Source organism: Saccharothrix coeruleofusca (genome assembly GCF_017876325.1).
In the GTDB taxonomy this organism is placed as follows: Bacteria; Actinomycetota; Actinomycetes; order Mycobacteriales; family Pseudonocardiaceae; genus Actinosynnema; species Actinosynnema coeruleofuscum.
Genome location: NZ_JAGINV010000001.1, coordinates 4,222,620 through 4,280,290, shown reverse-complemented (window position 1 = coordinate 4,280,290; position 57,671 = coordinate 4,222,620). Strand labels below are relative to the sequence as shown.

Sequence of the window (57,671 nt, the reverse complement as noted above, 5' to 3'; positions counted from 1 at the left end):
CGAACCCAAGCGCCGCTACTGGACCAAGGGGCCGCTGCACGGCGGCCCGGCGGCGGCGTTCGACCGGGCCGTGGTGCGCCGCCACGGCCGCGACGTGACGCTGATCGCCTACGGGCCGATGGTCGCCACCGCGCTGGAGACCGCCGAGGCCGCCCGCGAGGAGGGCTGGGACGTCGAGGTGGTCGACCTGCGCAGCCTGTCGCCGTTCGACGACGAGACCGTGTGCGCGTCGGTGCGCCGGACCGGGCGGGCCGTGGTGGTGCACGAGGCGTCCGGGTTCGGCGGCTACGGCGCGGAGGTCGTGGCGCGGGTGACCGAGCGCTGCTTCCACCACCTGCACGCCCCCGTGCTGCGGGTGACCGGTTTCGACATCCCCTACCCGCCGCCGAAGCTGGAGGAGCACCACCTGCCCGGCGTGGACCGCGTCCTCGACGCGATCGACCGGCTGCAGTGGGACGACCGGGTGGTGGTGCGCGGTGCCTGACTTCCGGCTGCCCGACCTCGGCGAGGGCCTGACCGAGGGCGAGATCGTGACCTGGCTGGTGTCGGTCGGCGACCGGGTGGCGGTCGACCAGCCCGTGGTGGAGGTGGAGACGGCCAAGGCCGTCGTGGAGGTGCCCTGCCCGTTCGAGGGCGTGGTGAGCGCCCGGTTCGGCGAACCGGGGGAGAAGCTGGCCGTGGGGTCGGTGCTGCTGACCGTCGGCGAGCCAGAGCCGTCCGGTGACCGCAGCGGCAACGTGCTCATCGGCTACGGCACGTCCGCCGCGCCGCGCCGCAGGCGCCGGGCGGGGGCCCGCGTGCCCGCACCGCAGGCGCCGAGCATCCCCGCGCAGGCGGCTCCCGCCGAGGCAGTTCCCATCGAAAAGGGCCCCGTCGAGGAGGCCCCGTCCGGCAACCCCGGCGTCATCTCCCCGCTGGTGCGCCGCCTGGCCAAGGAGAACGGCCTGGCGCTGGAGCGCGTCCGGGGCACCGGGCCCGGCGGCGTCATCCGCCGCGTCGACGTGGAGCGGGAACTGGCCGCCCGCACCGCCGCCCGCACCGCCGAGCCCACCGGTGGCAGGCGCATCCCGCTGCGCGGCCCGCGCGGCGCGATCGCGCGCAAGCTGGCCACCTCGCGCCGGGAGATCCCCGAGGCCACCGTGTGGGTGGACGTGGACGCCACCGGCCTGCTGCAGGCCCGCGCGGCGCTGCCGTCGGTGTCGCTGCTGGCGCTGCTGGCCCGGTTCACCGTGCTGGGGCTGAAGAAGTTCCCCGAGCTGAACTCGCGGGTCGAGGGCGACGAGGTGGTCGTGCTCGACGAGGTCCACCTGGGCTTCGCGGCCCAGACCGACCGGGGCCTGGTCGTGCCGGTGGTGCGCGACGCGCACACCCTGACCACCGCCGAGCTGGCGGCGGCGATCGCGGCCCACACCGCCTCGGCGCGCGCGGGCACGCTCACCCCCGCCGCGCTGACCGGCGGCACCTTCACCGTCAACAACTACGGCGTGTTCGGCGTGGACGGCTCGGCGGCGATCATCAACCACCCGGAGGCGGCGATCCTGGGCATCGGCCGGATCGTGGACCGGCCGTGGGCGGTGGACGGGCAGCTGGCGGTGCGCAAGGTCGGGCAGCTGACGCTGGCCTTCGACCACCGGGTGTGCGACGGCGGCACGGCGGGCGGGTTCCTGCGCTTCGTGGCCGACTGCGTCGAGTCGCCGATCACCGCGCTGGCGGACCTGTGACCTGAGTGGACGGCCGGTACCCGACGAACCGGCCGTCGCGCACCCGCCCAGCACCGCACCGCGTTTATCGCGCGACCAACCACGTCCGCGCGCACTAGCGTGGCGGTGTGGCCAAACCCGACTACCCGATCCGGACCGAACGCCTGCTGCTGCGTCCCTTCACCCCGGCCGACCACGCGGCCCTGCACTCCTGGCAGTCCCGCCCGGACGTGGTGCGCTACCTCTACGGCGGGCCCCGCACCCACGAGCAGACCGCGGAGAGCCTGGCGCTCAAGTGCTCGGTGACCTGGCCGTCCGAGGAGGGCCAGCACCTGGCGCTGGCGCTGCAGCGCGGGGACGAGGTCATCGGCGAGACGGTGCTCAAGTGGCACAGCCGGGAGCACCGGCAGGGCGAGATCGGCTACATCCTGCACCCCGACCACCACGGTCGCGGCTACGCCACCGAGGCGTCGCGGGCGATGCTGCGGCTGGCCTTCGAGAACCTGGGCCTGCACCGGGTGACCGCCTCCTGCGACGCCCGCAACGAGGCGTCGTGGCGGGTGATGGAGCGGCTGGGGATGCGGCGCGAGGCGCACTTCCGGCACAACGAGTGGTTCAAGGGCGGCTGGGGCGACGAGATGATCTACGCCATGCTGGAGGACGAGTGGCCCGGCTGAGCGGACCCGACCTGGTCTGGTACGTCAGCTACGGCTCCAACATGCGGGCCGAGCGGTTCGGCTGCTACCTCGCCGGGGGAGTGCCGGTCGGCGCCACCCGCGGCTACCCCGGCTGCCGCGACCCCCGCCCGCCGCGCGCGGTGACCGGCTGGGAGATGGCGGGCGGCATCTACTTCGCCACCCACTCGCCGGTCTGGGACGGCGGTCGGGCGTTCTTCGACCCCGACCTGCCCGGCACCACCGCCGCGCGCGCCTACCTGGTCACCGCCGGGCAGTTCGCCGACGTGGCCTCGCAGGAGATGTACCGGGAACCGGGCGTGGACCTGGACCTGTCCGAGGTGCTGGCCACCGGCCGGGCCCAGCTCGGGCCCGGCCGGTACGAGACGCTGGTCCACCTCGGCGACCGCGACGGCCGCCCCGCGCTGACCTTCACCGCGCCGTGGCGCGCCGCCGAGGTCGAGCACACCGCGCCCTCGGCGGCCTACCTGCGGATGCTGGCCACCGGGCTGCGCGAGGCGCACGGCTGGGACACCGGGCGCGTGGCGGCGTACCTGGCGGAGGCCACCCCGTTCTGGTCCGCGCGGGACATCGCGGCGCTGTAGCCAGACGCTGTAGCCAGACGCTGTAGCCAGACGCTGTAGCCAGGCGCTGCGACCAGGCCCTACTGGAACTTCCAGCGCTGGTTGGCCTGGCCGTTGCAGTAGTAGGCGCCGACGCCGGTGGTGACGGTGCCCTGCGGGTACTCCTGGTCCAGGCACCAGCCGCTGAGCGCGTTGACCAGCGTCGTGGTGTCGTCGTAGTGGTCCCGCTCCATCCGCCAGCGCTGGTTGGCCCCGCCGTTGCACGGCCACGCGCCGACCGCCGTGGTCGCCGTGCCCTGCGGGTACTCCTGGTCCAGGCACCAGCCGCTCAGCTCGTCGACCACGACCGCCGTGTCGGCGGAGTCCCACCGCAGCACCCAGCGCTGGTTGGCCTGGCCGTTGCAGTGGTAGGCGCCGACGCCGGTGGTGGCGGTGCCCTGCGGGTACTCCTGGTCCAGGCACCAGCCGCTGAGCGCGTTGACCAGGCCGGGGTTGAGCGGGCCGGAACCGGGGGCGAAACCGGCGTCGAGGTCGTAGGCCCACCATGCCACCGGCAGCCGCGTCGGCGGCGTGGACAGCGGCGTGCCGACCACGTTGGAGTCCGCCCGCCAGTCACCGCGCAACGGCCGCGTGGCCCGCGTGCCCGCAGGTGCGGCGGCCTCCACCCGGTAGGTGCCCGCCGGCAGGTCGTGGAAGGCGTACTGGCCGCCGCCGGAGGGCAGCGCGCGCAACACCGTTCCCTCGTGGTCACTGTGCCCGATCAGGGTGAACGTCGTGTCCACCGCGGACTCGCCGCCCTCCCGCACGCCGTCGCCGTCGGCGTCGAGCCAGGCCCGCCCGCTGATCTCGCCGCCCTGCTGCGGGAACCACGCGTTCACCGGCGTCGCGTCCGCCAGCTCGACCCGCCTGCTGGAGGCGTCGAGCGAGCGGTAGCCCGCCGCCGAGGCCGTCACGTCGTAGGCGCCCAGCGGCAGCCCGGCGACCTCGAACCGGCCCTCGCCGTCGGTGACACCCGTGCGCTCGACGCCCGAGCCGACCCCGCGCACGGTCACCGACGCGCCCACCCTGGGCGGCTCGTCGGTGTCGCGCCCCCGGTCCCCGTCGCGGTCGAAGAACACCCACCCCACGACGCGCCCCTCGTCGGCCGCGCCCGCCTGCCCCGCGCCCGCGACCACCAGCCCGACCGCCAGCACGGCGGCGGACCACTTCCACGAAGTCCTCACGACATCCCCCCTCGATCTTGGTCGGGGGAAGGCTATCGGTAGGGACCGACAAGTCCCGTCACGCGGGCGCGCGGTCCCGCTCCGGCACCGCGCGCAGCGTGCCGTCCTCACCCGCCACGCAGGCCGCCGCGCGGTCGGTGGTGGCCAGGAACTGGCCCAGGCATCGCCCGAACTGCTCGTGTCCGCGCGCGTTGGGGTGGAACGACTCCTGCAGCGCGTGCGGCGCGCGCCCCTGGTCGCGCAGGCCGTCGAAGTCCACGGTCAGCCGGGTGAACCACTCGGTGCCCTGGTCGTCCCCGCCCGCGCACGCCTCGTGCCCCTCGCCCGCGCGCGACAGGTCCAGGAACCGGGCGTCGGTGGCCAGCGCCGCCGTGCGCAGCGCGGCCGACAGCTCGCCCACCGCGGTGTCGCGGACCCAGCGCATGTCCCGGGTGCGCAGCGGGCATCCGGCCAGGTTCTGCAGGCCGGCGGGCAGGTCGGGCGACACGGGGGAGGCGTAGGACTGGAGCACCAGCGTGTAGGACCGGTCGGTGTAGCCCTCGTCGCGCAGCACCGACCGGATGTCCCGCAGCGCGCGTTCCACCTTCGGCGTCATCCGCGCCACGCGCTCGCGCCACTGGTCGGCCAGCACGTCCGAGCAGTCCGCGCGCCGCTGGAACCACGCCTGCAGGCACTGGCCCAGCACGTCGGAGAAGCGCGGGTCGTCGTTCGCGCCCACCGCGACCACCACGGCGGTCACCCGGTGCTCGCGGGCGATGGCCGCCAGCTGCCGCGCCTGCGATCCCTCGGTGTTGCGCACCTGGTCGGTCAGGCCGACCTGCTCGGCGTTCGACCCCGAGCAGGCCAGGTTGAACACCCGGTCGACGTCCGGGATCGGCGTCTTGAAGATCTGCGCGGCGCGGGATCGGTGGCACCAGTTGCCCGCCTCGCCGTCGGTGCCCGGCTCGTAGTCGCCCGCGCCCTCCCCGGACATGGTCGAGTCGCCCAGCGCCACCGCCGCGGTCGGCGCGTCGCGGCCGGGACCGGGCGGCTCGGGGAACGGGCTGTCGCCGACCACCAGCAGCAGGGCGAGCAGGGGCAGGACCATGACGAGCGCCGCGAAGCGGCGGAGGGTGCTCCGCATCGCCGTCCATTCTACGGACAACCGGTCCGCCGCACGGGGTGATCGGCGGCTACTCGAACCGGCTCGGGTCGCCCGCACCTCGGCGCAGCACCTCCGGCTCGTCGCCGGAGAAGTCGACCACGGTGGTCGGCTCCGTGCCGCAGTCGCCGGAGTCGATCACCGCGTCGACCGCGTGGTCGAGCAGTTCCTTGATCTCCCAGCCCTGCACCAGCGGCTCGGCGTGGTCGGGCAGCAGCAGCGTGCTGGACAGCAGGGGCTCGCCCAGCGCGTCCAGCAGCGCCCGCGCCACCGGGTGGTCGGGGATGCGCGCGCCCACGGTCTTCTTCTTCGGGTGCAGCAGGCGGCGCGGCACCTCACGGGTGGCCGGGAGGATGAACGTGTAGCTGCCCGGCGTGGCCGCCTTGACCGCCCGGAACACCGTGTTGTCCACGTGCACGAACTGCCCCAGCTGCGCGAAGTCGCGGCACATCAGGGTGAAGTGGTGCCGGTCGTCCAGGTGCCGGATCTGCCGGATGCGGTCCAGGGCGTCCTTGTTGCCCAGGCGGCAGCCCAGCGCGTAGCAGGAGTCCGTCGGGTAGGCGATCAGCCCGTCCTGGCGGATCAGCTCGACGGCCTGGTCGATCGTTCGGCGCTGGGGGTTGACCGGGTGCACGTCGAAGTACCTCGCCATGGGCGGGGAGCTTAGAGGCACCGACCGCCCGGCGCGGCACGGGAGCGTCGGGCGGCCGAGGAGCATATTGCGGTAATGGCAAAAAATTTTGTCAGAACAGCCAGGGTTGCGGATAGTCGGGGGCACCGGACGAGAGAGGAGCGCTCGATGGAGCGGAACTACGACGTGGTGGTCGTCGGCGGTGGCGCGGCGGGACTGAGCGGTGCGCTGACGCTGAGCAGGGCGCGGCGGTCGGTGCTGGTGGTGGACTCGGGCGAACCGCGCAACGCCCCGGCCGGACACGTGCACAACTACCTGGGGCGGGAGGGCACGCCGCCTGGTCGGCTGCTGGCCATCGGCCGGGACGAGGTCGCTTCCTACGGGGGCGAGTTCACCGACGGCGCGGTCACCTCGCTCACGCGCGTCGACGACGGGTTCCGCGTGGCGCTGGCCGACGGCCGCGAGGTGGTGGCGCGTCGGCTGCTGGTGGCCACCGGGCTGGTCGACGAGCTGCCCGACGTGCCGGGGGTGGCGCAGCGGTGGGGTCGGGACGTGCTGCACTGCCCCTACTGCCACGGCTACGAGGTGCGCGACCAGGCGATCGGGGTGCTCGCCACGGTCGGTCCGCTGGCGGTGCACCAGGCGCTGCTGTTCCGGCAGTGGAGCGAAGACGTGGTGCTGTTCCTCAACGGCGTGGACGCGCCGGACCCGGAGCGGGCCGAGCAGCTGGCCGCGCGCGACGTCCGCGTGGTGGCGGGCGAGGTGGCCGCGCTGGAGGTCGAGGACGACCGGATCACCGGTGTCCGACTGGCCTCCGGGGAGGTCGTGCCGCGCCGCGCCGTCGTGGTGGGGCCCCGCTTCCGGGCGCGCGCCGACCTGCTGGCCGGCCTCGGGCTGGAGCCGGTGGAGCAGCTGGTGGAGGGACACGTCGTCGGCACCCACATCCCCGCCGACCCCACCGGGGCGACCAAGGAACCCGGCGTGTGGGTGGCAGGCAACGTCGCGGGCGCCCAGGCGCAGGTCATCACCTCCGCGGCGGCCGGGCTGACCGCCGGGGCGGCGATCAACGCCGACCTCGTCGCCGAGGACACCCGCCGGGCGGTGGCGCGACGCCGCTGAAGCGACGCCGCTGGAACAACTCCGCTGGAACAACTCCGCTGGAACAACTCCGCTGGGGCGACGTGGTGGTCGCGGGCGACCGCGACCACCACGGCATTGCCTGCAAGCCTTGGCGCCACTAGGGTTGCCCGCATGACTGCCGGGTCGGCCTTGGGCCACGAGCGAGTTGGGTGCCCGGCCACGGCGTGATCGCCGGGCGGGCCCGAGGGCCGCCTTCTCCGCACCCCCAACACCTTTCCACCCCGCCACGCGCGCACAGCCGCGCGTGTGCCGCCGCGCGTGCGCTGCCACGCGCCCACCTCCCACCGCGGTCGAGCGCGCTCCCGCGGTGTGGTCGTCATGCCTTGCCAACGGAGAAGGACCACCTGTGCCAGAAGATTTCAACCAGAAGGTCATCGAGGAGTTCCGCGCCAACCGGGGCCGCGTCGGCGGCTACTTCGAAGGCGCCCGCCTGCTGCTGCTCACCACCACCGGCGCGCGTTCGGGCAAGCGGCACACCGTCCCGCTGGGCTACCTGCCCGACGGCGACCGCGTGCTGGTCATCGGCTCGGCGGGCGGCGCGCCCCGGCACCCCGCCTGGTTCCACAACCTGGTGGCCGACCCCCGCGCCACCGTGGAGGACGGGGTGTTCACCTACGAAGCGCAAGCCGAAGTCCTGGCGGGGGAGGAGCGCGACCGCGTGTTCGCCCGCGCGGTCGAATCCGATCCGGGCTGGGGCGAGTACCAGGCCAGGACCACCCGCGTGCTGCCCGTCGTGGCGCTCAAGCAGGTCGGCGGCGGGCCGCCCGCCTTCGGGTCGTGGGCCGAGGCGGTCAAGGGCGTGCACGAAGCCTTCCGCCGCGAGTTGTCGTTGATCCGCGAGGAGATCACCCGCTCCGGGCCGGGGCTGGGCGCCCAGCTGCGGATCAACTGCCTGACCCTCTGCCAGGGCCTGCGCAACCACCACACCGGCGAGGACGTGGCCCTGTTCCCGTTCATCGCCGACCGGTACCCGGAGGTCAAGCCGGTGCTGGACCGGTTGGCGCTGGAGCACGAGCGGATCGCGGCACTGCTGGCGGACCTGCACCGGGTCACCTCCGAGGGCGACACCGGGCCGGAGGCGTTGCGGGTGGAGGTCGAGCGGCTCGCGGGCGAGCTGGAGCGGCACCTGGCCTACGAGGAGGAGCAGCTGGTCCCGCTGCTGGAAGTCGGCTGACGGCTCACCCCAGGGTGCTCACGAAGGCCAGCGCGCCGAGCGCGGGAACCGCTGCCAGCGCCAGCAGCGCGGACCGGCGGTCGGGGCGCGGGCCGTCGAGCAGCAGGCGCACTCCCGCCGGGACCAGTGCCGCGCACAGACCCGCGGTGGCGACCACGGAGAGCACCTCGGTGCCCTTGAGGACTCCCATCGGCAGCAGGCTCGTCAACGCCAGCGCCACCGCTCGCGCCGTGCCCAGCACCCGACTGCGGTGAGCGCCGAGCGCGAGCACCAACCAGCCGGACACGACGGTGAACGACAGGAAGCTGAACAAGTGCAAGTCCTGGTAGGACTCGGTGATCAGGGCCGTTGCGCGCTCCGCGCCCGCGTGGCGGACCATGCGGTGCGCAGCTTGGTCGACGCCCGCGTGGAAGGTGCGCTCGAACAGTCCACACAGGACCAGAGCGCCGCCCCACTTCGCCAGTGCCGGGCGCGTCCGCCCGATGTGGTGCACCAGCACGAGCACCGCCGGGCACAGCAGGACGTTGCCCGCCGTCGAAGTCGCTTGCGCGGCGGCCATCAGGCCGGGGTGCTCGGCGATGGCCGCGATCTGATGGGGGAAGAAGAAGGGGAACGGCGCTCGCAGCAGCGTGCCGGTGAGCAGCAGCAGCGGGCCGAGGACCAATGCCGTCGAGCCGATCCAGCGGCCGGGGAACCAGTGCGTCATGAGGTGAAGATCGCACCCGGTGCCCCGGTCCGGGATCGGCCCTGGGGCCGATTCGGCTGATCGGCCCCAGGACCGATCCCGCCTGGAGTCAGACGATGCCGCCGTTGGCGCGCAGGACCTGGCCGTTGACCCAGCGGGCCGGGCCCGCCAGGAACGACACGACCTCGGCGATGTCGGCGGGGGTGCCCAGGCGCTCCAGCGGCGGCTGCGCGGCCAGCTTGGCGATGGTCTCCTCGTCCTTGCCGTCCAGGAACAGCGCGGTCGCGGTCGGGCCCGGCGCGACCGCGTTGACGGTGATGTCGCGGCCGCGCAGCTCGCGGGCCAGGATCAGGGTGATCGCCTCGACCGCGCCCTTGCTGGCGGCGTAGGCGGCGTAGCCGGGCAGCGCCAGGCCGAGCACCGAGGTGGAGAAGGTGATGATCGCCCCGCCCCGGCGCACCCGGCGGGCGGCCTGCTGGGCGACCACGAAGGTGCCCCGGATGTTGGTGCGGTGCATCCGGTCCAGCGCGTCCAGGTCCAGTTCGGCCACCGGCGACAGCACCATCACGCCCGCCGCGTGGACGACCGCGTCCACTCCGCCGAAGGTCTCCTCCGCCGCGTCGAACACGGCGGCGACGGCGGTCTCGTCGGCGACGTCGGCCCGCACGGCGATGGCCTGCCCACCCCGTGCGGTGATGGCGTCCACGGCGGAGCGGGCCTCCTGCTCGTTGCCGCCGTACACGACGACGACGGCGAACCCGTCGGCGGCCAACCGCTCGGCGCTCTCCCGGCCGATGCCCCGCGAGCCGCCGGTGACGATCGCAACGCGTGCCATGGTGTGCTCCTCGAAGTGATGTTCCATCCGCTAACAACACAACGATATCATCGCTACCGAACCAGCGCTATCGACGTGCTGTTATCGTCGCTATATGGCTGAGACGACCAGGGAACGCCTCGTGCGGGCGGCGGCGGACCTGCTGCAACGGGGCGGGCGCGACGCGCTGTCCACCCGCGCGGTGACCGCGGCGGCCGGGGTGCAGGCACCCACCCTGTACCGGCTCTTCGGCGACAAGGACGGCCTGCTCGACGCGGTGGCCGACTACGGCTTCCGCACCTACCTGGGCTCCAAGCACGCGCTGGGCGACAGCGGCGACCCGGTGGAGGACCTGCGCCGGGGGTGGGACCTGCACGTGGAGTTCGGCCTGTCGATGCCCGCGTTCTACCTGCTGATGTACGGCGAACCGCGGTCCGGGGCGGCTTCCGAGGCCGGACGCCGGGCGCGTGCGGTGCTGCGTCGCATCGTCGAGCGCATCGCCGCGGCGGGCAGGTTGCGGCTGGGGGTGGAGCACGCCGCGCAACTGGTCCACGCCACCGGAATGGGAGTCGTGCTCACCCTGATCTCCAGCCCGCCGGAGGAGCGCGACCGGGAGCTGTCGGTGGTGGCGCGCGAGCACGTGCTGCGCTCGATCACCACCGACGAGGCCGTGGCGGGCGAGGCCACCGCGCCCAGCCGGGCGGCCGCGCTGCGGGCGGCGGTGGACGCGGACCCCCACCTCCCGCTCACCGCGGCGGAGCGGGCGCTGCTGGCCGAGTGGCTCGACCGGATCGCGGGCTGAGCCCCGGCCCGCGCTCTACTGCGTCGTCTCGAAGACCCGCACCGCGGTCGCCGTGCCGCCCTCGGTTTCGGCCACGACGGTCACCGCGTCGCCCTCGACGGGAGCACCCGGCGAGCCGAACGCCGTTCCGGCGTCGATGACGTAGGTCCGGCTGTAGCCGTCGCTGCTCCGGGCGGTCAGCGAGGTGTCGGTGACCGCGGTGACCGTGCCGCGCTGCACCTCGCCGTGCAGCAGATCGCTGATCAGCGGATCGCCGATCAGCGGATCACCGGCACCGGCGGGCGCCTGCCCCACCTCGGAGGACGACGCCGAGTTGCCGCTGGCGTGGACGACTCCGCCGCCACCGGCGGCGATCGTCAGCGCGACGGCCCCGGCCACGATGCCCTTGCGCAGCCCCGACGGCTGCGTCTGCCGCGTCGCGGGGGTGGGGTTTGACTGCTCGGTCGGGGTCATCGGCTGCTCCCAGCGGTTCGGGTCGACGTGGACCACCTTCGCGGTCGTGGCTGTGTCGCCGCTGTGCGCGCGGTGGGACCCGCCTGTGCGCCCACAGGCGCACAGGCGGGTCGATCGAGAGACCGGGAGTCAGCGTGCGTACTCGTGCAGCCGCGCGGCCACTTCCTCCGGCGACGGCATGGTGGCGATCTCCGCGGCCACCGCGCGGGCCGCGGCGCGGACCACCTCGTCGGCCAGCAGGGCGCGGGCGCGCTCGGTGATCGCCTCGGCGGTGACCTCCTGGCCGAGCAGTTGTTCGCCCAACCCGGCCTCGGCCAGCGCCGCGCCGTTGTCGAACTGGTCCGCGCCCTGCGGCAGCACCAGTTGCGGCACGCCCGCCGCCAGCGCGCCCAGCGTCGTGCCGCTGCCGCCGTGGTGCACCACCAGGTCGGCGTGCGGCAGCACTCGCGCCTGGGGTACCCACTGCCGCACCAGGACGTTCTCCGGCACCTCGCCCAGCGCCTCGACCTGGACCGTCGGCCCCGCCGCGACGAGCACCCGGACGTCCAGGGCCGACAGGGCGGCCAGCGCCCCGCGCAGCACGTCCGCGTGGCCGAACGCGGTGCCCAGCGTCAGGTAGACCAGCGGGCGGTCGTGCTCGGCCACTCCAGCGGGCAGCTCACCGGGCTCGGCGAAGGCCACCGGCCGCAGCGGGAGACGTCCGGAGGCGGGGGTGAACGCCTTGTCCTGCCAGGAGGGCGGGCAGATGTCGAGGTAGGGGTGGCCCACGAGGAAGGCGTGCTCGGAGGGCAGCGCCACGCCCAGTTCCGCGGCGACGTCCGCGAACTGGCCGGTGACCGCCTCCCAGGTCAGCGCGGGGCCGACGCGGCCGAAGCCGTGGCACAGGGCGGGGACGCCCGCGACCCTGGCGGCCAGGCCCGCGCCGGGCGCGCCCAGTTCGTGGACGACCAGGTCGGGGCGCCGGTCGGCCAGCACGGGGGCCAGGTCGGCGGCCAGCCGCCGGGGCAGCACCTCGGTGAACGCCTTGGCGGCCAGTTCCAGCGACTCGCCCTGGGTCGGTGGGGGTCCCACGGGCGGGAACTGCGCACCCCCGCTGGCCAGGGCGAACGCCTCTTCGAGCGGCATTCCCGCGGTGACCGGTGTCAGGTCGAGCGCGCGCAGCGTCGGGTGGAGCTCCTCGGTGGTGGCGTAGAGGACCTCGTGGCCCTGTTGGCGTGCCGCGCGGGCTAATGGCAGCAGGGGGTACGTGTGGCCGTACGTGCCCAGGCTGGAGAAGAGGATCAACACCTAATTAATCGTACGCTGAATTTCCGGCCCGCGCAGGCGCCTCCTCGCGCCCCAACGGCTTCCGGCGCGAACGGGGGGCGGATCGGTGCCCTGTCACTCACATGAGTGGAAAGGGCCCGGACCGGCTCCCCCGACCGGACACCGTCCCCCTTCCGTGCTGCACTCGAAGTGCTGGTGCTTTCCCTAAATCAAGGAGGCTGCGATGTCAGCTCAGACCGTGGTGCGCCCCGTCGCGACACCGGAAGAGCAAGCCGTCCTGCACGAGTTGATGGCGGAGCCGGAAGCCGCGATCAGCGACGCGCCGCTGTACTCGCCGCAGTCGGCGGGGCTGCTCCTGCTGGGGCTGCTGCTGTCCCCTGAGGTTCCCAAGGAGCCCAAGGACAAGTGAACCCGGCCGAAGTCCGGGTTCGCCTCGCGGACGCGGCCACCGCGTTGGCGGGCCGCGTGCTCGACGCCCTGCGCGGCGCGGGCGCGGTGGGCCTGGTCGACTACGTGGACGCGTGCCCCGACGAGGCGACGGCGCTGGGGGCGGTCCGACTGCTGGGGGCGGACCTGTTCGCCCCGCAACTGGTGGCGGACCGCCTCCTCGACGCGCGGGAAGCCGCCGTGGTGGCCGAGTCTTTCGGGACCTACCCCCCGGTGATCGGGGCGAGCTCGGAGGAGCAGCGGGTGGCCGCGTGGCGGGACTGGGCCGCGGTGCGGCTGCTGGCCCTGTTCTACGGACCCGAGCCGGACGCGGCGGGCGTCGCCCCGCCGGACAACGCCGCGGCCGTGCTGGGCAGGGTCGAGCAGTGGCCGCTGTGGTCGGCGGCCGTGGCCCGGTTGTCCCCACTGGCGCTGCCCGAGGTCGGCGGCCCGGTGGTGGCCGCCGTCGTGGCCGAGCCGCTGGCGCTGACCAGGGGCGCGAGCCGGGCGGTGCTGCGCCGCGACTACCCCACGGCGGCCCGGCTGGCGCGCTGGACCGCGCTGCTGGCCCACCTGGGCGTCGAGCTGCCGCTGGACCCCGCGCCGCTGGTCGAGCACGTCCGGCTGCGCGTCGGGGCGGAACCGAGGTTGCTGCTGGACCTGGCCGTGGCCCGACTGCTGCTGGGATCGGAGGCGGTGTGACCGGATCATCGGTGGCCCGCATCGCGCACGACCTGAGCACCGCCGCCCTGGACTGGCTGCACGCCAACCGGGAGCGGGGTGCCTTCCCCGCCGACACCGGCGCGGACCTGGGCGACCCGGACAGCGCTTACAAACCGCTCGGCGAGACCGCGCTGGCCGCCTCCCTGGTGCTGCGCGAGGGCGCGGCGGGCAGCGCGCAACTGCGCACCGCGCGCGAGCTGGTGGACTTCACCTGGCAGCAGATGCGCGAGGGCGCGCTGCTCTACGAGCGGCAGCTGCGCTACCCGCTGCTGACCGACCCGCTGGAGACCTACGCCCACTTCGCCCGCAGCGGCCACCGGCACGACGAGCTGGAGGAGCTGCTGGCGCACTGCGCGGCGGTCGGCTCGATGGTCGAGGTGGTGCCCAACCGCAGGCTGGCCGTGGCCAACGCGCACCGGACCGTGGGCGTCGGCGCCGACGACTGGCCGTCGCTGACCCGCGCCACGTGGCTGGGGCAGACCCCGCCGCCGTGGGCCATCGACTGGATGACCGGCTACAGCGTGACCCACACCGTCTTCCACCTCACCGACTGGGGCGCGCGGCCGGACGGGCTGCCCGCCGACATGACCGCCTACGTCACCGACTGGCTGCCGGTGTGGATCGACATCTGGTCCGAGGTGGGGCAGTGGGACCTGGTGGGGGAGCTGCTGATCGTGGGCGTCTGCCTGCCCCGGCCCAGGCTCGACGCCGCGGAGTGGGCGCGGCTGGCGGCGCTGCAGCACGCCGACGGGATGGTGCCCCGCGACGGCGAACCGGTGACCGGATCCCCGGACCAGCGGTTCCTGAACCACCAGCACACCACCGTGGTCGCCACGGTGGCGGGCACGCTCGCGTTGTCCCGGCTGCTGAACGGCGCCGCGTGACCGACCCGCTCACCCCTCTTCTGTCCACTGTGGATGGTACTGCGGTGGCCGCCCGCCGGGGCGACGAGGACTTCCTGCTGACCTCCGGGACCACCGCCCGCGGCGGGGCGCTGCCGGTCCGGTCGGACACCCGGTTCGAGATCGGCTCGCTGACCAAGACGTTCACCGCGCTGCTGCTGGCGGAGATGGTGGCGCGCGGGGAGGTCGGCTACGACGACCCGGTCGAGCGGTACCTGCCGCGCGAGTGCGCCCCGCGCGCCCCGATCACCCTGGTGCGGCTGGCCACCCACAGCTCCGGGCTGCCCAAGCTGCCGCCGGGGCTGTGGCGCTCCGCCCTGCCCGCCTGGTTCACCAACCCCTACCGGGCGTTCACGGCGCGGGACGTGCTCGCCGCCGTGCCGCGCGCCCGCCCGCGTCCGGGGGTGCGCTACTCCAACTTCGGCGTCGGGCTGCTGGGCCACCTGCTGGCCCGCGCCGCGGGCTGCCCGTTCGAGGAGCTGCTGACCGCCCGCGTGCTGCGCCCGCTGGGGCTGCCCGACACCGGCTGCGCCCCCGCTCCCCAGGCCACCGGCTACTGGCGCGGCAGGCCCCGCCCGCCGTGGGAGATCCCCGGACTGCCCGCCGCGGGCGCGTTGCGCTCCAGCGCGCGGGACATGCTGCGCTACCTCACCGCCCACCTGAACCCGAGCGCCACCCCGCTGGAGCGGGCGCTCACCGAGGTCGCCCGCCCCCGCGTGGCCCTCCCCGGCGGCGCCGACCACCTGTGCCTGGTGTGGAACCACCGCGCGCGGCCGGGGCACGAGCTGCTGTTCCACTCCGGCGGCACCAGGGGGTTCACCTCCTTCGCGGGCTTCAGCCCGCGGGCGGGGACCGCGCTGGTCGCCCTGGTCAACACCGGCCCGACCCTGCGCGGCACGTTCATCCAGCGCTCCTACGAAGCCCTGCGCACCCTGGCCACCCTCGCCCCCGCCTGACCCACCGCGCCCGCAAGTACCACCCGTGCGCTTTGGCCGAGCGCGTAACCACTACCCGCGTCGGCGGACTGGGGCGGCGGGTAGTGGTCAGCGGCCCGCTGCGGCGGGCCGGGTGGTACTTGCGGGCGGGGCTAGGTTCTGGGGGTGCGGGTGTGCGTCTACTGCGGATCGTCGTCCGGTCGCGCCGAGTACCTCGCCGCCGCGCGGCGGGTCGGCGAGACCCTGGCCCGCCGCGGCGCGGAGGTGGTCTACGGCGGGGCCAGGGTCGGCACGATGGGCGCGGTCGCCGACGGCGCGCTGGCGGCGGGCGGACGGGTGATCGGCGTGATCCCGCGGTCGCTGGTGGACTGGGAGGTCGCCCACGACGGCCTGACCGAGCTGCGCGTGGTGGACACGCCGCACGAGCGCAAGGCCGTGATGACCGGGCTGGCCGACGCCGTGCTGGCGCTGCCCGGCGGCGCGGGCACCTTCGACGAGCTGTTCGAAGCCTGGACGTGGGCGCAGCTCAAGCTGCACGCCAAACCGGTCGGCGCGCTTAACGTCGCGGGCTACTTCGACCCGCTGGTGGCGCTGGTCGAGCACATGCTCCGCGAGGGCTTCCTCAAGCCGCCCTACCGGGACATGCTGCTGGTCGACGACGACCTGGAGCGGCTGCTGGACCGGTTCGCCGACTACCGGCCGCCCGACTACACCTGGTCGGACGACCCGCCGTGACCAGCGCCGGGGCGCGTCCCGCCCACCGTGACCGGCCCATTCGTCGATCTTCCTCGATGGAGTGAGCGATCTATCGACTGACGTCGATTGACGCGACCATTGTCGCCGGTCGACAATCAGCGCCATGACCACGACCCTCGCCACGCGGGACGCGGCCACCTACGCGCAGTGGTTCGCCTGCCTGGCCGACCCGACCAGGGTGCGGGTGCTGCACGTCGTGGCCACCGCGCCGGGAGAGATCACCGTCGGCGCGCTCACCGAGGCCGTGGGCATCAGCCAGTCCACCTGCTCCCACCACCTGCGCAAGCTCGCCGAGGTCGGGTTCGTCCGGCTGCGCAAGGAGGGCACGGCGACGCTGGTGTCGGTCGACCCGGCCTGCCGCGCCTGCCTGCCGCACGCCGCCGACGCGGTCATGGGCACCGTCGCCACCCGCCCGCGCCACCCCGCGAACCCGCCCGCCGACGTCACCGTGCGCGCCATGACCGATGACGACTGGGCCGACGTGCGGCGCGTCTACGGCGAGGGCATCGCCACCGGCAACGCCACCTTCGAGACCGAGGTGCCCAGCAGGCGCACCCTGGACGCCAAGTGGCTGGCAGGCCACCGCTGGGTCGCCCAGCTCGGCGACCGGGTCGTGGGCTGGGCCGCGGCCACGCCGGTGTCGACCCGCGAGTGCTACTCCGGGGTGGCCGAGACCTCGGTCTACGTGGGGGAGGGGGTCCGCGGCCGGGGCGTGGGCACAGCGCTGCTGCGCAAGCAGGTCACCGCGGCCGACGAGGGCGGGCTGTGGACGCTGCAGACCGCGATCTTCCCGGAGAACCGCGCCAGCATCGCCCTGCACCACGCCGCGGGCTTCCGCACCGTCGGCGTGCGCGAGCGCATCGCCCGGCACCACGGCGTCTGGCGCGACACGGTCATGCTCGAACGCCGCTGCCGGACCGCCGAGCCGCCGTCGTGCTGAGCGGACCTCAGGCGTCCGGGCCCGCGAGCGCGTCGAACTCGTCCTTGATGATCCGGTAGCACTCGCAGGCGATGCCGGTCAGGCGCGGCCGGTCGAGGATGGCGAGGTTGCCCCGGCTGTAGGTGATCACGTCGTCGGCCTGCAGCTTGCCCGCGATCTCGGAGACGGTGCTGCGCCGCACGCCGAGCATCTGGGCCAGGAACTCCTGGGTGAGGGGGAACCGGTCGCCGCGGGTGCGGTCGCCGGTGGTGAGCACCCAGCGGGCGGCGCGCTGCTCGGCGAGGTGGGCGACGTTGCAGGCGACGTTCTGCGCCATCTGGGTGATCATGGTCTCGGTGTAGCGGTGCAGCAGGCCGTGCAGCTGCCCGTCCTGGTGCAGGAACTCCCGGAAGTCGGTCGCGGACAGCTCCGCCGCCCTGCCGGGCACCTGGCAGAACGCCGCGGTGGGGCTGGTCGCCGAGCCGAGGAACAGCGGCAGCCCGACCATGCCCTCGAAGCCGACCGTGGCGACCTCGACCACACCGCGCTCACCGCTGACCGGCGTCACCAGCGAGAAGACCGAGTCCAGCGGGAAGTACACCGCGTCCATGGGGTGCCGGTACTGGTAGATCGGCTGCTTGATCCGCAGGTCGACGACGCGCAGGCCGGGGCGCAGCCGGGTGAACTCCGCCTCCGACAGCTTCGCCAGGAGCGTGTTCCACCGGTAGTCGTCCACGTCCGCCCTCCTCGTGCCGCGGTGCCGTGGGGGTACCCGCTGTGGTCGCGGCCACCCCGCCATGTGTCGGCTACCGGGCACAGGGCGGTAGCCTGGACGTCGTGTCCGCCACCGCGCACGGCCCCGTGCCCCCTGGTTTCCAGGCGGTGGCGATGATCGCCTCGCTGGGCGGCCTGCATGCGGTCTCGGAGGTCCTGCGGGGCCTGCCCGCGGACTTCCCCGCGCCGGTGGTGGTCGTCCAGCACGGCCGCCGCGAGGCCGACGGCGACCGGCTCGGCCGCCTGCTGGCGCGCGTGACGCCGCTGCCGGTGCGGACCGCCCGGACCGGCGACCCGCTGGGCGCCTCCGGGGTCGTGGTCGTGCCGACCGGGCACTGCGCGGTCCTCGGGCCCGACCGCACGATCACCCTCGCTGAGGGGCCCGCCCTCCGCTCCGGCGACCAGTTCCTGACCAGCCTCGCCGCCACCCTCGGGCAGGCGGTGATCGGCGTGGTGCTCACCGGGATGCTCGACGACGGCGCGCGGGGCGTCCGCGAGGTCAAGCGCGGCGGCGGCCGGGTCCTGGTGCAGGACCCCACCACGGCCCGCGCGCCGGGGATGCCCGCCAGCGCCATGGCCACCGGCTGCGTGGACTTCGTCCTGCCGCTGAACCGGATCGCGGCGGCGCTGGTGGCGCTGACCATGGCCCCCGGCGGCGCCGACCTGCTCCGCGTGCCGATCGCCCCCTGGGCCCGTCTGCACGCCTGAGCCCGCGCTCACACGGTGGGCAGCGCTCACACGGTGGGCAGCAGGGTGGCCTGCTCGGTGGTGGTCCACTCCAGAACCAGCAGGGTGGCGTCGTCCTGCAACCGCCCCCGCTGGTGCTCCAGCACGGCGTGCACCACCCGGCGCAGCGTCTCGGGCGCGGGCAGCCCGGCCTGCTCGTGGCGCTCGGTCAGGTCCACCAGCCGCTCCAGGCCGAAGAACTCGCCCTGCGGGCTGCGGGCCTCGGTGACGCCGTCGCTGTAGAACAGCACCCGGTCGCCGGGCTGCAACTGCTCGTGGTGCACCAGCGGCTCGGTCGTCTGGAAGCGGCCCAGGCCCAGCGGGGTGCGACCGCGTCCGTCCAGCTGGCGCACCACCCGGCCGTCGCGCAGCACCACCGGGGGCAGGTGCCCGGCGTTGAGGTAGACCAGCTCCCCGGTGGCCAGGTCCAGCCGGGCCAGGAACGCGGTGGCGTAGGCGAAGGTGTCCGCCTGCCGGTGCGCGGCGATGGTGTCGTCGGCCAGCTCGGCGGCGGCGACCAGGTCCGCGCCGCCCCGGCGGGCGTTGCGGGTGGCGGCCAGCGCGATGGAGGTGGTCAGCCCGGCCTGCAGGTCGTGACCCATCGCGTCGAAGATGGCCACGTAGGCGTGGCCGTCGTCCACGGCGTAGTCGAAGCCGTCCCCGCCGACGTGGTCGTAGGGCTCCATCGCCGCGGCGATCACCACCCGCTCGGAGGCGAACACCTTCGGCGGCAGCAGCTGCCACAGCAGCTCGGAGGCCACCGACAGCGGCCTGGTGCGGCGCACCCGGTGGAACAGGTCGCTGTAGAGCTCCTTGCTCAGCACCAGGTGCGCGATCACCCCGGCCAGCGCCCAGCAGCGCTCGCGCAGCCGTTGGTCCGCAGGGTCGCCGCCCTCGGGCAGCGCTATCTGGGCGACCCCGAGCCGCTCGGTCCCGTCGAGCACCGGCACCCACAGGTGCGCCACGGCGGCCTCGACCGCCGTGATGATCTCCATCCGGGTGAACGCCCGGCCCGCCAGCGTCGCCTCGATCGACAGCGGCGGACCGGCTGCCCGGCGCACCGGGTGCAGCTCGCGCTGCCCCAGGTCGACCAGGTAGAGCTCCACCGAGGCGCCGACCAGGGCGGTCGCCTCGTCGAGGATGCGCGGCACGTCCTCGGCGGTCGCCAGGTGCGACTGGTTGACGACGTGGGTGAACACCGCTTGCCACGACTGGCCCCGCTCGATCACCGCAACAGGGTAGGGGAAGCGCGCCGTCCGGCACCCCCGTGGGACAGCGCTTCGGCGACGCTCGTCCCCCCAGGGGGCACGTCATCCGGTGACCGCGCAGGGCAGGGGGATCGCCCGACCCGCGCAGCGGACGCTGAGAAGAGTGAGGTTCCGACCGCCGATTCACTCGTGAGATGCGCGGAAGTCGTGATTCCTCACGTGCGGGGCACCACCTGCCGACGCCGCGCCGCCACCGGCCCCGCCGCTGCTCAGGTCGTCGCTTGCGAGGGGGCGACCTATCATCTCCCCATCGTGTCATCGGACTCCGACGGTGGCGGGAGTCGCATGGCCGAGCAGCAGCGGAGCGGTGGTCCCGGAGTGGTCGACGAAGGAGTACCCGGTGACGCGTTCTGACGAGCCGCCCGCTTGGGCGGACGTGTTCGCCGCGGACGGCGGGGTCGGCCGGGACCTCGCCGCGGTGGACTGGGCCAGGACCCCGCTCGGACCGCCCGCCGACTGGTCCCAGGGCCTGCGCACGGCGGTGAGCATCCTGCTGTCGTCGCGCTTCCCCATGTGGCTGGCGTGGGGACCGGAGCTGACGTTCTTCTGCAACGCCGCCTACCGGCACGACACCCTGGGGCGCAAGTACCCCTGGGCGCTGGGCAGGCCCGCGACCGAGGTGTGGGCGGAGATCCGGGACGACATCGGTCCGCGCATCGAGACCGTGCTGACCACCGGCGAGGCGACCTGGGACGAGGCGCTGCTGCTGTTGCTGGAGCGGTCGGGCTACCCGGAGGAGACCTACCACACGTTCTCCTACAGCCCGCTGCGCGACGACTCGGGCGGCGTGGTCGGCATGCTGTGCGTGGTCAGCGAGGACACCCAGAAGGTCATCGGCGAGCGGCGCATGGCCACGCTGCGCGACCTGGGCTCGGACCCCAGCGTGATGCGCACCGAGCGGGAGACGCTCGCCTTCTCCTGCCGCCAGCTCGACCGCAACCGGCGGGACCTGCCCTTCACGCTGACCTACCTGTTCCAGGACGACGGCGGCGCGCGGCTGGCGGGCACCACCGGGATCGCCGCCGGGCACCCGGCCGCGCCGACCGTGCTGCCCGCCGACGCGCGGGCGGTGTGGCCGTCGGCGGCCCCCGCCCTCGGCGAATCCGCCGTGGTGGAGCTCGACGGGCCCGCGTTCACCGGCCTGCCCGCCGGCGACTGGGCGGAGCCGCCGGTGCGGGCGCTGCTGGTGCCGCTGCAGCAGCAGGGCGCCGCGCCGCACGGTTTCCTGGTGGCCGGGCTGAACCGCTACCGGCCGCTGGACGAGGGCTACCGGGGGTTCGTCGAGCTGGTCGCCGGGCACATCGCGGCGGGGGTCGCCAGCGCCCGCGGCTACCAGGCCCAGCAGCGGCGGGCCGAGGAGCTGGCCGAGCTCGACCGCGCCAAGACCGCGTTCTTCGCCAACATCAGCCACGAGTTCCGCACCCCGCTCACGCTGATCATGGGCCCGCTGGCGGAGCTGCGCGACCGGCTGGCCGGGGCGGAGCCCGCGATCCGCGAGGACCTGGAGGTCGTCCACCGCAACGCGCTGCGGCTGGCCAAGCTGGTCAACACCCTGCTGGACTTCTCGCGCATCGAGGCGGGCCGGACGCGGGCCGCCTACGAGCCGGTCGACCTCGCCGCCCTCACCGCCGAGCTGGCCAGCGTGTTCCGCTCGGCGGTCACCCGCGCCGGGCTGGCCTTCGAGGTCGACTGCCCGCCGCTGCCCGAACCGGTGCACGTGGACCGCGGCATGTGGGAGGGGGTGGTCCTCAACCTGCTCAGCAACGCGCTGAAGTTCACCTTCGAAGGCTCGATCGGCGTCTCCACGCGCGCCGAGGACGGCCAAGCGGTGGTCACGGTCGAGGACACCGGCATCGGCGTGCCGCCCAAGGAGCTCCCCCGGCTGTTCGAGCGCTTCCACCGCGTCGAGAACGCCCGGGGCCGCTCCGACGAGGGCAGCGGCATCGGCTTGGCGCTGGTGCGGGAGCTGGTGGAGCTGCACGGCGGCACCATCACCGTCGACAGCCAGGAGGGCAGGGGCACCCGGTTCACCATCCGCCTGCCCTTCGGCCGCGCCCACCTGCCCGCCGACGCGCCCGCCCGGTCCGAGGTGTCCGTCACCGCCGAGCCGTACGTGCGGGAAGCCCTGCGCTGGCTGCCCAGCGAGCAGGACGGCGAGCAGGTCGTGAGGGCACCGGCCGCGTCCGGTCCCGGAGTACCCGCGACGGTGCTGGTGGCCGACGACAACGCCGACATGAGGTCGTACCTGGCCCGGCTGCTGGCGGGCGCGGGCTACCGGGTGCGGCCCGTCGGAGACGGCGTGAAAGCCCTGGAGGCGATCCGCGCCCAAGAGCCCGACCTGGTCATCAGCGACGTGATGATGCCCCGCATGGACGGCCTGGCCCTGGTGTCCGCGCTGCGGGCGGACCCGCGCACCGAGGCGGTGCCGGTGCTGCTGCTGTCCGCCCGCGCCGGGCAGGATGCCTCGATCGAGGGCTTGCAGGCGGGTGCCGACGACTACCTGGTCAAGCCGTTCACCGCGGCGGAGCTGCTGGCCAGGGTGCGCGCGCACGTGGAGCTGGCCCGCCTGCGCAACCACCACGCGCGCTGGCGCACCGCCCTGGTGGAGTCCCTGCAGGAGGCGTTCTTCGTCTGCGACGAGGAAGGCACCGTGGTCGAGATCAACGCGGCGTTCACCGAGATCATCGGCTATGGCCCCGAAGGACTGCCCTACCGGATGGTGCACCCGTGGTGGCCGGACGCCGAGACCGACCCGGAAGCCTACCGGCAGACCGCGGAAGCCTTCGAGAGCCTGGGCGACCGCAGGCGCGGCAACTACACCGTTCCGCTGGTCCACCGCGACGGCCGCCGGCTGTGGGTCAGCGTCCTGTTCAACCTGACGCAGGACCCCGACACCGGGCGCACCGTCGCCGTGGGCACCTTCCACGACGTCACCGCCGAGCGCTGCGCGATCCAGCGCGAGACGGCGCTGGCGGCGCTGAGCGTGCGGCTGTCGCGGGCCACCAGCTCGGCCGAGGCGCTTGCCGGGGCGCTGGAGCAGTTCAAGGACCTGTGGCGCGCCCGGCGCGTGCTGTCCGTGGTGTTCACCGAGCGCGGCGAGCCGACCGTGACCGGCACCGACACCGCCCTGTCCTGGGACGGGCTGGGCGAGGAGCACCGCGCGGTGCTCACCGGCCTGCGCGGGCGCCCCGCGCTCAGCCCGGTCACCAGGGGCGCAGGCGTGGGCGTCACCCTGGAGCACCCCGAGGGCGCCCTGGTGCTCTGGCTGGACCTGGACGAGCACCGCCCGTTCACCGACCAGGACGAGCTGCTGCTGTCCGTGCTCGCGGGCCACCTGGCCCAGGGCCTGATCCGCGCCCACCAGATCGACCAACAGCGGGAGACCGCACTGGCGTTGCAGCGCGCCATCCTGGGCCCGTCCCGCCTGCCCGAGGGCTTCGTCGTCCGCTACGAGCCCGCGGCGCGCCCCCTGGGGGTCGGCGGCGACTGGTACGACATCGTCGCCCTGCCCGACGGCCGCATCGGCGTCGTCCTCGGCGACTGCGTCGGCCGCGGCCTGAAAGCCGCCGCCGTCATGGGGCAGTTGCGCAGCGCCTGCCGGGCTCTCCTGCTGCAGCAGCAGGGCCCGGCCAGCACCCTCATGGCGCTGGACCACTTCGCCGCGGGCATCCCCGGCGCGGTGTGCACCACCGTGTTCTGCGGCGTGCTGGACCCGGCGACGGGCGAGCTGACCTACTCCAGCGCCGGGCACCCGCCCGCCGTCCTGGCCAAGGCCGACGGGAGCACCACCCTGCTGGACCGGGGGCGTTCGACCCCGCTCGCGGTGCGGATGGACGTCGGGCGCCCGGAGGCGGAGTGCGCCCTGCCGCCCCGCTCCACCCTGCTGGTCTACACCGACGGTCTGGTCGAGCGCCGCCGCAGCCCGCTGACCGCGGGCATCGACCAGGCGGCCGGGGTCGTCCGGGACGGCCGCGGCGCCACCCTGGACGACCTGGCGGACCTGCTGATGACCCGGTTGGCCCCGGCCGGGGGGTACGACGACGACGTGGCGCTGCTGCTGTACCGCTACCCGGCTCCGCTGGAGCTGACCTTCCCCGCCGACCCCGCCCAGCTCGCGCCGGTCCGCCGGGCACTGCGCGGCTGGCTGGAGCGGTGCGGGCTCTCGCCCGACGCGGCGCAGAACGTGCTGCTGGCGGCGGGCGAGGCGTGCGCCAACGCCATCGAGCACGGCTACCGCGACGCGGCTCGCGCCCACGTCCGGCTCAGGGTCGAAGCCGCGGTCGACGACCTGCGCCTGACCGTGGCCGACAACGGCCGGTGGAAGACGCCCCGCCCGCAGGACAACCCGCACCGGGGGCGCGGGGTGGCGCTGATGCGCGCCACGATGCGGCACGTCACCATCACGCCGGGCCCGGTCGGCACGGTCGTCGACATGCGCATGAGGATTCCGCGATGACCACACCGCTCACCCTCACGCCGGGCAGTCGTCCGGACGGGACCGCGGTCCTCAAGGTCGTGGGCGAGATCGACATGAGCAACATCGCGGCCTTCGCCGCCGCTCTGGAGGACGTGCCGGGGCGGGTGGTCGTCGACCTGACCGGGGTGGATTACCTCGACAGCGCGGGCCTGAGCGTGCTCTTCACCCACGCCGACCACGTCGAACTGCTCGCGAGCCCCCTCCTGGCACCGGTCATCACCATCTCGGGGCTGGCCGAGGTGACCACCGTGCGCGGGTTGCGGGAACCCGCCGCGCCCGAGTAGGGGCGGGGGAGGAGCCCCCGCCCCGTGGCGCTCAGTGGTGGGCGGGAACCCCCGCCCCGGTGTCGACCTTGCCGCCGATCGCGAAGGAACCGGCCACCGGCAGCAGCGACACGAACGCCGCGAGCAGCAGCGCCGAGTGCACGCCGCCCATCTCGGCGGCCGCGGCCTGGCCGGACGCGGTCAGCTCGGCGGCGGCCGCGCTCATCACGCTGACCAGCAGCGCGACCCCGGCCGCGGCGGCCAGCTGCTGGGTGGTGCTGAACACGGCGCTGCCGTGGGAGTACAGCCGGGAGGGCAGCGCGCCCAGGCCGGAGGAGAACAGCGGGGTGAACGAGAACGCCAGACCCAGGCTCAGCACCAGGTGGAACACCAGCACCAGCGCCGCGGGCGTGGCGGCGTCGAAGGTGGTGGCGAACCAGAGCGAGGCGCTGGTGGCGGCCGTGCCGACGACGAGCAGGACGCGCGGGCCCACCCGGTCGTAGAGGCGGCCGACCAACGGCGACAGCAGACCCATCAGCAGGCCGCCGGGCAGCAGCAGCAGGCCGGTGGCCAGCGGGTCCAGGCGCAGCACGTTCTGCAGGTAGATCGGCAGGATCGTCACGGTGCCCAGCAGCAGCCCCATCATCACCATCATCAGGGCGCTGGCCAGGGTGAACGTGCGGAAGGTGAAGGTGCGCAGGTCCAGCAGCGCGCGTTCGCGGCGCTGCAGCGACACCTGGCGCAGCACGAACGCGGTGATGCCGCCGATGCCCAGCGCGAACGAGACCCACAGCGTGGTGCCCGCCGAGCCGCCCGAGTGGCCGATGCTGGACAGGCCGTAGACCAGCCCGCCGAAGCCGACCACCGACAGCGCGACCGACAGCAGGTCCAGCGGGGTGTCGCTGGACTCGCCGACGCTGGTCACCTGGCGCACGCCCAGCAGCAGCGTGCCCACCGCGATGGGCAGCACCACCCAGAACATGGCGCGCCAGCCGAAGGTGTTGAGCACCACGCCCGAGACCGTGGGGCCGATGGCGGGCGCGACGGAGATCACGATGGAGATGTTGCCCATCACCGCGCCCCGGCGGGCGGGCGGCACCAGCGTCATCACCGTCGTCATCAGCAGCGGCAGCATGATCGCCGTGCCGCACGCCTGCACCACGCGGCCCGCCATCAGCACGGTGAAGCCGGGGGCCAGCGCCGCGAGCAGCGTGCCCGCGCTGAACAGGGTCATCGCCGCGCCGTAGAGCACGCGGGTGGGCACCCGCTGGATCAGGTAGCCGGTGACCGGGATGACCACCGACATGGTCAGCAGGAAGCCCGCGGTGAGCCACTGCCCCACGGCCGCGGTCACCTGGAGCTCGTCGAGCAGCACCGGGAGCGCGACGCCCATGATCGTCTCGTTGAGGATGACCACGAACGTGGCCACCAGCAGCACGGCGATCACGGTGCGGTCGCGGCGGCTCAGCGAAGGCGGCGACGACCCGGCGCCGGTCACGGCGTCGGGCGCGGCAGTGGAAGTCATGCGGGGTCCCCCAGGGTGAAATGGGCGCGCGGAACAGCGACAGCGCCGATGAGCGCCGCCCACCCTACTCGCGCGGGCAGGGTGCGGCCCGTGATTTTTCGCATCGTGGGTGCGGAACGAGTGGTGCGGCAGGGATATTCCCCCGCGGGGCGGACATTTCCCGGACGGCGGGCGCTTCGGCGGTCAGCGCGCGAACCGGTCGGGGACGAAGGGCGCCAGCAGCGGGTGGGTCTCGCCGGTGACGATCCGGTCGGCCAGCAGTTCCCCGGCGACCAGGCCCAGGGTGGCGCCGCTGTGGCTGAACGCCACGTGCAGGCCCTCGACGCCCGGCACCGGTCCCAGCACCGGTTCGCCGTCGGCGGGAACGGGTTTGGGCCCCATCGCGAAGGAGCGCGGCGACAGCTCCGGGTTGCCCGCGAGCACGGCGCGGGCCTCCGCGCACAGACCGTCCACAATGGAGTGGATCAGGTCCGGGTCGTTGCCGTGCCGCCCGACCGCCTCCTCCGACCACGCCGAGTCGAACACCAGCGCGCCGTCGGGCGTGGGGCGGATCGACACCCGCGGTGTGATCAGGACCATGCGCAGCCCGACGTCAACCGGGTCGCTGCGCACCAGCAGCGCGGTCGTGGTCCGGTCGCCGATCGGGAAGCCGAGGCGGGCCAGCGCGCCGGGCACGCCCGCGCCGGTGGCCAGCACCACCGCGTCGGCGTCCCAGCTCAGCCCGGACCCGGTCCGGGCGCCGATCGCGCGGCCGCCCGAGGTCACCACCTCGGCCCGCCCGGCGTCGGTCACCACCGTCCCGCCGAGCCGGGTCAGCTCCGCGAGCAGCAGGGCGATCAGGGACGGCAGGTCCACCCAGCCCTCGTCGGGGGTGCGCACCGCGCCGCACTCCGGCACGGCGGCGGGGTCGACCCCGGCGACCACCTCCGCGACCTCGCCCGCCGACAGCCACTCGACCGGCGGGCCCTCGGCCCGCTGCCAGGCGAACACCTCGCGCAACCGGGCTCGCTGGTCGGGCGCGCACCAGGTCAGGCGGCCGTCGAAGCGCAGCCACGCCGGTCCGCCCAGGCGCGCGGCCAGTGCGCGGTAGCGGTCGATGCCGAGCAGTCGCAACCGGTGGTAGTCGGTTGACCGGACGGCCGCGGAGTTCAACCACGACAGCGACCTGCCGGAGGCCCCGCTGGCGGGCCCGGCCTCGGACACGAGCGTGACCGAGGCCCCGAGCCGGGCGAGGTGGTGCGCCGTGGACGCGCCCAGGACACCGCTGCCGAGGACGACCACCCTGACCATGCCCACCCCTTCCCGAGCGGATCGGGCACCTGAAGGTACCGGCGTCGCCCGTGTCACACGCGGTCAGCGGGGGAGTGCTCCTGATCGGGTTCGACCAGCGTCGCGCGCACCGCCGCCGTGGCCTCGACGCTGGCCTGGAGGAACCGGGTGATGGTGGCCCGCTGCTCGTCGTCGAAGCCGGTCCACGCCTCGGTCAGCGCCAGGCCGAGCGGCACGAAGAACGCCCGTCCCAGCTCCAGGGCCTGGTCGGCCACCACCAGTTCGACCTTGCGCCGGTCGGTGGCGCTGCGGACCCGGCGGATGTGCCCGGAGGACTCCAGCCGGTCCAGCACCGACGTGGTGGCCGAAGCGCTCAGGTGCAGCGCCCGCGCCAGCCCGGTGGGCGACAGCGGGCGGCCCTGCGCCTTGGCGTCCATGATGAGGGTGAGCGCGTTGAGGTCGGTGCGGTGCATCCGGTGCGCCTCGCCGAACAGCTCGGCGAACCGGTCGGTCTCCACCGTCAGCTGCCGCAGCAGCCTGATCAGCGTCGCGTTGTCGTGCACGCCGGTGCGCCCTCCTCTAATATTTCGACCGTCGAAATATGTGTCGCTCGAAGTTCACAGCTCCGGAGGACATTGTCCCGTGACCGCGAAACGATGGCTCCTGCCCGCGCTCATCGCCGTCGCCTGGCTGGCGCTGGGCGGCTTCGGCGGTCCCTACACCGGCAAGCTCAGCGATGTGGCGGTCAACGACAACACCGCCTTCCTGCCCGAGTCCGCCGAGGCCACGGAGGTGGCCAACCGGCTGCGGGAGCTGGAGCGGAGCAACAGCCTGCCCGCGATCGTGATCGCCGAGCGCACCTCGGGCATCACCCCGGCCGACCGCGACTACCTGGCCGCCCGCGCCGCCGAGCTGCCCGGCGAGGCGTCCCCGCCGATCCCCTCCCAGCAGGACGGCCAGGCCCTCCAGGTGATCGTCGCGGTCGGCGCGGACGATCCCGCCGGGGGAGTGGAGCGCATCCGCGAAGTGCTGGGGCAGGCCCCGGACGGGCTGACCGTGCTGGTCACCGGCCCGGCCGCGCAGGTGGCCGACCTCAAGGAGGCGTTCGGCGGCATCGACGGGCTCCTGCTGCTGGTCGCGGGCGCGGTGGTGGCGGTGATCCTGGTGCTGGTCTACCGCAGCCCGCTGCTGCCGGTGCTGGTGCTGCTGTCCGGCGTGCTCGCGCTGGGCCTGGCCAGCCTGGCCGTCTACCTGCTGGCCGACCGCGACGTCATCGACCTCAACGGCCAGAGCCAGGGCATCCTGTCGATCCTGGTGTTCGGCGCGGCCACCGACTACGCGCTGCTGCTGGTCTCCCGCTACCGCGAGCAGTTGCGCGACACCGAGGACCGCTTCCGGGCCATGCGCACCGCCTGGCGGGCCACCCTCGAACCGATCGCCGCCTCCGCGGGCACGGTCGTGCTGGGCGTGCTGTGCCTGCTGTTCAGCGACCTCAACTCCAACAAGGGCCTCGGCCCGGTGGCCGCCATCGGCATCGCCGCCGCGTTCGCCGCCTCGGTGACCTTCCTGCCCGCCGCCCTGGTGCTGTTCGGCCGCGCCGCGTTCTGGCCGCGCCGCCCGGCGTTCGGCTCCGCGCACCCGGAGCGCAGCGGGCTGTGGGGCCGGGTCGCCCGCCTGGTCGCGACCCGGCCGCGCGCGACCTGGGTGGTGACCGCGCTGGTGCTGCTGGCGGGCGTGGCGTTCGTGCCGCAGCTGCGCGCCTCCGGCACCGCCCAGTCCGACGTCTTCCTCAACGAGGTCGACTCGGTGCGGGGCCAGGAGGTGCTGTCGCGGCACTTCCCCGGCGGCAGCGGCGCGCCCACGGTCGTGCTGGCGCGGGCGGAGCGGGCCGACGAGGTGGCCGCCGCCGCGCGGGTCGACGGGGTGGCCAAGGTCGACGTGACCAAGCGCGCCGAGGACCTGGCCAGGATCGACGTCGTGCTGGCCGACCCGGCCGACTCGGCGGCGGCCACCACGACCGTGCAACGGCTGCGGGACGCGGTGCGCGCGGTGCCCGGAGCCGAGGCCAAGGTGGGCGGGCCCACCGCGACCCAGCTCGACACCGAGCGCACCTCCGAGCGCGACCGGCTGGTCATCATCCCGATCGTGCTGGTGGTGATCTTCCTGGTGCTGGCGCTGCTGCTGCGCTCGCTGCTGGCACCGCTGCTGCTGATCGCCACCGTGGTGCTGTCCTTTGCCGCGACCATGGGCGTGTCCGCGCTGGTGTTCAACCACGTGCTCGACTTCCCCGGCGCGGACCCGGTGGTGCCGCTGTTCGGGTTCGTCTTCCTGGTGGCGCTGGGCATCGACTACAACATCTTCCTGATGACGCGCGTGCGCGAGGAGAGCCGGGAGCTGGGCACCCGCGAGGGCGTGCTGCGCGGCTTGACCATCACCGGCGGGGTGATCACCTCGGCGGGCGTGGTGCTGGCGGCGACGTTCTCGGCGCTGGCGGTGCTGCCGATCCTGTTCCTGGCGCAGATCGCGTTCATCGTCGCCTTCGGCGTCCTGCTGGACACCCTGGTGGTGCGGTCGCTGCTGGTGCCCGCGCTGGCCGTGGACCTGGGCAGGCGCATCTGGTGGCCTTCGAAGCTCATGCGGGGCAAGGACTGAGGCGCGTGCGTTCACCGTCAAGTCATTGCAACGACAGTCGGGCTTATCGTTGCATTGCTTTTAGCGGCTTTGCAACGATGTCTCGCCTTTAACCTGGCACTTTGCTCAGATCAGACAACATCCTCGTTGTCGGGTTCCGGAACGCAACGTAGCGTTTCTGGAGTCAGAAACAACGTGTCCGGGACGGCCGACGCGCCCGGAACCGACCCCGAGGACGGACGAGGATGAGCACCACCCAGGACTACCAGGCGGCGGAGCAGCTGCTCCGCCGCTCCGCCCGGCCCGGCGAGCTCGTCGTCGGCGACAAGGTCGAACCGCGGTGGATCGACGGGGGCGCCCGCTTCTGGTACTCGGTCGGCACCGGTGTCGGCAGGCGGTTCGTGCTGGTCGACCCGGCGGCGGGCAGCCGTGCGCCCGCCTTCGACCACGACCTGCTCGCCGCCGCGCTGGCCACCGCCTCCGGGCAGCTGGTCGACCCCGGGGCGCTGCCCTTCGCCACCGTCGAACCGGTCGGCGACGCCGTGGAGTTCGACGCCCTCGGCGCGCGCTGGCGCTGCCGCCTGGACGACTACGCCTGCGAGCGGACCGAGCCCGCTCCGCCGGGCAACCCGCTGGAGGTGCCGTCGCCGGACAACCGGGTCGCGGTGTTCCGGCGGGGGCACGACCTGTGGGCGCGCTCGCGGTCCGACGGCCGGGAGTGGGCGCTGACCACCGATGGCGGGCCCGACCACCAGTACGGCACGGGTCCGGACTGCACGGGCAACGCCACCCTGCTGCGCAAGATCGGCCTGCCGCACCTGCCGCCCGCGGTGGCCTGGTCGCCCGACTCGACCAAGGTGCTGGCGCACCGCACCGACGAGCGCGGCGTCCGGCGGACCCACCTGGTGGAGGCCAGGCCCGCCGACGGCGGCGCACCCGTCCTGCGCACCCAGCGCTACGCCTACGCGGGGGACGAGGAACTGCCCCGAGCCGAACTGGTCGTGCTGGACGTCGCCGAGGGCGCGGTGGTCCGCGCGCGGGCCGAACCGCCGCTCATGGCGCAGATGTCGCCGATCGCGGCCCAGTGGGCGTGGTGGGCCCCGGACGGCTCGGCGGTGTACTACCTCGACCGGCCGCGCGACCTGCGCACGCTCACCCTGTTCCGGCTGGACCCGACCACCGGCGAGGTCACCGCCGTGCTCAGCGAGACCGGTGCCACCCGCGTGGAGCCCAACCAGTGGGCCTACGAGCCGCCGCTGGTGCGGGTGCTGGCCCAGGAGGTGCTGTGGTACTCGCAGCGGGACGGCTGGGGCCACCTGTACCGGTACGACCTGCGCACCGGCGCGCTGCTCGGGCGGGTCACCTCCGGGCGGTGGGCGGTGCGGCAGGTCCTGCGCGTGGACGAGGCCGAGCGGGTGGTGTACTTCACCGCCTCCGGACTGGTCGAGGAGGACCCGTACCGGCGCACGGTGTGCCGGGTCGGCCTGGACGGCTCCGGCTTCGCCAAGCTCACCGACGACGAGCTGGACCACGTCGTCACCGTGCCCGACGGTCAGGGGTACTTCCTCGACTCGGCGTCCACAGTGGACACTCCGCCGGTGACCACGGTCCGCGACTGGTCCGGTCGGGTGCTGGTCGAGCTGGAGCGGGCCGACATCGGCGGGCTCCTCGCCACCGGCTGGACGCCGCCGGAGCGGTTCCGGGTCAAGGCGGCCGACGGGGTGACCGACGTCTACGGCGTGCTGTACCGGCCGCGCGGGTTCGACCCCGCCCGGCGCTACCCGGTGGTGGACAGCCTCTACCCCGGCCCGCAGGTCACCCGCGTCGCCCCGTGCTTCGACCAGGGCGGGATGGGGCTGGACGCGGAACCGCTGGCGGCGTTGGGCTTCGTGGTGGTGGCGCTGGACGGCCGGGGCACCCCTGGGCGGGACAAGTCCTTCCACGACGCCTCCTACGGCCGCTTGGCCGACGCGGGCGGCCTGGCCGACCACGTCGCCGCCCTGCGGCAGCTGGCCCGGACCCGGCCCTGGATGGACCTGGACCGGGTGGGCGCGTTCGGCCACTCCGGCGGCGGTTTCGCCGCGGTGCGGGCGATGCTGGACTTCCCCGAGGTCTTCCGGGTGGGCGTCGCCCTGTCCGGGCCGCACGACACCCGCTGCTTCAACGCGGGTTTCGTGGAGTCCTACGACGGGGCGGACAACCCGGAGGCGTGGGCGTGTTCCTCCAATGTGGACATAGCCGACCGGTTGGCGGGCAAGCTGCTGCTGGTCCACGGCGAGCTGGACGACCAGGTGCACCCGGATCACACGCTGCGGCTGGCCGACCGGCTCATCGCCGCCGACAAGGACTTCGAGCTGCTCGTGGTGCCGGGGGCCGAGCACACGCTCATCGACTGCCTGGCCTACGTCCGCAAGCGCTGCTGGGACTTCCTGGTGCGCGAGCTGGTGGGCGCGCGGCCGCCCGCCCACCGCCCCGCGCCCATCGCGCTGGGTCCGGAACTGCTCGGCGGGCTGTTCGCCTGAGCGTGCGACCGGCCCCGGTGGTCCGCCCTCGGGTCAGCGCCGCCGCAGCGACGGGTCGAGCAGCGCGGGCGGGGTGTCGTTCTTCTCGTGCGCGGCCAGGTCCACGCCGGGCGCGACGATCGCGTCGATCGCGTCCAGCACGTCGGCGGGCAGCGCGGTGTCGGCGGCGGCGAGCTGCGAGGCCAGGTGTTCCAGCGTGCGGGGGCCGATGAGCGCGCTGGTCACCGCCGGGTGCGCGGTGACGAACCCGAGCGCGAGCTGGATCAGGGTCAGGCCCGCCTCCTCGGCGACGGCCACCAACCGCTCGACGGCGTCGAGCCTGGCCCGGTTGTGGGGCAGGGCGGTGTCGAAGCGCTGCGGCATGAACGTCGAGCGGTTGGTGCGGACCTCCCGGCCCGCGCGGACCGCGCCCGACAGCCAGCCCGACGCCAGCGGGCTCCACACCAGCACGCCGAGCCCGTACTGCTGGGCCACCGGCAGCACGTCGGCTTCGACCCCGCGCTGCAGGGCGGAGTAGCTGGGCTGCTCGGTGGTGTAGCGGCCGAGGTGGTGCTCGCGGGCGGCCCACTGGGCCTGCACGATGCGGTGGGCGGGGAAGGTGGAGGAGCCGAAGTAGCGGATCTTGCCCGCTCGTCGCAGGTCGGTCAGCGCCGACAGGGTCTCCTCGTCGCTGGTGCTCGGGTCCCACCGGTGGACCTGGTAGAGGTCGACGTGGTCGACGCCGAGGCGGCGCAGGCTGCCCTCCAGCGCGGTGGTCAGCCAGCGGCGCGAGCCACCCCGGTGGTTGCGCTCGTCACCCAGCGGCAGGCCCGCCTTCGTGGCCAGCACGACGTCGTCGCGGCGGCCCGCGATGGCCTTGCCGACCATCTCCTCGGACTCCCCGCCGCTGTAGGCGTCGGCGGTGTCGATGAGGTTGATCCCGCCTTCGAGGGCCGCGTCGACGATGGCGGTGGCCTCGTCCTGGCCGGTGCCGCCGACCCGCCCGAAGTTCATCGCGCCGAGCGCGAGGGAACTGACCTGCACGCCGGTGTGACCCAAAGTGCGGTACTGCATGACCGTGCTCCTCCTTGCGGCTGGTGCGCGACGCCCGAATAACCGGAACATCGCTCCACAAGTTACGGAACATAGTTCCACTTAGCAACTCCCATCCCCGAACCGAGCGTTCGGGACGACGGGTGGTAGTTGACGGCCCCCGGAGTCGCTTCGGGTAGTACTTGCCGACGCGGGCTGGGTGAGGGGGTTGTGGGCTACCTTGCGGGCGTGGACTTCGAGGAGATCGTCATCAGCACCGAGCGCCTCGACTTCCCCGCGCTGGTCGCGGGGGACGGGCCGCCGGTGGTGTGCTGGCACGGGTTCCCCGACCACCCGGCCACGTTCGGGCCGCTGGCCGAGCGCCTGGTGGCCGCGGGCAGGCGGGTCGTCGCGCCGTTCCTGCGCGGGCACCACCCCGCCACCGCCGACCGGATGCCCCACGGCGACGGCCTCACGCTCGCCGCCGACGCCGCCGCGGTGGCCGAGGCGCTGTCCCCGGACCAGGGGGTGGACATGGTGGGGCACGACATCGGCGCGGGCATGGTGGCCAGGCTGGCCGCGCTGTGGCCGCACCGGCTGCGCCGCGGCGTCACCATGGCGGTGCCACCGCCCGGTGCCCTGCCCGCCCTGCTGACCGACCCCGAGCAGCAGCAGCGGTTCTTCTACCTGTGGCTGTTCCAGGTGCCCGAGGTGGCCGAGGCGCTGCTGGCGGTGAACCGGCGGCTGGTGGACCACCTGTGGGCGACCTGGTCGCCCGGCCTGAGCCTCGACGAGCGCCACCGGGCGCGGGTGCACGCGCAGTACGGCGACCCGCAGGTGCTGCGCAACACCCTGAGGGTGTACCGCGCCAACTTCGACACCTCGCTGCGCGACCCCGAACTGGCGCCGCTGGCCGCGCGCAGCGAGCTGCCCGCCACGATCCCGCTGCTGGTGCTGGCGGGCGCCGACGACGGCTGCCTGCCGCCTGCCGCCTTCGCCGACGCGCGGGCGGCGCTGGCGCCCGGCTCATCGGTGCGGGTCGTGGCGGACGCGGGCCACTTCATGCACCTGGACCGGCCGGACGAGGTGGCCGAGCTGGTGCTGGACTGGATCGGCTGAAGCCGTCCCCGTGCCGGTCGCGGTGTCCGGAGTGGAGGCTCCGCCTGCCGATCGGCCGCCATCGGCGGGTAGGTTCGACCCGGCAAGGCTCAGCGCGGGCGGGCGGACCCGCCCCGGAACCCGGAGGGCCGCGTGGCACCGTCCTCGGAGAACTCGCTGGGGGCTTTCCTCCGGTCGCGGCGCGAGCGCGTGGACCCCGCGGCCGTCGGCCTGTCCTCGGCCACCCGCCGCCGCACGCCGGGGTTGCGCCGCGAGGAGGTCGCCCGCCGCGCGGACGTCAGCGTCGAGTGGTACACGCGCCTGGAGCAGGGCCGAGGGGGAACGCCGTCCGCGCGGGTGCTGCGGAGCGTGGCCGACGCCCTGCTGCTGAGCCGGGCGGAGCGCGAGCACCTGTTCCTGCTCGTCCAGGGGCGGCGGGTGGACGCGCCGCGCGGCCCGGCGGCGGCCGTGGTCGACCCGCGCTTCCGCCGGGCGCTCGACGGCTTCCCGCACGCCCCGGCGTACCTCAAGACCGCGGCGTGGGACGTCGTGGCCTGGAACCGCGCGGCTCGGCTGGTGCTCTCCGACTACGAGGCCATGGAGCCGGGGGAGCGCAACGTGCTGAAGATCCTCTTCCTCGACCCGGCCTCGCGGAAGTTGTTGCGGCACTGGGAACGCGAAGCCGGACTGGCCGTGTCGACCTTCCGGCTCGAACTCGCCCGCTGGGGGGCCACGAGCGAGGCCGAGCGACTGGTCCGGGAGCTGCGCGCGCGCAGCGCGGAGTTCGCCGGGATGTGGGAGGCCAACGACGTCGGCGTGCTGGGCGAAGGCGTCAAGCACCTGGCCCACCCCACCGCGGGCGACCTCTCCCTGTGGTACTCGTCGTTCGCCGTGGACGACGAGCCCGGACTCGGGATGGTGCTCTACACGCCGGACACCGAGCGGGACGCGGAGCGCATCCGGCGCCTCCTGGGCGACAGCGCCTGATCCGACGGGCGCTGGGGGGTACTGGCGGTACCCGTATGACCACGGCGTGGTCGGACCCGCCGCGCGGGAACAGGATCTGCGGTGCACGCACGGACCACCGTCCCGAGAGGAGCAAAGGACCGTGACCACCACCGCGCCGGTCGACGAACTCGCGCTGCGCATGGAGCAGTGGCGGAAGACCTTCGAGGCCAAGGACGTCGAGGGCATGATGTCCTTCTACGCCGACGGCGAGGCGTTCAGCGCCTTCGACCTCATGCCGCCCATCGAGTTCCGCGGCGGCGAGATGTGGCGCCGCAACTGGGTCGACTTCTTCGCCGCGTGGCGGGGCCCGCTGCGCCTGGACTTCGCCGACGTCGAGGTGCACGCCTCGACCGACCTCGGGTTCGCCCGCCTGCTGGTGCGCCTGGTCGGCACCATGAACGGCCAGGAGGTAGACCTGTGGGTGCGGACCACCAACTGCTTCCGCCGCGTCGACGGCCAGTGGCTGATGATCCACGACCACGTCTCGGTGCCGCTGGACTTCGCCACCGGTCGGGCGCTGACGACCCTGTCCCCGAGCAAGCCGATGGGGGAGTGACGGTGCCGACCACGCTCACCGCGCGGCAGGCCGAGGAGGTGCTCGACCGGCTCGCGGGCGCGTTCCTGAACCCGGTCCGCTCGCCCGTCCTGCGCACGCCCGCGGAGGAGGGGCTGGAGTACGAGGAGGTGACCTTCCCCGCCCGCGACGGGGTGCCCCTGGAGGGGTGGTTCATCCCGGCTGACTCCGACCGGCTCGTCATCGCCAACCACCCCATGGGCTTCAACCGCTCCGGGCTGCCCACCCACCTGGAACCGTGGGCCTCCACCTGGGGGCCCACCGGCAACGACTTCGAGGTCGACTTCGTCCCCGACTACCGGGTCCTGCACGAGGCGGGCTACAACGTGCTGGCCTACGACCTGCGCAACATGGGCCTGAGCGGCGCGGCGAACGGCGGCGCCGTGACCAGCGGCCGGTACGAGGCGCGCGACGTCCTGGGCTCGCTCGCCTACGCGGCGAGCAGGCGCGACACCAAGGACATGGCGGTCGCCCTGTTCAGCCGCTGCCTGGGCGCGAACGCGACCTTCGCGGCGATGCGCCAGGACCCGGCGGCGTTCGAGGGCGTCCGGTGCCTGGTGGCCTGCCAGCCCGTGTCCGACCGCGTCATCATGGGGCGGGTGCTGGAGATCCTCGGCGTCGGCGCGGACCGGCTCGACGACCTCGACCGCAGGGTCCTGGTCGGCACCTCGGTCGGCTTCCGGGACCGCCCCGACGCGGAGTGGGCCCGCCACGTCCGCGTCCCCACCTACTTGTACGGCGTCCACGACGACTCCCTCACCGAGCCCGCCGACCTGGAGCGGATGTTCGAGGTGATGGACGTCCGGGACAAGAGGTTGGCGTGGGTCCGGGGCACCTCGGCGCGCTGGGACGGCTACCTGGAGTTCCAGCGCAGGCCCCAGCCGGTGCTGGAGTGGCTGTCGCGCCACGTGCCGCCGGGCGCCCCGGACCGGGGGCAGCGGTCAGTCGACCGGTGAGACGCGGATGAGGTTGCCGTCCGGGTCGGCGATGACGAAGGTCCGCCCGAAGACCTCGTCGTGGGGTTCCTCGACGACGGTGACGCCCTTGGCGGCCCAGTTCACGTGGACCTCGTCGACCGCCGGAGCGCCGCCCGGCACCATCAGCCCGACTTCGAACGAGCGCGGCGCGGCCGGGTCGACCTGCTCGGCCCGGCCGGACCACAGGGCGAACAGCACGCCGGGGGCCACCTCGAACGGGACGTAGCGGGGCGTGGTGGTGACCGGCTCGATCCCGAACAGGTCGCGGTAGAAGTCCGTCGCCCGTTCGACGTCGGTGACGTAGATGAGGAAGAGGTTGGGCGCTGCCACGGTGTCGTGCTCCTTCCGTCGGCGGCCGGGTGTCGGCCGTCGGTGCCAGGGTGGCGCGATAACACGACAGAACCTGTCGTGTTCAGGGGCAGAATGGCGACATGGCACGACCGCAGCGGCTGATCGAACTGCTGGCGGCGCTGCGGGCGCGCCGCCGGACCACCGCCGAGGCGCTGGCCGCCGAGCTGGGCGTGTCCACCAGGACCGTGCTGCGCGACGTCCAAGCGCTGGTGGACGCGGGCATCCCGGTGTTCACCGAGCGGGGCAGGTACGGCGGGATCAGCCTGCTGCCCGGTGACCAGGTCGACCTGTCGAAGCTGACCACGGCAGAGGCCGACGTGCTGCGCGCGGTGGGTCTCGACCTCGACCGCGCCCGGCAGCTGGGGGAGGAGGCGGTCGCGCGCTCCGCCCTGGGCAAGCTCGTCCCCCGGCGGACCCCCGCCGCGCCGGCGGAGCTGCCGCTGTCGCTGCACCAGGTCGTCGCGGTCGACAACCGCGCCTGGTTCGCGGACGGCGAGCCGGGCCCCGACGTGGCCCGGCTCGCGCAGGACCTGCGCAGGGGGCGCAGGCTGCGCATCCGGTACCGCCGCAGCGGGTCCACGACGGCGCGGCCCGCCGTCGTGGACCCCTACGGCCTGCTCCTGCGGGCCGACCGCTGGTACTTGATCGCCGATCGCGACGCGCAGCCGAGGATGTACGCCCTGTCCCGCTTGCGGGACTGGGAGGTGCTCGCGGAGCCGCGGCGGCTGCGCGAGGGCGAAGACCTCGCGGGCGTCGCGGCGGAGCTCGGCCGGGAGCTGGAGTCCCGGCACGAGGTGACCGTCACCGCCCGCCTCGACGCCGACCGGGTCGACCTGGCGCACCGCGTCCTCGGCAGCAGGCTGCGCACCGTCGGCGAGGCCGCCGACGGGCGGGTGACGATCACCGTCTCCTACGACCAGCTCGACGGCGTCCGCCAGCTGCTGCAGTTCGCCGACCACATCGAGGTCGTCGACCCGGAACCCGCCCGGCGGCTGGTCCACGACCTCGCCCGGCAGCTGGCCCGCGCGCACGAGGGCACCCCGTGAGGGCGCCCATGGCTGCGTCCCCGGCTGCGTCCCCGGTCACCAGTTCCCGGTTTCCGGGCCCATGGCGCCGTATTCGACCGCGCCGCCGCGCGCGTACGTGCTGACCACGACGCCGGTGCCCAGCACCTCCGAGCGCACCAGCTCCAGGCCCGCCGGGGCGGTGCCGTCCCCGAACAGGCGCTTGCCGGAGCCCAGCAGCACCGGCATGACCAGCAGGTGGAACTCGTCGACCAGGTCGTGCGCGAGCAGCGTCTGGACCAGCGCGCCGCTGCCGTGGACCTGGATCTCCCCGCCTTCACCGCGCTTGAGCGCGCCGACCGCCTCGGCCACGTCGCCGGTGAGCAGCGCGGAGTTCTGCCAGGACACCGAGGTCAGCGTCCGGGAGGCGACGTGCTTGCGCACCCCGTTGAGCTTCACCGCGAGCGGGTCGTCGGCCAGCGGCCAGGCGGCCGCGAAGATCTCGTAGGTCCGGCGGCCCAGCAGCAGCGCGTCGGCGCGGAAGGTCACTTCCGCCACCCGCGCGACGACCTCCCCGTCCAGGTGCGGGACGGCCCAGCCGCCGTGCCGGAAGTCGCCGTCGCGGTCCTCGTCACCGCCGCCGGGCCCCTGCACGACCCCGTCCAGGGACAGGAACGAGGTCACCATCAGCTTGCGCATGTCATCTCCTCCGCGGACGCCCCCGGTGGCGTCCTCATGCTCGCGTCGAAGAGACCGGACCGGAATCGACAACCGACTCCTGTGATCCGCGTCACGCGCAGATCGGTCGATGAGCGGTCGATTATTCCGCGATGAGAGGCCGTGCGCGATGCCTGGATAACGTGAGCCGAGGGCAATAGCCGAATGCGCGAGGAAAGCGAGGACAGCCGCCCATGACCGCCCAGCTGGATCTGAACAACCTGGACCTCACCGACGACCCGGAAGTGCAGAACGACGTCTTCCTGGCCGCTTTCAACTCCGGCCAGGGAGCCATTTTCGACAGCCTCTACCGGGAGGACTCGATCTCCAACCTCTCCGGCACCCCGCTGACCGGCGCGGCGCGCACCGAGGCGATCACCGCGCTGCTGGCCACCAAGCCGGAGCTGAAGTCCCGCGTGCGGTCCTACTACGCCACCGCCGACACCTCCCTGATCATCGTCGACTACGACCTGGTGATCACCAAGGAGGACGGCGGCAAGCAGCGCATCCAGGGCAAGTGCACCGACGTGCTGGTGCGCGGCGAGGACGGCAAGTGGGTCATGGCCGTCGACCGGCCGGTGGCCGGTTCCATCGAGGACCTGTAGGTCCACCGGCCGCGCGGGCCACGCCCCTGCCGTGGCCCGCGCCCTCCTCGGGAAGGACGTGTGCGATGGACCTGGCCCCCGAGCTGTCCGGGGTGTCCCCGACCGAGATGCGCGCCACCCTGGGCCGCTTCGCCACCGGCGTCGTCGTGCTCACCGTCGGCGGCGAGCACATCCACGGGATGACCGCGAACGCGTTCAGCTCCGTCTCGCTCGACCCGCCGCTGGTGCTGTGCTGCGTGGCCCGCGACGCCACCATGCACGGCGCGATCACCGCCGCCGGGCACTTCGCCACCTCGGTGCTGCGCGCCGACCAGGAGCGCTTCGCCCGGTACTTCGCCGACCGCGGCCGACCCTCCGGTGGCGCCCAGTTCGACCCCGTCGACTGGCTGCCCGGCAGGCACACCGGCGCTCCGGTGCTGGCCGACGCCCTGGCCTGGGTGGAGTGCAGGCTGGAGCAGACCCACCGGGCGGGCGACCACTCGGTGTTCATCGGCCGCGTGCTGGGCACCGGCCGCGGCGCGGGCACGGCGGGGCTGCTGTTCTTCGACGGCGCGTTCGGTCAGGCCGACACGAGCGAAAGGCGACGATGAGCATCACCGGGATGGACCGGCGGCCCGCGGCGCGACCTGCTCCCGAGCAGGTCGCGCCGCTGCCGTCACCGCCGCGCACCATGCGGGCGCTGCGCGCGCGGCGCGACGAGCTGCGCTCGCAGATCACCGAGGGCAGCCGGGAGGCCACCCAGCGCCAGCACCGGCTGGGCAAGCGCACCGCGCGGGAGCGCTTGGCGCTGCTGCTGGACGAGGGGTCCTTCGTCGAGCTGGACATGTACCGGCGGGGCGCGGGTGGCGGCGGCGTGCACACCGACGGCGTGGTGGCGGGCTCGGGGACCGTGGACGGCCGCCGGGTCTTCGTCTACGCGCAGGACTTCACCATCTCCGGCGGGTCGCTGGGCGCGGCGCACGCGGCGAAGATCCACAAGGTGATGGACCTGGCGCTGGCCAACGGCGCGCCGATCGTCGCGCTCAACGACAGCGGCGGGGCGCGCATCCAGGAAGGCGTCATGGCGCTGGACGGCTACGGCGGCATCTTCAGCCGCCAGGTCGCGGCCTCCGGCGTCATCCCGCAGATCAGCGTCGTGCTCGGGCCGTGCGCGGGCGGCGCGGCGTACTCGCCCGCGCTGGCCGACTTCACCTTCATGGTGCGCGAGACCGCGCAGATGTACCTGACCGGCCCGGACGTGGTGGCCGCGGTGAGCGGCGAGCGGGTCACCCACGCCGAGCTGGGCGGCGCGGACGTGCACGGCACCCGGTCCGGCGTGGCCTCGTTCGTGCACGACGACGAGGAGAGCTGCCTGGCCGACGTGCGCTACCTGCTGTCGCTGCTGCCCGCCAACAACCTCGAACCCCCGCCGCCGGTGGAGTTCGCCGAGGACGACCCGGCGCGGCCCCGGCTGCCCGACATCGTGCCGGTGGAATCCAACCAGCCCTACGACATGCGGGCCGTGCTGGCCGAGGTGGTCGACGACGGCGAGTTCCTGGAGGTCCACGAGGGCTGGGCGGGCAACGTGCTGTGCGCGCTCGGCCGCGTCGGCGGCGAGGTGGTCGGCGTGGTCGGCAACCAGCCGCTGGTGCTGGCGGGCGTGCTGGACACCGCGGCGTCGCAGAAGGCCGCGCGGTTCGTGCGGTTCTGCGACGCGTTCAACATCCCGCTGGTGACGCTGGTGGACGTGCCGGGGTTCCTGCCGGGCACCGAGCAGGAGTACGGCGGCGCGATCCGGCACGGCGCCAAGCTGCTGTACGCCTACTGCGAGGCGTCGGTGCCGCGCGTGCAGGTGATCCTGCGCAAGGCCTACGGCGGGGCGTACATCGTGATGGACTCGCGGTCCATCGGGTGCGACGTGTCGCTGGCGTGGCCGACCAACGAGATCGCGGTGATGGGCGCGGAGGCGGCGGTGAACGTGGTGCACCGCAAGGAGCTGGCCGCCGCGGCCGACCCGGCCGAGCTGCGGGCGGCGCTGATCTCCCGCTACACCGCCGAGCTGATGCACCCCTACTACGCCGCCGAGCGCGGCCTGGTCGACGACGTGATCGACCCGGCGGAGACCCGCGCGGCGATCATGCGGGCGCTGGCCATGCTGCGCGACAAGCGCAAGCGCCCGCCTGCCCGCAAGCACGGGAACGTGCCGCTGTAGAACGCGCGGCAGGTGGTCGGAACGGCAAGAGCCCCGCCGGGTGTCGAACCCGGCGGGGCTCTTGCCGTTCCGGTCGTGAACGGGTGGCGAACGCGGTGCGGCCCACCGACCAGGGGAGGAAGTCGGTGGGCCGCGGGGTCGCCGGGGGACCGGGGGTGGGTCAGCCCGGCAGGAGTGCGGAGTCGTCCTGGTCGCGCAGCGCGGCGCACACCGCGCGCAGACCGGTGACCAGCTGGTCGATGTGCTCGTCGGAGATCTCGATCGACGGCTCGAACCGCAGCGTGTGCGTGGCGCTGGCGGTCGGGAACACCCGGACGTGGTGCTCGCGCAGCAGGTACCCCGCCAGCACGTAGCCCAGCAGCCCCATCCGGGCGTACTCGGCCACGCCGCCCTCGCCGCCGGTCCGGTCGTGGAACTCCAGTCCCAGCATCAGGCCGCGTCCGCGCACGTCGGCCACGACGGTCGGGAACTCGTCGCGGACCGCGCGCAGCGCGGCGGCCAGCGCCTCGCCGCGCTCGGCGGCCCGGCGGTAGGCCGCGCCGCCGTCAGCCTCGAGCAGCTCCACCACCTTGGCGCCGATGTGGCAGGAGAAGGCGTCCTTGGCGAAGGTGGAGCTGTGCAGCAGCTCGAACTCGGGCAGGTAGCGGCTGCGCCGCACCAGCAGCACCGACGACTTCGCCAGGCCGCCGCCGATGGCCTTGGCCAGCACGATGTAGTCGCCGAGCAGCCCGACGTGCGAGGCGGCGTAGAACGCGCCGGTGCGCCCGACCCCGCTCTGCACCTCGTCCACCACGACCGGGAACCCGGCCGCGTCCGCCGCCGCCCGGATCTCCGCGGCGACGTCGGCCTCCAGCACGCGGATGCCGCCCTCGCCCTGGACCGGCTCGACGAAGAACGCCGCCACCACCGGCAGGTCCCGCTCGACCAGCTCGCCGTCCACCACGTCCAGCACGGTCACCCGCTCGGCCTCCACGGCCTTGGCGACCTCGGCGGGCGGCACGAACCGGGCCTGCGCGGCCAGGCCGCGGAAGGGCAGCCGGTAGCCCGCGTTGTGGGTCAGCTGCACGCTGCCCGCGAGCTTGCCGTGGAAGGAGCCCTCCAGGGTGAGGAACACCGGCGGCAGGTCGAAGCGGCCCTCGTTGTGCGCGCGGGCGCGGGCGGCCAGCTCCGGGTCGGCCGAGGCCAGGTGCTCGTCGATCTCGGCGCGCAGCCGGGCCAGCTTGCCCACGCGGTCCATCTCGGCGTGCTTGAGGGCGACCTCCACCGCCTCCGCGCCGGTGTTGGCGAAGATCGCCGAGTACGGCTCGTCGGTGCCGAACTCGCGCCACAGCACCCGGTTCAGCGCCGCGGCCAGGTCGTTGGCGTAGGGGTGGTAGGAGAACTGGGCGTGCACCGGCACCCGCTGGTCGAGCAGCTCACGGGCGCGCTCGACCAGCGCGGGGTGGTTGTGGCCCAGCACCAGCGAGCCGTAACCACCGACGAAGTCCACCACCGGCACGTCGCCGGACGGGGTGCGCCACCACAGGGTGTCGCCCTCGCCCCGCACGTACTCCGCGTCCAGGCCCACCTGCGCCAGCAGTCCGCGCAGGTGGGCCTCGGCCAGCTCCAGGGCCATGTCAGCTGTCGCCGAACGGGTTGTCGACGGCGTAGCGCCACCGGCCGTCGGGGCCCTTGCGCAGCACGTCCAGGCCGGTGCCCGACAGCGACTCCTCGCCCTCGATGTCGAACTTCCAGTCCACCACCAGCAGCGCGGTGTCGCCGGTCACGTAGGACTCCTTGACGGTGGCGCTCATGGCCGGCTTCTTGGCCATGAACTCCCGGACCGCCTGCTCGTGCTCGGCGCCGCTGATCGGCTTCTCCGGGTCCCACACCGACACCGCGTCCTCGGTGTAGAGGCCCAGCACCGCCTCCACGTCGCCCGCGTTCATCGCGCGCACGTACAGCTCGGTCATCTTCGTCGCGTCGGTGGGGGGCGCGAACTCGTTCACGGTCGTGGTCATCGCAAATCCTTTTCTGCCGGGTCGGCGAACAGCGCGGCCGACGCTAATGACCGGCGGTCACGGACCGGTAATCCGCCATCCCGAGAACGCCCGACGACCGGCCCATTACTGCTCGCGACGAATTGCTCGGTAGTAATCGAGTCCGGAGTAGTCCGCTGGTTGGGAAGGACGGGCGATGGCGAACCTGGACGACGCGGTCGCGGTGGTGGGTGTGGCGTGCAGGCTGCCCGGCGCGGCCGACCCGGCGGCGTTCTGGCGGCTGCTGCGCGAAGGCCGCGACGCCGTGGTCGAGCTGCCGCCGGAGCGCTGGGAGGCGTTGACGCCGCGGGTGCGCGCCGAGGCGGGCACCCGCTACGGCGCGTTCCTGGACGGGGTCGGCGAGTTCGACGCGGGGTTCTTCGGCATCTCCCCGCGCGAGGCCGCCGCCACCGACCCCCAGCAGCGGCTGGTGCTGGAGCTGGCCTGGGAGGCGCTGGAGGACGCGGGCACCCGGCCCGCCGACCTCGCGGGCAGCCACACCGCGGTCTTCGTCGGCGCGCTGCGCGACGACTACGCCGCGCTGGCGCTGGGCCGGGGCCGGATCACCCAGCACACCAACACCGGCACGCACCGCGGCATCATCGCCAACCGCGTCTCCTACGCGCTGGACCTGCGCGGCCCCAGCGTCGTGGTGGACACCGCGCAGTCGTCGTCCCTGGTGGCCGTGCACCTGGCCGCGCAGAGCGTGCGGTCGGGCGAGTCGCCGCTGGCGATCGCGGCGGGCGTGAACCTGAACATCCTGGCCGAGGGCGCGGAGGGCGCGCGGAAGTTCGGCGGCCTGTCGCCGGACGGTCGCTGCTTCACCTTCGACGCGCGCGCCAACGGGTACGTGCGCGGCGAGGGCGCGGCGGCGGTGGTGCTCAAGCCGCTGAGCCGGGCGCTGGCCGACGGCGACGACGTGCGCGCGGTGATCCTGGGCAGCGCGGTGAACAACGACGGCGCGACGCCGGGCCTGACCGTGCCGGACGCCCGCGCGCAGGAGCAGGTCGTGCGGGCCGCGCAGCGCCGCGCGGGCGTCTCGCCCGAGCAGGTGCAGTACGTCGAGCTGCACGGCACCGGCACCCCGGTCGGCGACCCGGTGGAGGCCGCCGCGCTGGGCGCGGTGTTCGCCGACCGCGCCGAGCCGCTGCCGGTCGGCTCGGTCAAGACCAACATCGGCCACCTGGAGGGCGCGGCGGGCATCGCGGGCCTGGTCAAGACCGTGCTGGCGATCCGGCACCGGCACCTGCCCGCCACCCTCAACCACGAAACGCCCAACCCCGCGATCCCGCTGGACCGGCTGGGCCTGACCGTCCACACCGGACTGTCCGAGTGGCCGCACCCGGACCGGCCGCTGATCGCGGGCGTCAGCTCCTTCGGCATGGGCGGCACCAACGCGCACGTGGTGCTGGCCGAGCCGCCCGCGCGGCCGGAGCGGCCGGAGCGACCGCGCGAGGCGGGCCGCCCGGTCGCCGTGCCGGTCACCGGCCGCACCCGCGAGGCGCTGCGCGCCCACGCCGCGCGGCTGCGCCGGACCCCCGGCTCGCCCGCCGACCTCGGCTGGTCGATGGCCACCACGCGGACCGCTTTCGAGCACCGCGCGGTGGTGGTCGCCGCCGACCGGGAGGCGCTGGACGCGGGCCTGACCGCGGTGGCCGATGGCGTACCCGCGCCCGGCGTGGTGACCGGCGAGGCGGGGGACGGCTCGCTCGGCGTGCTGTTCACCGGCCAGGGCGCGCAGCGCGCGGGCATGGGATCGGCGCTGTACCGGGCGTTCCCGGCGTTCGCCTCGGCCTTCGACGAGGTCTGCGCCCACCTCGACCCCCGGTTGCCCGAGGTGATCGCCTCCGGCGAGGGGCTGGACGAGACCGCCTGGACCCAGCCCGCGCTGTTCGCCGTCGAGGTGGCCGCGTTCCGGCTGGCCGAGTCGTGGGGTTTGCGGCCCTCGGTGCTGCTGGGGCACTCCGTCGGCGAGGTCGCCGCCGCGCACGTGGCGGGCGTGCTGTCGCTCGCCGACGCCGCCGCGCTGGTCACCGCGCGCGGCGCGCTCATGGGGGCGCTGCCCGCCGGGGGCGCGATGGTCGCGGTGGAGGCGGCCGAGGACGAGCTGGACCTGCCCGAGGGCGTGTCGCTGGCGGCGGTCAACGGGCCGCGCGCGGTGGTGCTCTCCGGCGCGGAGGAGCCGACCCTGGCCTACGCGGAGGCGCTGCGCGCCCAGGGCAAGCGGGTCAAGCGGCTCACCGTCAGCCACGCCTTCCACTCGCACCTGATGGAGCCGATGCTCGACCGGTTCCGCGAGGTCGTCTCCGGCCTGACCTTCCACGCACCGGGCATCCCGGTGATCTCCGCGGTGACCGGGCGCGAGGAGGACCTGACCGACCCCGAGTACTGGGTGCGCCAGGTGCGCGAGCCCGTCCGCTTCCTCGACGCGCTGCGCGCCGCCGAGGTCGGCACGTTCGTGGAGGCCGGGCCGGACGGCGTGCTCTCGGCGATGGCCGCGGCGATCGGCGCGCGGGCGTTCCCGCTGATGCGCGCGGGCGCGGACGAGCCCACTGCGGCGCTGACCGCGCTGGGCGCCGCGCACGCCCGAGGCGTGGCCGTGGACTGGGCGGGGGTCTACGCGGGCGTGGACGCGCGCAGGACCTCCCTGCCGACGTACCCGTTCCAGCGCGAGCGCTACTGGCTGGACGACCAGCCCGCCGCCGCTGTGCCCGCCGTCCCCGCTCCCGCGGCCGCGGCACCCGCCGCTCCCGCTGTCGCCGCCGCGCCCTCGCGCGACATCGCCGAACTGGTGACCGCGCACGTGGCCGCCGTGCTGGGGGCCCGCGACGCGAGCCGGATCGACCCGCGGCTGCCGTTCCGGGACCTGGGCTTCGACTCGCTGATGGGCGTGGAGCTGCGGGAGAACCTGGCCGCCGCGCTGGACCGCCCGCTGCCCAGCGGCCTGCTGTTCGACCACCCCACGCCCCGCGCGCTGATCGACTTCCTGTCCTCCGGCGACGCAGAGGAGGCCGCCGCCGAGGCCGGGGCGAGCGCGGAGCCCATCGCCATCGTCGGCATGGCCTGCCGCTACCCCGGCGGGGTCGGCTCGCCGGAGGAGCTGTGGCGGCTGCTGGTCGACGAGCGCGACGCGATCGGCCCGTTCCCCGCCGACCGGGGCTGGTCGCCGGACCTGCACCACCCCGACCCCGACCGCTCCGGCGCCAGCTACGTGCGCGAGGGCGGCTTCCTGGCGGGCGCGGCCGAGTTCGACCCGGCGTTCTTCGGCATCTCGCCGCGCGAGGCGCTGGCCATGGACCCCCAGCAGCGGCTGCTGCTGGAGACCGCCTGGGAGGCGCTGGAGCGCGCGGGCATCGACCCCGAGTCGCTGCGCGGCAGCCGGACCGGCGTGTTCGTCGGCGGCACCACCGGCGACTACGGCCCCCGGATGCACGAGGCGGACGAGCAGGTCGAGGGCCACGTGCTCACCGGCGCCGCGCCCAGCGTGATGTCCGGCCGCATCGCCTACCAGCTCGGCCTGGTCGGCCCGGCGCTGACCGTGGACACCGCGTGCTCCTCCTCGCTGGTGGCGCTGCACCTGGCGGTGCGCTCGCTGCGCAGCGGTGAGTCCAGCGCGGCCATCGCGGGCGGTGTCGCGGTCATGGCCACCCCCGGCATGTTCCTGGAGTTCTCCCGCCAGCACGGCCTGGCCGCCGACGCGCGCTGCAAGTCCTTCTCCGCCGACGCGGACGGCACGGCGTGGGCCGAAGGCGTCGGCCTGCTGGTGCTGGAGCGGCTGTCCGACGCCCGCCGCAACGGGCACCGCGTGCTCGCCGTGATCCGGGGCAGCGCCATCAACAACGACGGCGCGTCCAACGGCCTGACCGCGCCCAGCGGCCGCTCGCAGCAGCGGGTCATCCGGCAGGCGCTGGCCGACGCCGGTCTGTCCACTTCGGACGTCGACGTGGTGGAGGCGCACGGCACCGGCACGGCGCTGGGCGACCCGATCGAGGCCGAGGCGCTGCTGGCCACCTACGGCCAGGACCGCGCCGAACCGGTGTGGCTGGGCTCGCTGAAGTCCAACATCGGCCACACCCAGGCCGCCGCGGGCGTCGGCGGGGTGATCAAGCTCGTCGAGGCGATGCGGCACGGCGTGCTGCCGCGCACCCTGCACGTGGACGAGCCGACCCCGCGCGTGGACTGGTCCTCGGGCGCGGTGCGGCTGCTGACCGAGGCCCGCCCGTGGCCTTCGGCGGACCGCCCCCGGCGGGCGGCGGTGTCCTCGTTCGGCATCAGCGGCACCAACGCCCACCTGGTGCTGGAGCAGGGCGACGCCGAGGTGCCCGCCGAACGCGCCGAGGTGCGCACCCCGGTGCCGTGGCTGCTCAGCGGGCACAGTGAGGACGCGGTGCGGGCGCAGGCCCGGCAGCTGGCCGCCCTGGACGACCCCGACGTGGCGGCGGTGGCCAACGCGCTGGCCGCGCGCACCCGGTTCGACCACCGCGCGGTCGTCGTCGGCACCACCGCCGAGGACTTCGCCGCCGCCCTGCCCACCGCCGCGCCGGTCCGCGCGGTCCCCGACGCCCGCACCGCCGTGCTGTTCACCGGCCAGGGCGCGCAGCGCGCGGGCATGGGCCGCGAGCTGTACCAGGCACACCCGGTGTTCGCCGCCGCGCTGGACGAGGTGGTGGCCGCGTTCGAGCCGCACCTGGACCGGCCGCTGCGGGAGCTGATGTTCGGCTCCTCCCCGGAGCTGGACCAGACCCGCTACACCCAGCCAGCGCTGTTCGCCTTCGAGGTCGCCCTGTACCGGCTGGCCGAGCACCACGGGCTGCGGCCGGACCTGCTGGCCGGGCACTCCATCGGCGAGCTGGTCGCCGCGCACGTGGCGGGCGCGCTGTCGCTGCCCGACGCCGCCAAGCTGGTCGCCGCGCGGGGCAGGCTCATGCAGTCCGCCCGCCCCGGTGGCGCGATGGTCGCCATCGCGGCGCGGGAGCAGGACGTCGAGCTGCCCGAGGGCGTGTCGCTGGCCGCGGTCAACGGCCCGGAGTCGGTGGTGGTCGCGGGCGACGAGGCGGCCGTGCTGGAGCTGGCCGCCCGCTACCCGCGCCACCGCAGGCTGTCGGTCAGCCACGCCTTCCACTCGTTCCACATGGACGAGGTGCTCGACGAGTTCCGCGCGGTCGCCGAGTCGGTCACCCACCACCGGCCGCGCGTGCCGGTGATCTCCACCGTCACCGGCGAGCCGCTGGAGCCCTCCGCCGAGCACTGGACCCGCCAGATCCGCGCCACGGTGCGGTTCCTGGACGCGGTGCGCGGCCTGGAGCGGCGCGGCGCGTCGGTGTTCGTGGAGGTCGGGCCGGACGCGGTGCTCGCGCCGCTGGCCCGGTCGGCCGGGGTGACCGCCGTGGCGCTGGGCCGGGCGGGACGGCCCGAGCCGCTGACCGCCGTGCAGGGCCTGGCGCAGGCGCACGCCCACGGCGCGCCGCTGGACCTGGCCTCGTTCGCGCCCGGCGACACGCGCGCGGACCTGCCGACCTACCCGTTCCAGCGCCAGCGGTACTGGCTGGAGTCGCGGGGCCGGGCGACGGGCCTGGTCAGCGGCGAGGTCGAGCTGGCCGAGCGGGACGAGCTGGTGCTGCACGGCGAGGTCTCCACGGCCGCCCAGCCCTGGCTGGCCGGGCACGTGGTCAACGGGGCCGTGCTGGTGCCCGCCACCGCGTTCCTGGAGCTGGCGCTGGCGGCGGGGCAGCGGGTCGGCCTGCCGCGCGTGGCGGAGCTGGTGCTGGAGGCCCCGCTGGTGGTGCCCGCCGACGGCGCGGTCCAGGTGCAGGTGACCGTGCGCGAGGGCCGGTTCTCGGTGCACTCGCGCACCACCGACGCCTGGCAGCGGCACGCCACCGGGTCGCTGGCGCAGGCCACCGCCGCGCCGGAGCTGTTCACCTGGCCGCCGGAGGCGGTGGAGGAGCCGGTGGCCGACGCCTACGACCGGCTCGCCGAGCTGGGCTACGACTACGGCGGCGCGTTCCGCGGCCTGCGCGGGATCTGGCGCGACGGCGACACCGTCTACGCCGAGGTCGAGGTGCCCCGCCCGGAGCGGGGGTTCCTGGTGCACCCGGCGCTGCTGGACGCCGTGCTGCACCCGCTGGTGCTGCGCCCGGCGGGCGGCGGGCGCATCCGGTTGCCCTTCGCCTGGCGCGGGGTGGAGCTGCACGCGCCCGACGCGACCGTGCTGCGGGTGCGCATCACGCGGGCGGGTGAGGACGAGTTCGCGGTGGACCTGCTCGACGGGGCGGGCACGCCGGTCGGGTCGATCGAGGGCATCGCGCTGCGCGCGGTGGCCAGGGACTCCCTCGCGGGCTCCCGCGCCGCCTCGGCGGCGTTCGCGCTGACCTGGACCCCGGTCCAGCAGCGCGACCACGAGCAGGGCGGCGAGCACGTGGTGGTGCCGCCCGCCGCCACCGACGACCCGGCCGAGGCGGTGCGCCACGCCCTGCGGCTGGTCAAGGACTGGCTGGCCGAGCGGCACGACCCCGCCGACCGGCTGGTGTTCCACACCCGCCGCGCGGTGGCCGCGAGCCCCGGCGAACCGGTCGACGACCTGGCCGGTGCCGCGGTGTGGGGCCTGGTGCGCGTGGTGCAGTCCGAGCACCCGGACCGGGTGGTCGTGGTCGACGCCGAGCACGAGGACGAGGTGCGCGCGGCCGTGGCGACCGGCGAGCCGCAGCTGGCCGTGCGCGACGGGCGGTTGCTGGCGCCGCGCCTGACCCGCGCCGAGCTGCCCGAGCCCGCGCCGCTGGCCGTCGACGGCACCGTGCTGGTCACCGGCGGCACCGGCGGCCTCGGCGCGCTGGTGGCCCGGCACCTGCACGACCGGCACGGCGTGCGCGACCTGCTGCTGGTCAGCCGCCGCGGCCTGGACGCGCCGGGGGCCCGCGAGCTGGCCGAGGAGCTGGGCGCGCGGGTGGCGGCGGTGGACGTGGCCGACCGCGACGCGCTGGCCGCGCTGCTGGCCGGCGAGCGCCTGGGCGCGGTGGTGCACGCCGCGGGCGTGCTGGACGACGCCACCACCACCGCGCTGACCGACGAGCAGGTGGACCGGGTGCTCACCGCGAAGGCCCGCTCCGCCCGGAACCTGCACGAGCTGGCGGGCGACGTGGACCTGTTCGTGCTGTTCTCGTCCATCTCGGGCGTGCTGGGCACGGCGGGCCAGGCCAACTACGCCGCGGCCAACACCTACCTCGACGCGCTGGCCGCCCACCGCCGGGCCCAGGGGCTCAAGGCCACTTCGCTGGCCTGGGGCCTGTGGGCGGCGGGCATGGGCGAGACCCTGTCCGAGGCCGACATCGCGCGGTGGGCCCGCTCCGGTGTCGCCCCGCTGACCGCCGAGCTCGGCCTGGCGCTGCTGGACCGGGCGCTGTCCGGCGACGCCGCGCTGCTGGTGCCCGCCGCCCTCGAACCGTCCAAGGTGGACCCCGAGGGCCCGGTGCCCGCGCCGCTGCGCGGCCTGGTCCGGCGCAAGGCGGCCAAGCCCGCCAAGGTGGCCGCGCTGACCGAGGCGTCGGCGCTGGAGCTGGTGCGCGGCGCGGCCGCCGCCGCGCTGGGCCACGCCGACGGTCGCGCGGTGGACCCCGACCGGGCCTTCCGGGAGCAGGGCTTCGACTCGCTGGCCGGGGTGGACCTGCGCAACCGGCTGATCGCGGCCACCGGCCTGCCGCTGTCCGCGACGCTGGTGTTCGACCACCCGACGCCCAAGGCGCTGGCCGCCTACCTGCTGGCGGGCAGCGGGCCCGCCAGGACCGCCACCAGGACCACCGGGCGCGCCGACGAGCCGATCGCGATCGTGGGCATGGCGTGCCGCTACCCCGGTGGTGTGCGGTCGCCGGAGGAGCTGTGGCGGCTGGTGGCCGACGGGGTGGACGCGGTGTCGGGTTTCCCGACCAACCGGGGTTGGGACCTGGACAACCTCTACGATCCCGACCCCGACAAGACCGGCACCAGCTACACCCGCGAGGGCGGGTTCCTGCACGACGCCGACCTGTTCGACGCCGACTTCTTCGGCATGTCGCCGCGCGAGGCGCTGGCCACCGACCCGCAGCAGCGGCTGCTGCTGGAGACCGCCTGGGAGACCTTCGAGGACGCCGGGGTGGACCCGGCGACCCTGCGCGGCAGCCGGACCGGCGTGTTCGTCGGCGTGATGTACGACGACTACGCCTCGCGGCTGCCCGAGACGCCCGAGGAGGTCGAGGGATTCCTGCTGGCGGGCAACACCTCCAGCGTCATCTCCGGCCGCCTGGCCTACACCTACGGCCTGGAGGGCCCGGCCATCACGGTGGACACCGCGTGCTCGTCGTCGCTGGTGGCGCTGCACCTGGCGGCCAACGCGCTGCGGCAGGGCGAGTGCGACATGGCGCTGGCGGGCGGCGTGACCGTCATGGCCGGACCCAGCACGTTCGTGGAGTTCTCCCGCCAGCGCGGCCTCGCGCCGGACGGCCGCTGCAAGTCGTTCTCGGCGGAGGCCAACGGCACCGGCTGGGCCGAGGGCGTGGGCCTGCTGCTGGTGATGCGGCTGTCCGAGGCCCGCAAGCGCGGCCTGGACGTGCTCGCGGTGGTGCGCGGCACCGCCGTCAACCAGGACGGCGCGTCCAACGGCCTGACCGCGCCCAGCGGGCCCGCCCAGGAGCGGGTCATCCGCGACGCGCTGGCCTCGGCCCGGCTGTCCACTTCGGACGTCGACCTGGTGGAGGCGCACGGCACCGGCACGAAGCTGGGCGACCCGATCGAGGCGCAGGCCCTGCTGGCCACCTACGGGCAGGACCGCGAGACCCCGCTGTGGCTGGGCTCGCTGAAGTCCAACATCGGCCACGCCCAGGCCGCGGCGGGCGTCGGCGGCGTCATCAAGGTGGTGCAGGCGATGCGGCACGGCGTGATGCCGCGGACCCTGCACGCCGAGCGGCGCTCCCCGCACGTGGACTGGTCCTCCGGCGCGGTGGAGCTGCTGACCGAGGAGCGCGAGTGGCCGCGCGGCGACCGGCCGCGCCGGGGCGCGGTGTCCTCGTTCGGCATCAGCGGCACCAACGCGCACGTGATCCTGGAGGAGGGCGCGGCCGTGCCCTCGCGGGAGGAGCGGGAGCCCGACGACGAGCCCACCGTGCTGCTGCTGTCGGCCCGCGACGAGACCGCGCTGCGCGCGCAGGCGGCGAACCTGCGCGAGCACCTGCTGGCGAACCCGGAGCTGGCCCCGGTCGACGTGGGCCTGACCCTGGCGCGGCGACCGCTGCTGGAGCAGCGCGCCGCGGTGGTCGGCGACCGCGCCGCGCTGCTGCGCGGGCTGGCCGACCTCGACTCGCCGGGCGTGGTGCGCGGCAGCGGCGACGGGCGCGGCCGGACCGCGTTCCTGTTCACCGGCCAGGGCAGCCAGCGCGTCGGCATGGGCCGCGAGCTGTACGCGCGCTCGGCGGTGTTCCGGGCGGCGCTGGACGAGGTGTGCGCGCACTTGGACCCGGTGCTGGACCGGCCGTTGAAGACCGTGCTGTTCGCCGAGGAGGACTCCGCGGACTCGGCGCTGCTGGACCAGACCCAGTTCACCCAGGCCGCGCTGTTCGCGCTGGAGGTGGCGCTGTTCCGGTTCGCCGAGCACCACGGGGTCGGGCCGGACTTCGTGTTCGGCCACTCGGTGGGCGAGGTGGCCGCCGCCCACGTCGCGGGCGTGTTCGACCTGGCCGACGCGTGCAGGCTGGTCGCGGCGCGCGGCAAGGCGATGCAGTCCGCCCGCGACGACGGCGCGATGGCCGCGATCGAGGCCACCGAGGAGGAGGTGCTGCCCACCCTGCGCGGCGTGGTCACCGTCGCCGCGGTCAACGGGCCGCGCTCGGTGGTGGTCTCCGGCGACGCCTCGGCGGTCGCCGAGGCGGTCGAGGAGTGGTCGTCCAGGGGCAGGCGGGTGCGCAGGCTGCCGGTCAGCCACGCGTTCCACTCGCCGCACATGGACGAGGTGCTCGACTCCTTCCGCGCCGCCCTGGACGGCATCGCCTTCCACGAGCCCCGGTTGACCGTGATCTCGGACGTGACCGGCGAGCCCGCCACCGCCGAGCAGCTGCGCTCGCCGGACTACTGGGTCCGCCACATCCGCGAGGCCGTGCGGTTCCTCGACGGGGTGCGCACCCTGGAACGGCTGGGCGTCACCGAGTTCGTCGAGCTGGGCCCCGACGGGGTGCTCACCGCGCTGGTCCGGCAGGGCCTGTCGGGCGAGCCGGGCAGCGCGGTGCCCGCGCTGCGCCGGGGCCGCCCCGAGCCGGAGACCGCGCTGGCCGCGCTGGCCACCCTGCACACCCGCGGCGTGCCGGTGAGCTGGGAGTTCCCCCGCGCCCGGCGGGTCGCGCTGCCCGCCTACCCGTTCCAGCGCCGCCGGTTCTGGCTGGACGCGCCGCGCCCGCACCGCTCGGCGGGCGCGCTGGGCCTGGGCGAGGTCGGCCACCCGCTGCTGGGCGCGGCGGTGGAGCTGGTCGACGGCGGCTCGGTGGTGTTCACCGGTCGGGTCTCCGCCAGCGGCTGGCCCGGCGACCACCGGGTCCGCGACGACGTGCTGCTGCCCGGCACCGCGTTCGCCGAGCTGGTGCTGGCGGCGGGCGCGCACGTGGGCCACCCGCACCTGGAGGAGCTGACGCTGGCCGCGCCACTGGTCCTGGGCGCGGCGCGGCTGCAGGTCACGGTGGGTGCCGCGGAGGGCGACCGCCGCCCGGTGACGGTGCACGCCGCGACCGACGACGGCCCGTGGGAGCTGCACGCCACCGGCGCGCTGACCACCGGGGCGGGCGAGCCCGAGCCGGTGGTGCAGTGGCCGCCCTCGGACGCCGAGCCGGTGGACCTGGAGGGCGCCTACGACCGGCTGGCCGAGCACGGCTACCACTACGGCCCGGCCTTCCGCGGCCTGCGCGCGGTGTGGCGGCGCGGTGACGAGCTGTTCGCCGAGGTGGCCACCCCCGATGGCACGACCGGGTTCCTGGCGCACCCGGCGCTGCTGGACGCCGCGCTGCACACCCTGCTGCCGGGCGTGGTCGACGACGACGCCGAGCCGGTGGTGCCGTTCTCCTGGCGCGGGGTGACCGCGCACGCCGCCGGGACGGTGGCGCGGGTCCGGCTGGTGCGGCGCGGGTCGGCGGTGGCGCTGGACGCCTACGACGCGGCGGGCGAGCCGCTGCTGGGCGTGGAGGAGCTGCTGCTGCGCCCGCTGGGCCGGGGCGCGCCGCGCGACGGCCTGCACGCCCTGACCTGGCGCCCGGTCGCGGTGCCCGCCCTGCCGCCGCACGGCATGGCCGTGCACCGGGTGGTGGGGACCGGCCGCGAAGCGGTGCACGAGGTGCTCGACGTGCTGCGCCGCGCGGGCGACAAGCTCGCCGTGGTGCTGCGCGATGGCGTGGCGCAGGCGGCCGTGCGCGGCCTGGTGCGCACCGCGCAGACCGAGCAGCCCGGCCGGTTCGCGCTGGCGTCGCTGGACGACGACCCCCGCTCGGAGCAGGTGCTCGACGCCGCCCTGGCGCTGGGCGAGCCCGAGGTGGCGGTGCGCGGCGGCGAGGTGTTCGTGCCGCGCCTGGCCAGGACCGCGGGGGAGGGCCACCAGGTCGACTGGGGCGGCGGCCCGGTGCTGGTCACCGGCGCGACCGGCGCGCTGGGCGGCATCCTGGCCCGCCACCTGGTGACCGAACACGGCGTGTCCGAGCTGGTGCTGCTGAGCAGGCGCGGCCCGGACGCGCCGGGCGCGGCGGAGCTGGTGGCCGAGCTGGCCGCGCTCGGCGCCACCGCCACCGCGGTGGCCTGCGACGCGGCCGACCGGGACGCGCTGGCCGAGGTGGTGGCGCGGCACCGGCCCACCGCCGTGGTGCACACCGCGGGCGTGGTGGCCGACGGCACGCTGGAAGGGCTGACCGCCGAGCAGGTCGACGCCGCGCTCAAGCCGAAGGTGGACGCTGCCTGGAACCTGCACGAGCTGGTCCCCGACGCCTCGGCGTTCGTGCTCTACTCCTCGGTCGCGGGCCTGCTGGGCACCGCGGGCCAGGCCAACTACGCGGCGGGCAACAGCTACCTCGACGCGCTGGCCGAGCACCGCCGCGCCGAGGGCGGGCACGCCGTGTCGCTGGCCTGGGGCCTGTGGGAGACCGCGAGCGAGCTGTCCGGCGGTCTGTCCGAAGTGGACCTGCGCAGGCTGGCCAGGAGCGGGCTCAAGCCGCTGGCCGCCGACGAGGCCATGCGGCTGTTCGACGCGGCGCTGGCGCACGGCGCGCCGGTGCTCGCGGTGACCGGGCTGGACCTGGCGGCGCTGCGCGGCCGCGACGACCTGCCCGCCGTGCTGCGCGACCTGGTGCGGGCGCGGGCGGCCAAGCCCGCCGCACGCGCGCCGAAGGAGGCCGCCCCGGCCGCGCTGGACCCGCAGCGGCTGCCCGAACTGGTGCTGGCGCAGGTGGCCGCGGTGCTCGGGCACGACGACCCGGCGGCGCTGGAGGCCAAGCGGGCGTTCACCGAGCTGGGCTTCGACTCGCTGACCGCGGTGGAGCTGCGCAACCGGCTGGCCTCGGCCACCGGCCTGGAGCTGGCCACCACGGTGGTGTTCGACCACCCCAGCCCGCAGGCGCTGGCCGAGCACCTGCGCACCCTGCTGGTCGCCGACCGCGCCCCGGACGCGGCGGAGCTGGTGGACCGGCTGGAGGCGCTGCTGCGCGACGGCGGGCTGGCCGAGCCGCAGCTGGACCGGCTGCGCGCGCTGATCGGCGGGCCCGCGCTGGACCCCGACCTCGACTCCGCCGACGACGAGGCGCTGTTCGCCCTGGTCGACGACCTCGACTGAACCTGGAGACGACGTGGCTGACGAAGACAAGCTCCGCGACTACCTGAAGCGGGCCATCGCCGACGCGCGGGACGCCCGCCGCAGGCTCAAGGAGGTCGAGGAGAAGGAGCAGGAACCGGTCGCCATCATCGGCATGGCGTGCCGCTACCCCGGCGGCGTCACCTCGCCCGACGAGCTGTGGCGGCTGGTGGCCGAGGGCCGCGACGCGGTCGGTCCGTTCCCGGTCAACCGGGGCTGGCCCGCCGACCTGCACGACCCCGACCCCGAGAAGGTGGGCAAGTCCACCACCGCGCAGGGCGGCTTCCTGCACGACGCCGACCTGTTCGACGCCGAGTTCTTCGGCCTGTCGCCGCGCGAGGCGCTGGCCGCCGACCCGCAGCAGCGGATGCTGCTGGAGACCACCTGGGAGGCGGTGGAGGGCGCGGGCATCGACCCGGAGTCGCTGCGCGGCAGCCGGACCGGCGTGTTCGTCGGCGTGATGTACAACGACTACGGCTCGCGCCCGGACCTGCCCGCCGAGGAGGTCGAGGGCTACCTGTTCAGCGGCAGCGCGGGCAGCATCGCCTCCGGCCGCCTCGCCTACGCCTTCGGCCTGGAGGGGCCCACCCTGACCGTGGACACGGCGTGCTCGTCGTCGCTGGTGGCGCTGCACCTGGCGGCCAACGCGCTGCGGCGCGGCGAGTGCGGGCTGGCCGTGGCGGGCGGCGCGACGGTGATGTCCACGCCCACCGCGTTCGTCGAGTTCTCCCGGCTGCGCGGGCTGGCCGCCGACGGGCGCTGCAAGTCCTTCTCCGACAACGCCGACGGCACCGGCTGGTCGGAGGGCGTGGGCGTGCTGCTGCTGGAGCGGCTGTCCGACGCCCGCCGCAACGGCCACCGCGTGCTGGCGGTGGT

The 57,671-nt window shown here is 74.6% G+C and carries 45 protein-coding genes (2 of these 45 cut by a window edge); 28 read left to right on the top strand and 17 right to left on the bottom strand.

Going from position 1 to position 57,671, the window contains the following annotated elements:
• From JOF41_RS18835 to JOF41_RS18820, 4 genes are all read left to right on the top strand, one after another.
• Positions 1–484 carry the 3' end of an alpha-ketoacid dehydrogenase subunit beta gene (locus JOF41_RS18835; RefSeq protein ID WP_244989628.1) on the top strand. 548 nt of this gene lie to the left of the window's left edge, so 484 of the gene's 1,032 nt are visible here — the last part of the coding sequence; its start codon lies beyond the left edge, outside the window; its stop codon occupies positions 482–484.
• Positions 477–1,721, top strand: coding sequence for a dihydrolipoamide acetyltransferase family protein (locus JOF41_RS18830; protein WP_209620861.1), 1,245 nt, complete (start codon positions 477–479; stop codon positions 1,719–1,721). The genes JOF41_RS18835 and JOF41_RS18830 overlap by 8 nt, the downstream gene beginning before the upstream one ends.
• A gap of 107 nt (positions 1,722–1,828) precedes the next feature.
• A complete protein-coding gene (locus JOF41_RS18825) occupies positions 1,829–2,377 on the top strand; it encodes a GNAT family N-acetyltransferase (RefSeq protein WP_189224959.1) in 549 nt (182 codons plus the stop codon).
• On the top strand, positions 2,365–2,979 hold the full coding sequence (locus tag JOF41_RS18820) for a histone deacetylase (protein ID WP_229795951.1): 615 nt from the start codon (positions 2,365–2,367) through the stop codon (positions 2,977–2,979). The genes JOF41_RS18825 and JOF41_RS18820 overlap by 13 nt, the downstream gene beginning before the upstream one ends.
• A 59-nt stretch (positions 2,980–3,038) precedes the next feature.
• Here JOF41_RS18820 and JOF41_RS18815 read toward each other — a convergent pair whose 3' ends face one another.
• From JOF41_RS18815 to JOF41_RS18805, 3 genes are read right to left on the bottom strand one after another with little or no spacing between them, the layout of a single operon-like run.
• Positions 3,039–4,181, bottom strand: a complete 1,143-nt coding sequence (locus JOF41_RS18815) for an RICIN domain-containing protein (protein ID WP_209620858.1) — start codon at positions 4,179–4,181, stop codon at positions 3,039–3,041.
• A 58-nt stretch (positions 4,182–4,239) separates the two neighbouring features.
• Positions 4,240–5,304 (bottom strand): GDSL-type esterase/lipase family protein, encoded by a 1,065-nt coding sequence (locus JOF41_RS18810; protein ID WP_209620855.1) that lies wholly within the window; start codon positions 5,302–5,304, stop codon positions 4,240–4,242.
• A 49-nt stretch (positions 5,305–5,353) separates the two neighbouring features.
• Entirely contained in the window at positions 5,354–5,974 is a 621-nt protein-coding gene (locus tag JOF41_RS18805; protein WP_189224962.1) for an L-threonylcarbamoyladenylate synthase, read from the bottom strand.
• 147 nt (positions 5,975–6,121) lie between these two features.
• Here JOF41_RS18805 and JOF41_RS18800 point away from each other — a divergent pair, with 147 nt between their 5' ends.
• Entirely contained in the window at positions 6,122–7,072 is a 951-nt protein-coding gene (locus JOF41_RS18800; protein ID WP_209620853.1) for an NAD(P)/FAD-dependent oxidoreductase, read from the top strand.
• Positions 7,073–7,439: 367 nt separating this feature from the next.
• Entirely contained in the window at positions 7,440–8,267 is an 828-nt protein-coding gene (locus JOF41_RS18795) for a nitroreductase/quinone reductase family protein (protein ID WP_209620850.1), read from the top strand.
• Positions 8,268–8,271: 4 nt separating this feature from the next.
• On the opposite strand, the gene JOF41_RS18790 is transcribed toward JOF41_RS18795, so the two are convergent.
• Both JOF41_RS18790 and JOF41_RS18785 read right to left on the bottom strand, forming a co-directional pair.
• A complete protein-coding gene (locus tag JOF41_RS18790) occupies positions 8,272–8,973 on the bottom strand; it encodes a hypothetical protein (protein ID WP_189224965.1) in 702 nt (233 codons plus the stop codon).
• 88 nt (positions 8,974–9,061) lie between these two features.
• The gene (locus JOF41_RS18785) at positions 9,062–9,787 is read right to left on the bottom strand and encodes an SDR family oxidoreductase (RefSeq protein ID WP_189224966.1); all 726 of its coding nucleotides are present in this window, start codon (positions 9,785–9,787) and stop codon (positions 9,062–9,064) included.
• Between the two features lie 94 nt (positions 9,788–9,881).
• Here JOF41_RS18785 and JOF41_RS18780 point away from each other — a divergent pair, with 94 nt between their 5' ends.
• Positions 9,882–10,568 (top strand): TetR/AcrR family transcriptional regulator, encoded by a 687-nt coding sequence (locus tag JOF41_RS18780; protein WP_189224967.1) that lies wholly within the window; start codon positions 9,882–9,884, stop codon positions 10,566–10,568.
• A gap of 15 nt (positions 10,569–10,583) precedes the next feature.
• Here the strand turns inward: JOF41_RS18780 and JOF41_RS18775 are convergent, their stop codons facing one another.
• Together JOF41_RS18775 and JOF41_RS18770 are read right to left on the bottom strand one after the other, a co-directional pair.
• Positions 10,584–11,021, bottom strand: coding sequence for a hypothetical protein (locus tag JOF41_RS18775; RefSeq protein ID WP_209620847.1), 438 nt, complete (start codon positions 11,019–11,021; stop codon positions 10,584–10,586).
• A 129-nt stretch (positions 11,022–11,150) separates the two neighbouring features.
• Entirely contained in the window at positions 11,151–12,308 is a 1,158-nt protein-coding gene (locus tag JOF41_RS18770; protein WP_209620844.1) for a glycosyltransferase, read from the bottom strand.
• Between the two features lie 202 nt (positions 12,309–12,510).
• Here JOF41_RS18770 and JOF41_RS18765 point away from each other — a divergent pair, with 202 nt between their 5' ends.
• The 6 genes from JOF41_RS18765 (at position 12,511) to JOF41_RS18740 (ending at position 16,969) form a co-directional block, all read left to right on the top strand.
• The gene (locus tag JOF41_RS18765) at positions 12,511–12,696 is read left to right on the top strand and encodes a hypothetical protein (protein ID WP_189224970.1); all 186 of its coding nucleotides are present in this window, start codon (positions 12,511–12,513) and stop codon (positions 12,694–12,696) included.
• The gene (locus JOF41_RS18760) at positions 12,693–13,415 is read left to right on the top strand and encodes a hypothetical protein (protein ID WP_209620841.1); all 723 of its coding nucleotides are present in this window, start codon (positions 12,693–12,695) and stop codon (positions 13,413–13,415) included. Before JOF41_RS18765 ends, JOF41_RS18760 begins: the two co-directional genes overlap by 4 nt.
• Entirely contained in the window at positions 13,412–14,320 is a 909-nt protein-coding gene (locus JOF41_RS18755; RefSeq protein WP_209620840.1) for a DUF6895 family protein, read from the top strand. The genes JOF41_RS18760 and JOF41_RS18755 overlap by 4 nt, the downstream gene beginning before the upstream one ends.
• Before the next feature lie 44 nt (positions 14,321–14,364).
• The gene (locus JOF41_RS18750; RefSeq protein ID WP_209620837.1) at positions 14,365–15,294 is read left to right on the top strand and encodes a serine hydrolase domain-containing protein; all 930 of its coding nucleotides are present in this window, start codon (positions 14,365–14,367) and stop codon (positions 15,292–15,294) included.
• Positions 15,295–15,438: 144 nt separating this feature from the next.
• Positions 15,439–16,008 carry an LOG family protein gene (locus JOF41_RS18745; protein WP_209620835.1) on the top strand — a complete coding sequence of 190 codons (570 nt, stop codon included), beginning with the start codon at positions 15,439–15,441 and terminating at the stop codon, positions 16,006–16,008.
• A gap of 124 nt (positions 16,009–16,132) precedes the next feature.
• Entirely contained in the window at positions 16,133–16,969 is an 837-nt protein-coding gene (locus tag JOF41_RS18740) for a helix-turn-helix domain-containing GNAT family N-acetyltransferase (protein ID WP_189224974.1), read from the top strand.
• Between the two features lie 7 nt (positions 16,970–16,976).
• On the opposite strand, the gene JOF41_RS38325 is transcribed toward JOF41_RS18740, so the two are convergent.
• Entirely contained in the window at positions 16,977–17,684 is a 708-nt protein-coding gene (locus JOF41_RS38325) for a Crp/Fnr family transcriptional regulator (protein WP_209620833.1), read from the bottom strand.
• A 101-nt stretch (positions 17,685–17,785) separates the two neighbouring features.
• Between JOF41_RS38325 and JOF41_RS18730 the strand changes: the two genes are divergently transcribed.
• A complete protein-coding gene (locus JOF41_RS18730) occupies positions 17,786–18,430 on the top strand; it encodes a chemotaxis protein CheB (RefSeq protein ID WP_209620831.1) in 645 nt (214 codons plus the stop codon).
• 26 nt (positions 18,431–18,456) lie between these two features.
• On the opposite strand, the gene JOF41_RS18725 is transcribed toward JOF41_RS18730, so the two are convergent.
• Entirely contained in the window at positions 18,457–19,677 is a 1,221-nt protein-coding gene (locus tag JOF41_RS18725; protein WP_229795953.1) for a PP2C family protein-serine/threonine phosphatase, read from the bottom strand.
• 379 nt (positions 19,678–20,056) lie between these two features.
• Between JOF41_RS18725 and JOF41_RS18720 the strand changes: the two genes are divergently transcribed.
• The gene (locus tag JOF41_RS18720; protein WP_307867460.1) at positions 20,057–24,172 is read left to right on the top strand and encodes a SpoIIE family protein phosphatase; all 4,116 of its coding nucleotides are present in this window, start codon (positions 20,057–20,059) and stop codon (positions 24,170–24,172) included.
• On the top strand, positions 24,169–24,477 hold the full coding sequence (locus JOF41_RS18715) for an STAS domain-containing protein (protein WP_189224978.1): 309 nt from the start codon (positions 24,169–24,171) through the stop codon (positions 24,475–24,477). Before JOF41_RS18720 ends, JOF41_RS18715 begins: the two co-directional genes overlap by 4 nt.
• A 31-nt stretch (positions 24,478–24,508) precedes the next feature.
• Here the strand turns inward: JOF41_RS18715 and JOF41_RS18710 are convergent, their stop codons facing one another.
• From JOF41_RS18710 to JOF41_RS18700, 3 genes are all read right to left on the bottom strand, one after another.
• Complete coding sequence (locus JOF41_RS18710; RefSeq protein ID WP_189224979.1) at positions 24,509–25,981, bottom strand: DHA2 family efflux MFS transporter permease subunit; 1,473 nt, start codon at positions 25,979–25,981, stop codon at positions 24,509–24,511.
• 183 nt (positions 25,982–26,164) lie between these two features.
• The gene (locus tag JOF41_RS18705) at positions 26,165–27,271 is read right to left on the bottom strand and encodes an NAD(P)/FAD-dependent oxidoreductase (protein ID WP_209620830.1); all 1,107 of its coding nucleotides are present in this window, start codon (positions 27,269–27,271) and stop codon (positions 26,165–26,167) included.
• 53 nt (positions 27,272–27,324) lie between these two features.
• Entirely contained in the window at positions 27,325–27,813 is a 489-nt protein-coding gene (locus tag JOF41_RS18700; RefSeq protein ID WP_229795954.1) for a MarR family winged helix-turn-helix transcriptional regulator, read from the bottom strand.
• Between the two features lie 79 nt (positions 27,814–27,892).
• Here JOF41_RS18700 and JOF41_RS18695 point away from each other — a divergent pair, with 79 nt between their 5' ends.
• Both JOF41_RS18695 and JOF41_RS18690 read left to right on the top strand, forming a co-directional pair.
• Positions 27,893–29,902: an MMPL family transporter gene (locus JOF41_RS18695; RefSeq protein ID WP_209620827.1), complete on the top strand. Its 2,010-nt coding sequence runs from the start codon at positions 27,893–27,895 to the stop codon at positions 29,900–29,902.
• Between the two features lie 224 nt (positions 29,903–30,126).
• Positions 30,127–32,403, top strand: a complete 2,277-nt coding sequence (locus JOF41_RS18690; RefSeq protein WP_209620823.1) for a S9 family peptidase — start codon at positions 30,127–30,129, stop codon at positions 32,401–32,403.
• Between the two features lie 33 nt (positions 32,404–32,436).
• Here the strand turns inward: JOF41_RS18690 and JOF41_RS18685 are convergent, their stop codons facing one another.
• The gene (locus JOF41_RS18685) at positions 32,437–33,456 is read right to left on the bottom strand and encodes an aldo/keto reductase (RefSeq protein WP_209620821.1); all 1,020 of its coding nucleotides are present in this window, start codon (positions 33,454–33,456) and stop codon (positions 32,437–32,439) included.
• Between the two features lie 207 nt (positions 33,457–33,663).
• On the opposite strand from JOF41_RS18685, the gene JOF41_RS18680 reads away from it, so the two are divergent.
• From JOF41_RS18680 to JOF41_RS18665, 4 genes are all read left to right on the top strand, one after another.
• On the top strand, positions 33,664–34,533 hold the full coding sequence (locus tag JOF41_RS18680) for an alpha/beta fold hydrolase (protein WP_209620818.1): 870 nt from the start codon (positions 33,664–33,666) through the stop codon (positions 34,531–34,533).
• A gap of 132 nt (positions 34,534–34,665) precedes the next feature.
• Positions 34,666–35,499, top strand: a complete 834-nt coding sequence (locus tag JOF41_RS18675; RefSeq protein ID WP_209620815.1) for a helix-turn-helix transcriptional regulator — start codon at positions 34,666–34,668, stop codon at positions 35,497–35,499.
• Positions 35,500–35,620: 121 nt separating this feature from the next.
• Complete coding sequence (locus tag JOF41_RS18670) at positions 35,621–36,076, top strand: nuclear transport factor 2 family protein (protein WP_189224986.1); 456 nt, start codon at positions 35,621–35,623, stop codon at positions 36,074–36,076.
• A gap of 2 nt (positions 36,077–36,078) precedes the next feature.
• Complete coding sequence (locus tag JOF41_RS18665; RefSeq protein ID WP_209620813.1) at positions 36,079–37,050, top strand: alpha/beta hydrolase family protein; 972 nt, start codon at positions 36,079–36,081, stop codon at positions 37,048–37,050.
• On the opposite strand, the gene JOF41_RS18660 is transcribed toward JOF41_RS18665, so the two are convergent.
• Positions 37,036–37,401: a VOC family protein gene (locus JOF41_RS18660; RefSeq protein ID WP_209620810.1), complete on the bottom strand. Its 366-nt coding sequence runs from the start codon at positions 37,399–37,401 to the stop codon at positions 37,036–37,038. The two genes, JOF41_RS18665 and JOF41_RS18660, sit on opposite strands and share 15 nt — an antisense overlap.
• 101 nt (positions 37,402–37,502) lie before the next feature.
• Between JOF41_RS18660 and JOF41_RS18655 the strand changes: the two genes are divergently transcribed.
• The gene (locus JOF41_RS18655) at positions 37,503–38,468 is read left to right on the top strand and encodes a helix-turn-helix transcriptional regulator (protein ID WP_209620807.1); all 966 of its coding nucleotides are present in this window, start codon (positions 37,503–37,505) and stop codon (positions 38,466–38,468) included.
• A 36-nt stretch (positions 38,469–38,504) separates the two neighbouring features.
• Here the strand turns inward: JOF41_RS18655 and JOF41_RS18650 are convergent, their stop codons facing one another.
• Positions 38,505–39,125 carry a dihydrofolate reductase family protein gene (locus tag JOF41_RS18650; protein WP_209620803.1) on the bottom strand — a complete coding sequence of 207 codons (621 nt, stop codon included), beginning with the start codon at positions 39,123–39,125 and terminating at the stop codon, positions 38,505–38,507.
• A gap of 212 nt (positions 39,126–39,337) precedes the next feature.
• On the opposite strand from JOF41_RS18650, the gene JOF41_RS18645 reads away from it, so the two are divergent.
• The 3 genes from JOF41_RS18645 to JOF41_RS18635 all read left to right on the top strand — a co-directional run bounded on the left by JOF41_RS18645 (position 39,338) and on the right by JOF41_RS18635 (position 41,939).
• Entirely contained in the window at positions 39,338–39,748 is a 411-nt protein-coding gene (locus tag JOF41_RS18645) for a YybH family protein (RefSeq protein WP_189224991.1), read from the top strand.
• Between the two features lie 65 nt (positions 39,749–39,813).
• On the top strand, positions 39,814–40,338 hold the full coding sequence (locus tag JOF41_RS18640) for a flavin reductase family protein (RefSeq protein WP_189224992.1): 525 nt from the start codon (positions 39,814–39,816) through the stop codon (positions 40,336–40,338).
• An 11-nt stretch (positions 40,339–40,349) separates the two neighbouring features.
• Complete coding sequence (locus tag JOF41_RS18635) at positions 40,350–41,939, top strand: acyl-CoA carboxylase subunit beta (protein WP_372448529.1); 1,590 nt, start codon at positions 40,350–40,352, stop codon at positions 41,937–41,939.
• A gap of 160 nt (positions 41,940–42,099) precedes the next feature.
• Here JOF41_RS18635 and JOF41_RS18630 read toward each other — a convergent pair whose 3' ends face one another.
• Positions 42,100–43,554, bottom strand: a complete 1,455-nt coding sequence (locus JOF41_RS18630; protein WP_209620800.1) for an aspartate aminotransferase family protein — start codon at positions 43,552–43,554, stop codon at positions 42,100–42,102.
• 1 nt (position 43,555) lies between these two features.
• Entirely contained in the window at positions 43,556–43,939 is a 384-nt protein-coding gene (locus JOF41_RS18625) for a YybH family protein (protein WP_189224994.1), read from the bottom strand.
• 175 nt (positions 43,940–44,114) lie between these two features.
• On the opposite strand from JOF41_RS18625, the gene JOF41_RS18620 reads away from it, so the two are divergent.
• Together JOF41_RS18620 and JOF41_RS18615 are read left to right on the top strand one after the other, a co-directional pair.
• The gene (locus tag JOF41_RS18620; protein ID WP_209620797.1) at positions 44,115–56,777 is read left to right on the top strand and encodes a type I polyketide synthase; all 12,663 of its coding nucleotides are present in this window, start codon (positions 44,115–44,117) and stop codon (positions 56,775–56,777) included.
• Between the two features lie 13 nt (positions 56,778–56,790).
• Positions 56,791–57,671 carry the 5' portion of a type I polyketide synthase gene (locus JOF41_RS18615; RefSeq protein WP_209620782.1) on the top strand. 8,182 nt of this gene lie beyond the right edge of the window, so 881 of the gene's 9,063 nt are visible here — the first part of the coding sequence; it begins with the start codon at positions 56,791–56,793; its stop codon lies off the right edge, out of view.

What these genes read in the sequence shown, in the direction of transcription:
- JOF41_RS18645 (WP_189224991.1), top strand. Translation starts at nt 39,338, where the DNA reads ATGACCGCCCAGCTGGATCTGAACAACCTGGACCTCACCGACGACCCG.
- JOF41_RS18650 (WP_209620803.1), bottom strand. Translation starts at nt 39,125, where the DNA reads ATGCGCAAGCTGATGGTGACCTCGTTCCTGTCCCTGGACGGGGTCGTG.
- JOF41_RS18740 (WP_189224974.1), top strand. Translation starts at nt 16,133, where the DNA reads ATGACCACGACCCTCGCCACGCGGGACGCGGCCACCTACGCGCAGTGG.
- JOF41_RS18655 (WP_209620807.1), top strand. Translation starts at nt 37,503, where the DNA reads ATGGCACGACCGCAGCGGCTGATCGAACTGCTGGCGGCGCTGCGGGCG.
- JOF41_RS18775 (WP_209620847.1), bottom strand. Translation starts at nt 11,021, where the DNA reads ATGACCCCGACCGAGCAGTCAAACCCCACCCCCGCGACGCGGCAGACG.
- JOF41_RS18705 (WP_209620830.1), bottom strand. Translation starts at nt 27,271, where the DNA reads ATGGTCAGGGTGGTCGTCCTCGGCAGCGGTGTCCTGGGCGCGTCCACG.
- JOF41_RS18635 (WP_372448529.1), top strand. Translation starts at nt 40,350, where the DNA reads ATGGACCGGCGGCCCGCGGCGCGACCTGCTCCCGAGCAGGTCGCGCCG.
- JOF41_RS18630 (WP_209620800.1), bottom strand. Translation starts at nt 43,554, where the DNA reads ATGGCCCTGGAGCTGGCCGAGGCCCACCTGCGCGGACTGCTGGCGCAG.
- JOF41_RS18785 (WP_189224966.1), bottom strand. Translation starts at nt 9,787, where the DNA reads ATGGCACGCGTTGCGATCGTCACCGGCGGCTCGCGGGGCATCGGCCGG.
- JOF41_RS18620 (WP_209620797.1), top strand. Translation starts at nt 44,115, where the DNA reads ATGGCGAACCTGGACGACGCGGTCGCGGTGGTGGGTGTGGCGTGCAGG.
- JOF41_RS18715 (WP_189224978.1), top strand. Translation starts at nt 24,169, where the DNA reads ATGACCACACCGCTCACCCTCACGCCGGGCAGTCGTCCGGACGGGACC.
- JOF41_RS18765 (WP_189224970.1), top strand. Translation starts at nt 12,511, where the DNA reads ATGTCAGCTCAGACCGTGGTGCGCCCCGTCGCGACACCGGAAGAGCAA.
- JOF41_RS18625 (WP_189224994.1), bottom strand. Translation starts at nt 43,939, where the DNA reads ATGACCACGACCGTGAACGAGTTCGCGCCCCCCACCGACGCGACGAAG.
- JOF41_RS18685 (WP_209620821.1), bottom strand. Translation starts at nt 33,456, where the DNA reads ATGCAGTACCGCACTTTGGGTCACACCGGCGTGCAGGTCAGTTCCCTC.
- JOF41_RS18805 (WP_189224962.1), bottom strand. Translation starts at nt 5,974, where the DNA reads ATGGCGAGGTACTTCGACGTGCACCCGGTCAACCCCCAGCGCCGAACG.
- JOF41_RS18800 (WP_209620853.1), top strand. Translation starts at nt 6,122, where the DNA reads ATGGAGCGGAACTACGACGTGGTGGTCGTCGGCGGTGGCGCGGCGGGA.
- JOF41_RS18810 (WP_209620855.1), bottom strand. Translation starts at nt 5,304, where the DNA reads ATGCGGAGCACCCTCCGCCGCTTCGCGGCGCTCGTCATGGTCCTGCCC.
- JOF41_RS18710 (WP_189224979.1), bottom strand. Translation starts at nt 25,981, where the DNA reads ATGACTTCCACTGCCGCGCCCGACGCCGTGACCGGCGCCGGGTCGTCG.
- JOF41_RS18790 (WP_189224965.1), bottom strand. Translation starts at nt 8,973, where the DNA reads ATGACGCACTGGTTCCCCGGCCGCTGGATCGGCTCGACGGCATTGGTC.
- JOF41_RS18690 (WP_209620823.1), top strand. Translation starts at nt 30,127, where the DNA reads ATGAGCACCACCCAGGACTACCAGGCGGCGGAGCAGCTGCTCCGCCGC.
- JOF41_RS18640 (WP_189224992.1), top strand. Translation starts at nt 39,814, where the DNA reads ATGGACCTGGCCCCCGAGCTGTCCGGGGTGTCCCCGACCGAGATGCGC.
- JOF41_RS18780 (WP_189224967.1), top strand. Translation starts at nt 9,882, where the DNA reads ATGGCTGAGACGACCAGGGAACGCCTCGTGCGGGCGGCGGCGGACCTG.